This window comes from Streptomyces boetiae, assembly GCF_031845405.1.
In the GTDB taxonomy this organism is placed as follows: domain Bacteria; phylum Actinomycetota; class Actinomycetes; order Streptomycetales; family Streptomycetaceae; genus Streptomyces; species Streptomyces boetiae.
Genome location: NZ_JAVREN010000016.1, coordinates 1 through 55310 on the forward strand (window position 1 = coordinate 1; position 55310 = coordinate 55310).

Annotated in this window: 54 protein-coding genes and 1 pseudogene (1 of these 55 running past the window's edge); 33 read left to right on the plus strand and 22 right to left on the minus strand. The window is 75.3% G+C overall.

Annotated features, from left to right (window positions below):
* Positions 1-60: 60 nt before the first annotated feature.
* From RM780_RS12990 to RM780_RS13000, 3 genes are read right to left on the minus strand one after another with little or no spacing between them, the layout of a single operon-like run.
* Entirely contained in the window at positions 61-753 is a 693-nt protein-coding gene (locus RM780_RS12990; RefSeq protein WP_311630828.1) for a response regulator transcription factor, read from the minus strand.
* The gene (locus tag RM780_RS12995) at positions 750-1760 is read right to left on the minus strand and encodes a sensor histidine kinase (RefSeq protein ID WP_311630829.1); all 1011 of its coding nucleotides are present in this window, start codon (positions 1758-1760) and stop codon (positions 750-752) included. Before RM780_RS12995 ends, RM780_RS12990 begins: the two co-directional genes overlap by 4 nt.
* Positions 1761-1794: 34 nt before the next feature.
* Positions 1795-2769 carry a LysR family transcriptional regulator gene (locus tag RM780_RS13000; RefSeq protein ID WP_311630830.1) on the minus strand — a complete coding sequence of 325 codons (975 nt, stop codon included), beginning with the start codon at positions 2767-2769 and terminating at the stop codon, positions 1795-1797.
* Between the two features lie 114 nt (positions 2770-2883).
* On the opposite strand from RM780_RS13000, the pseudogene RM780_RS13005 reads away from it, so the two are divergent.
* Positions 2884-4218: pseudogene (locus RM780_RS13005) on the plus strand (MFS transporter); the annotation flags it as partial.
* A 66-nt stretch (positions 4219-4284) separates the two neighbouring features.
* Positions 4285-5133, plus strand: a complete 849-nt coding sequence (fdhD, locus tag RM780_RS13010) for a formate dehydrogenase accessory sulfurtransferase FdhD (protein WP_311630921.1) — start codon at positions 4285-4287, stop codon at positions 5131-5133.
* Positions 5134-5265: 132 nt separating this feature from the next.
* Here the strand turns inward: fdhD and RM780_RS13015 are convergent, their stop codons facing one another.
* Complete coding sequence (locus tag RM780_RS13015) at positions 5266-6270, minus strand: bile acid:sodium symporter family protein (RefSeq protein WP_394812954.1); 1005 nt, start codon at positions 6268-6270, stop codon at positions 5266-5268.
* A 149-nt stretch (positions 6271-6419) separates the two neighbouring features.
* Here RM780_RS13015 and RM780_RS13020 point away from each other — a divergent pair, with 149 nt between their 5' ends.
* Both RM780_RS13020 and RM780_RS13025 read left to right on the plus strand, forming a co-directional pair.
* A complete protein-coding gene (locus RM780_RS13020; RefSeq protein WP_311630832.1) occupies positions 6420-7220 on the plus strand; it encodes an aldo/keto reductase in 801 nt (266 codons plus the stop codon).
* 82 nt (positions 7221-7302) lie between these two features.
* Complete coding sequence (locus RM780_RS13025; protein ID WP_311630833.1) at positions 7303-9015, plus strand: molybdopterin-dependent oxidoreductase; 1713 nt, start codon at positions 7303-7305, stop codon at positions 9013-9015.
* A 37-nt stretch (positions 9016-9052) separates the two neighbouring features.
* On the opposite strand, the gene RM780_RS13030 is transcribed toward RM780_RS13025, so the two are convergent.
* Together RM780_RS13030 and RM780_RS13035 are read right to left on the minus strand one after the other, a co-directional pair.
* Entirely contained in the window at positions 9053-9358 is a 306-nt protein-coding gene (locus tag RM780_RS13030) for a 4a-hydroxytetrahydrobiopterin dehydratase (RefSeq protein ID WP_311630834.1), read from the minus strand.
* Between the two features lie 75 nt (positions 9359-9433).
* Complete coding sequence (locus tag RM780_RS13035) at positions 9434-11527, minus strand: phage holin family protein (protein WP_311630922.1); 2094 nt, start codon at positions 11525-11527, stop codon at positions 9434-9436.
* A 145-nt stretch (positions 11528-11672) separates the two neighbouring features.
* Here RM780_RS13035 and RM780_RS13040 point away from each other — a divergent pair, with 145 nt between their 5' ends.
* Both RM780_RS13040 and RM780_RS13045 read left to right on the plus strand, forming a co-directional pair.
* Positions 11673-12455 carry an MBL fold metallo-hydrolase gene (locus RM780_RS13040; protein WP_311630835.1) on the plus strand — a complete coding sequence of 261 codons (783 nt, stop codon included), beginning with the start codon at positions 11673-11675 and terminating at the stop codon, positions 12453-12455.
* Positions 12452-13126 (plus strand): DedA family protein, encoded by a 675-nt coding sequence (locus RM780_RS13045; RefSeq protein ID WP_311630836.1) that lies wholly within the window; start codon positions 12452-12454, stop codon positions 13124-13126. Before RM780_RS13040 ends, RM780_RS13045 begins: the two co-directional genes overlap by 4 nt.
* Positions 13127-13133: 7 nt before the next feature.
* Here the strand turns inward: RM780_RS13045 and RM780_RS13050 are convergent, their stop codons facing one another.
* On the minus strand, positions 13134-14165 hold the full coding sequence (locus tag RM780_RS13050) for an MBL fold metallo-hydrolase (protein WP_311630837.1): 1032 nt from the start codon (positions 14163-14165) through the stop codon (positions 13134-13136).
* A 162-nt stretch (positions 14166-14327) separates the two neighbouring features.
* Between RM780_RS13050 and RM780_RS13055 the strand changes: the two genes are divergently transcribed.
* On the plus strand, positions 14328-15137 hold the full coding sequence (locus tag RM780_RS13055) for a class I SAM-dependent methyltransferase (protein WP_311630838.1): 810 nt from the start codon (positions 14328-14330) through the stop codon (positions 15135-15137).
* A gap of 19 nt (positions 15138-15156) precedes the next feature.
* Here the strand turns inward: RM780_RS13055 and RM780_RS13060 are convergent, their stop codons facing one another.
* Complete coding sequence (locus RM780_RS13060) at positions 15157-15663, minus strand: anthrone oxygenase family protein (RefSeq protein ID WP_311630839.1); 507 nt, start codon at positions 15661-15663, stop codon at positions 15157-15159.
* A gap of 137 nt (positions 15664-15800) precedes the next feature.
* Here RM780_RS13060 and RM780_RS13065 point away from each other — a divergent pair, with 137 nt between their 5' ends.
* The 9 genes from RM780_RS13065 to RM780_RS13105 all read left to right on the plus strand — a co-directional run bounded on the left by RM780_RS13065 (position 15801) and on the right by RM780_RS13105 (position 25287).
* Positions 15801-16334 carry a GNAT family N-acetyltransferase gene (locus RM780_RS13065; RefSeq protein ID WP_311630840.1) on the plus strand — a complete coding sequence of 178 codons (534 nt, stop codon included), beginning with the start codon at positions 15801-15803 and terminating at the stop codon, positions 16332-16334.
* 94 nt (positions 16335-16428) lie between these two features.
* Positions 16429-17265 (plus strand): M55 family metallopeptidase, encoded by an 837-nt coding sequence (locus RM780_RS13070; RefSeq protein ID WP_311630841.1) that lies wholly within the window; start codon positions 16429-16431, stop codon positions 17263-17265.
* Positions 17258-18622 (plus strand): M20/M25/M40 family metallo-hydrolase, encoded by a 1365-nt coding sequence (locus RM780_RS13075; RefSeq protein WP_311630842.1) that lies wholly within the window; start codon positions 17258-17260, stop codon positions 18620-18622. Before RM780_RS13070 ends, RM780_RS13075 begins: the two co-directional genes overlap by 8 nt.
* Positions 18623-18638: 16 nt before the next feature.
* A complete protein-coding gene (locus tag RM780_RS13080; RefSeq protein WP_311630843.1) occupies positions 18639-20741 on the plus strand; it encodes a prolyl oligopeptidase family serine peptidase in 2103 nt (700 codons plus the stop codon).
* Positions 20738-21256, plus strand: a complete 519-nt coding sequence (locus tag RM780_RS13085; RefSeq protein WP_311630844.1) for a DinB family protein — start codon at positions 20738-20740, stop codon at positions 21254-21256. The genes RM780_RS13080 and RM780_RS13085 overlap by 4 nt, the downstream gene beginning before the upstream one ends.
* Before the next feature lie 134 nt (positions 21257-21390).
* Complete coding sequence (locus tag RM780_RS13090) at positions 21391-21807, plus strand: CBS domain-containing protein (protein WP_311630845.1); 417 nt, start codon at positions 21391-21393, stop codon at positions 21805-21807.
* 74 nt (positions 21808-21881) lie between these two features.
* Positions 21882-22142, plus strand: a complete 261-nt coding sequence (locus RM780_RS13095; RefSeq protein ID WP_311630846.1) for a LapA family protein — start codon at positions 21882-21884, stop codon at positions 22140-22142.
* 151 nt (positions 22143-22293) lie between these two features.
* Positions 22294-23205: a PHP domain-containing protein gene (locus RM780_RS13100; RefSeq protein WP_311630847.1), complete on the plus strand. Its 912-nt coding sequence runs from the start codon at positions 22294-22296 to the stop codon at positions 23203-23205.
* Positions 23206-23373: 168 nt separating this feature from the next.
* Positions 23374-25287 carry a DUF5107 domain-containing protein gene (locus tag RM780_RS13105; protein ID WP_311630848.1) on the plus strand — a complete coding sequence of 638 codons (1914 nt, stop codon included), beginning with the start codon at positions 23374-23376 and terminating at the stop codon, positions 25285-25287.
* A gap of 10 nt (positions 25288-25297) precedes the next feature.
* Here the strand turns inward: RM780_RS13105 and RM780_RS13110 are convergent, their stop codons facing one another.
* Complete coding sequence (locus RM780_RS13110; protein WP_311630849.1) at positions 25298-26269, minus strand: helix-turn-helix transcriptional regulator; 972 nt, start codon at positions 26267-26269, stop codon at positions 25298-25300.
* Positions 26270-26368: 99 nt separating this feature from the next.
* Here RM780_RS13110 and RM780_RS13115 point away from each other — a divergent pair, with 99 nt between their 5' ends.
* A complete protein-coding gene (locus RM780_RS13115) occupies positions 26369-27157 on the plus strand; it encodes an NAD(P)H-dependent oxidoreductase (protein ID WP_311630850.1) in 789 nt (262 codons plus the stop codon).
* Positions 27158-27301: 144 nt separating this feature from the next.
* Here the strand turns inward: RM780_RS13115 and RM780_RS13120 are convergent, their stop codons facing one another.
* Positions 27302-27757 (minus strand): SRPBCC family protein, encoded by a 456-nt coding sequence (locus RM780_RS13120; protein ID WP_311630851.1) that lies wholly within the window; start codon positions 27755-27757, stop codon positions 27302-27304.
* A gap of 125 nt (positions 27758-27882) precedes the next feature.
* Between RM780_RS13120 and RM780_RS13125 the strand changes: the two genes are divergently transcribed.
* From RM780_RS13125 to RM780_RS13135, 3 genes are all read left to right on the plus strand, one after another.
* Positions 27883-28926 (plus strand): Rv2578c family radical SAM protein, encoded by a 1044-nt coding sequence (locus RM780_RS13125; RefSeq protein ID WP_311630852.1) that lies wholly within the window; start codon positions 27883-27885, stop codon positions 28924-28926.
* Positions 28927-29726: 800 nt separating this feature from the next.
* Entirely contained in the window at positions 29727-30089 is a 363-nt protein-coding gene (locus RM780_RS13130; RefSeq protein ID WP_311630853.1) for a hypothetical protein, read from the plus strand.
* A 1157-nt stretch (positions 30090-31246) separates the two neighbouring features.
* On the plus strand, positions 31247-31492 hold the full coding sequence (locus tag RM780_RS13135) for a hypothetical protein (RefSeq protein WP_311630854.1): 246 nt from the start codon (positions 31247-31249) through the stop codon (positions 31490-31492).
* 86 nt (positions 31493-31578) lie between these two features.
* Here the strand turns inward: RM780_RS13135 and RM780_RS13140 are convergent, their stop codons facing one another.
* Positions 31579-32370 carry an HAD family hydrolase gene (locus RM780_RS13140; protein WP_311630855.1) on the minus strand — a complete coding sequence of 264 codons (792 nt, stop codon included), beginning with the start codon at positions 32368-32370 and terminating at the stop codon, positions 31579-31581.
* Positions 32367-33233: a proteasome subunit beta gene (gene prcB, locus RM780_RS13145; protein WP_311630856.1), complete on the minus strand. Its 867-nt coding sequence runs from the start codon at positions 33231-33233 to the stop codon at positions 32367-32369. The genes RM780_RS13140 and prcB overlap by 4 nt, the downstream gene beginning before the upstream one ends.
* 275 nt (positions 33234-33508) lie before the next feature.
* Here prcB and RM780_RS13150 point away from each other — a divergent pair, with 275 nt between their 5' ends.
* Positions 33509-34168, plus strand: coding sequence for an NADPH-dependent FMN reductase (locus RM780_RS13150; protein ID WP_311630857.1), 660 nt, complete (start codon positions 33509-33511; stop codon positions 34166-34168).
* Positions 34169-34341: 173 nt separating this feature from the next.
* Here RM780_RS13150 and RM780_RS13155 read toward each other — a convergent pair whose 3' ends face one another.
* Positions 34342-34713: a hypothetical protein gene (locus tag RM780_RS13155; protein WP_311630858.1), complete on the minus strand. Its 372-nt coding sequence runs from the start codon at positions 34711-34713 to the stop codon at positions 34342-34344.
* A gap of 188 nt (positions 34714-34901) precedes the next feature.
* On the opposite strand from RM780_RS13155, the gene RM780_RS13160 reads away from it, so the two are divergent.
* From RM780_RS13160 to RM780_RS13195, 8 genes are all read left to right on the plus strand, one after another.
* Complete coding sequence (locus RM780_RS13160; RefSeq protein ID WP_311630859.1) at positions 34902-35711, plus strand: ScbR family autoregulator-binding transcription factor; 810 nt, start codon at positions 34902-34904, stop codon at positions 35709-35711.
* 577 nt (positions 35712-36288) lie between these two features.
* Positions 36289-38094: a 3-hydroxyacyl-CoA dehydrogenase family protein gene (locus RM780_RS13165; RefSeq protein WP_311630860.1), complete on the plus strand. Its 1806-nt coding sequence runs from the start codon at positions 36289-36291 to the stop codon at positions 38092-38094.
* 96 nt (positions 38095-38190) lie between these two features.
* Positions 38191-38934: a TetR family transcriptional regulator gene (locus RM780_RS13170; RefSeq protein WP_311630861.1), complete on the plus strand. Its 744-nt coding sequence runs from the start codon at positions 38191-38193 to the stop codon at positions 38932-38934.
* 338 nt (positions 38935-39272) lie between these two features.
* Positions 39273-40628, plus strand: a complete 1356-nt coding sequence (gene ccrA, locus RM780_RS13175; RefSeq protein WP_311630862.1) for a crotonyl-CoA carboxylase/reductase — start codon at positions 39273-39275, stop codon at positions 40626-40628.
* A gap of 5 nt (positions 40629-40633) precedes the next feature.
* Positions 40634-42643 carry a protein meaA gene (locus tag RM780_RS13180; protein WP_394812955.1) on the plus strand — a complete coding sequence of 670 codons (2010 nt, stop codon included), beginning with the start codon at positions 40634-40636 and terminating at the stop codon, positions 42641-42643.
* Positions 42640-43605: an HpcH/HpaI aldolase/citrate lyase family protein gene (locus RM780_RS13185; protein WP_311630864.1), complete on the plus strand. Its 966-nt coding sequence runs from the start codon at positions 42640-42642 to the stop codon at positions 43603-43605. Before RM780_RS13180 ends, RM780_RS13185 begins: the two co-directional genes overlap by 4 nt.
* Positions 43606-43640: 35 nt before the next feature.
* A complete protein-coding gene (locus RM780_RS13190; protein WP_311630865.1) occupies positions 43641-44150 on the plus strand; it encodes a MaoC family dehydratase in 510 nt (169 codons plus the stop codon).
* A gap of 2 nt (positions 44151-44152) precedes the next feature.
* The gene (locus RM780_RS13195) at positions 44153-45355 is read left to right on the plus strand and encodes an acyl-CoA dehydrogenase family protein (RefSeq protein ID WP_311630866.1); all 1203 of its coding nucleotides are present in this window, start codon (positions 44153-44155) and stop codon (positions 45353-45355) included.
* Between the two features lie 541 nt (positions 45356-45896).
* On the opposite strand, the gene RM780_RS13200 is transcribed toward RM780_RS13195, so the two are convergent.
* Together RM780_RS13200 and RM780_RS13205 are read right to left on the minus strand one after the other, a co-directional pair.
* Entirely contained in the window at positions 45897-46574 is a 678-nt protein-coding gene (locus RM780_RS13200) for a response regulator transcription factor (protein WP_311630867.1), read from the minus strand.
* A complete protein-coding gene (locus tag RM780_RS13205; protein WP_311630868.1) occupies positions 46571-47800 on the minus strand; it encodes a sensor histidine kinase in 1230 nt (409 codons plus the stop codon). The genes RM780_RS13200 and RM780_RS13205 overlap by 4 nt, the downstream gene beginning before the upstream one ends.
* A gap of 133 nt (positions 47801-47933) precedes the next feature.
* On the opposite strand from RM780_RS13205, the gene RM780_RS13210 reads away from it, so the two are divergent.
* Together RM780_RS13210 and RM780_RS13215 are read left to right on the plus strand one after the other, a co-directional pair.
* A complete protein-coding gene (locus RM780_RS13210; RefSeq protein ID WP_311630869.1) occupies positions 47934-48854 on the plus strand; it encodes an ABC transporter ATP-binding protein in 921 nt (306 codons plus the stop codon).
* Complete coding sequence (locus tag RM780_RS13215; protein WP_311630870.1) at positions 48851-49672, plus strand: ABC transporter permease; 822 nt, start codon at positions 48851-48853, stop codon at positions 49670-49672. Before RM780_RS13210 ends, RM780_RS13215 begins: the two co-directional genes overlap by 4 nt.
* Positions 49673-49722: 50 nt before the next feature.
* On the opposite strand, the gene RM780_RS13220 is transcribed toward RM780_RS13215, so the two are convergent.
* From RM780_RS13220 to RM780_RS13235, 4 genes are all read right to left on the minus strand, one after another.
* On the minus strand, positions 49723-50517 hold the full coding sequence (locus RM780_RS13220) for a protein kinase family protein (protein ID WP_311630871.1): 795 nt from the start codon (positions 50515-50517) through the stop codon (positions 49723-49725).
* 5 nt (positions 50518-50522) lie between these two features.
* Positions 50523-51467, minus strand: a complete 945-nt coding sequence (locus tag RM780_RS13225) for a radical SAM/SPASM domain-containing protein (RefSeq protein ID WP_311630872.1) — start codon at positions 51465-51467, stop codon at positions 50523-50525.
* Positions 51468-51567: 100 nt separating this feature from the next.
* Entirely contained in the window at positions 51568-51795 is a 228-nt protein-coding gene (locus RM780_RS13230) for a hypothetical protein (RefSeq protein WP_311630873.1), read from the minus strand.
* Positions 51792-52100, minus strand: a complete 309-nt coding sequence (locus tag RM780_RS13235; protein WP_311630874.1) for a hypothetical protein — start codon at positions 52098-52100, stop codon at positions 51792-51794. Before RM780_RS13235 ends, RM780_RS13230 begins: the two co-directional genes overlap by 4 nt.
* A 135-nt stretch (positions 52101-52235) precedes the next feature.
* Here RM780_RS13235 and RM780_RS13240 point away from each other — a divergent pair, with 135 nt between their 5' ends.
* Together RM780_RS13240 and RM780_RS13245 are read left to right on the plus strand one after the other, a co-directional pair.
* A complete protein-coding gene (locus RM780_RS13240) occupies positions 52236-53492 on the plus strand; it encodes a helix-turn-helix domain-containing protein (protein WP_311630875.1) in 1257 nt (418 codons plus the stop codon).
* Positions 53493-53554: 62 nt separating this feature from the next.
* Positions 53555-54085 carry an NUDIX hydrolase gene (locus tag RM780_RS13245; RefSeq protein ID WP_311630923.1) on the plus strand — a complete coding sequence of 177 codons (531 nt, stop codon included), beginning with the start codon at positions 53555-53557 and terminating at the stop codon, positions 54083-54085.
* On the opposite strand, the gene RM780_RS13250 is transcribed toward RM780_RS13245, so the two are convergent.
* The 3 genes from RM780_RS13250 to RM780_RS13260 form a co-directional block, all read right to left on the minus strand.
* On the minus strand, positions 54055-54444 hold the full coding sequence (locus tag RM780_RS13250; RefSeq protein WP_311630876.1) for a hypothetical protein: 390 nt from the start codon (positions 54442-54444) through the stop codon (positions 54055-54057). The genes RM780_RS13245 and RM780_RS13250 overlap by 31 nt on opposite strands.
* The gene (locus RM780_RS13255; protein ID WP_311630877.1) at positions 54441-54701 is read right to left on the minus strand and encodes a ribbon-helix-helix domain-containing protein; all 261 of its coding nucleotides are present in this window, start codon (positions 54699-54701) and stop codon (positions 54441-54443) included. Before RM780_RS13255 ends, RM780_RS13250 begins: the two co-directional genes overlap by 4 nt.
* A 107-nt stretch (positions 54702-54808) precedes the next feature.
* Positions 54809-55310: the 3' end of a carboxylesterase/lipase family protein gene (locus RM780_RS13260; RefSeq protein WP_311630878.1), read on the minus strand. It continues 1004 nt past the right edge of the window; 502 of the gene's 1506 nt are visible here — the last part of the coding sequence; the start codon falls outside the window, past its right edge — the gene reads right to left on this strand; it ends in the stop codon at positions 54809-54811.

The window sequence follows — 55310 nt, forward strand, 5'->3', positions numbered from 1 at the left end:
GGGGGCCGGGGGTGTTACCGGCGGCCCCGCGGCCGTTTCCTGTGGGCGGTGCGCGGGCGTTCAGGGCCCGTCGATGCCCGCCTCCAGGGCGGCGCGGACCAGGCCGGCGACGTTGGGGACCTTCAGCTTGTGCATGGCGTCGCGGCGCTGCTTCTCCACGGTCTTCGGGCTGATGGCCAGGCGGGCGGCGATCTCGCGCGTGGAGTGCCCCTCCACGATCAGCCCGACGACCTGCCGCTCGCGCGCGGAGAGCGCGCCGGCCGCCGTCGGCGCCTCGGGGGCGGCCACGGCGGTCAGCACGTGGGAGACCTCGGCGCTGAGGTAGACGCTGCCGCGCCCGGCGGCGAGGACCGCGGCCAGCAGCTCGGAGGTGACCGACTGCTTCAGGACGTAGCCCACCGCCCCTGCGGCCAGGGCCTGCCGGACCACGGCGGGCTCGCCGTGCATGGAGAGCACGACCACGTCGGGTGCGCCCTGCGGGAGATCGCGCAGGGCGCGGATGGCGCGCAACCCGGCCGAGGGATCGGCCCGTTCGGCCGGTCCTGGCCCGCCGGGCACGGAGAGGTCGAGCACGACGACGCGGGGCGCGTGGCGGGCGGCGGCGGCCAGGGCCGACTCGGCGTCGGCGGCCTCGGCCACCACCCGCAGCTCCGGGTGGTCGTCGATCAGGCGGGCCACGCCCGAGCGGACCACGGCGTGGTCGTCCACGACGAGGACCGGATGCGGGGACGGCTGCTCGGGGGCCGCGGTCATCGGGCGTTCCTCTCGGGCGCTGCGGGAACGGGCAGGGTGCCGCGCAGGCGGGCCCCTGCGCCGGGGGCGGCCTCCACCTCCAGGTCTCCGCCCAGGGCGCGGAAGCGCTCGGCCATGCCGGTCAGGCCGAGGCCCGCGCCGGGGGCGAGGGGGCCGCCGGGGTCGAAGCCCCGCCCGTCGTCCCGGATCTCCAGGGCGACCAGGCCGGGGGTGACGCTCAGGGTGACGGCGGCTCGGGTGGCGGCGGCGTGCTTGGCGACGTTGTTCAGGCCCTCCTGGAGCAGCCGGTAGAGGGCGCGCTGCCGGCCGGGCGTCAGGTGCGGCGGCTCGGCGACCTCGACCGTCACCTCGAAGCCGCCGATGGCCCCGAAGGAGCGGCCGTAGTCCTCGATCGCCTGGGGCAGCGGGGTGGTCTCCAGGGCGGGCGGGGTCAGCCGGTAGAGCACCTGCCGCAGCCCGCGCATCGCGGCCCGGACCAGGCCGGTGGCGGAGCGCAGCCGGGCCAGGCGCGCCTCCTCGTCGGGCGCGGCCTCGGCGGAGCGCAGCTCCATCAGCAGGGCGGTCATGCTCTGCCCGACGTCGTCGTGCAGGTCGCGGGCGACGGAGGCGCGCTCCTGGTCCTGGGCGGTGAGCAGCCTGGTCCGCAGCGCCTTCACCTCCTCCTGGGCACGCACGCGGTCGGTGACGTCCCGTCGGACGACGAGCACGCGCGGGCCCTCCGACTCGCCCATGGCGGGCGGCAGGGGGCGGAAGACCACCTCGGTCCAGCGTTCGCCCGAGGCGACGACGATGCCGCCGCCGGGGCGACCGCGGACGGCAGCGGCCAGGGCGGCCCGCTGCTGGAGCTCGGCGGGGGGCCCGGCCCGCCAGACGGGGGCTCCGGCCAGGTCCCCGGGGGCGGCAGCGGCCTGCCGCGTGGCCTGCGCGTTCGCCGCCAGGACGGTGCCGTCGCGGTCCACCACCAGGGCGGCGTCGCCGAGGCCGTCCAGCACCTCCAGGATTGTCACACCGCATGCTAACCCGGCCCCGGCGTTCCGCCCTCTACCCGGACAAAACCCCGGACCCCTCGTCCGGAGCCTCCCCGGCCGCCTCCGTCCCGCCGAGGTCGGCGGCGATCTCCCTGATCCGGGCGCGCAGCCAGCGGTGCGCGGGGTCGGCGTCCCAACGGGCGTGCCACGCTTGGGAGATGGGCACGGGCGGCAGGTCCAGCGGGATGGTGAACGCCACCAGGCCCAGGCGCTCGATCTGGAGCGCGGACAGGCGGCGGGCGGTGCGGGCGACCAGGTCGGTGTGGGCGGTCATCAGCAGGGCGGCGGCCAGCGTCGGGACGGAGGCGACCACCCGGCGGCGCAGACCGAGCGCGTCCAGCGCCTCGTCGATCGGGCCGCGCAGCCGGCCGCGCCGGGAGGCGGTGACGTGGTCGGCGGCGGCGAAGCGCCCGGGCGTGACCGGGCCGTCGAGCAGCGGGTGCCCGGCGCGCACCACGCCGGCGTTGTCGTCGGTGAACAGCGGCTCCACCCGGGTCTCGGGAGTGACGTCGGTGACCACGCCCAGGTCCAGGTCCACCCGGCCGTCGCGCAGGGCGTGGCTGTCGTCGGGGCCCTCGGGGAGCAGCCGCAGGGACACCCCGGGCGCCTCGCGGCGGATGCGGGCCAGCAGCCGCATGCCGATGACGGTGAGCAGGGTGTCGTCGGCCAGCAGGGTGAACGTCCGCTCCAGCGTGGCCGGTTCGAGGGTGTCGGGCGGGGCGAAGACGCCGCGGGCGCGGCGCAGGACCTCGCGGACCTCGCCGCGCAGGGCGACGGCGCGCGGGGTGGGCACCATCCGGCGGCCGGAGCGGACCAGCACCGGGTCGCCCAGGGCCTTGCGGATGCGGCCCAGGGTGCGGCTCATCGCCGGCTCGGAGAGGTGCAGGCGGCGGGCGGCGCCGGTGACGCTCTCCTCCGTCAGCAGCGCGTCGAGCGCGGTCAGCAGGTTCAGGTCGAGGCCCGAGGCAGAAGGATGCACCCGATGCATCCTTCCAGTGCTGAAGATGCATTTGAAGTAAGGTCTCCCGCTGCCTACGGTTCCCGCATGACCGTCGCCCCGGCGCGACCGCGCGCCGTCCTCGTCCTGATGTCCGCCTGCGTGATGCTCTGCGTCGGCCTGGTGGCCGCCGTCAACCTGGCCGTGCCGCGGCTGGCCGCAGCCGCCGACCTGCGGCCGACCTCCACCGAGCTGCTGTGGATCGTCGACGCCTACGTGATCGTCTTCGCCTGCCTGCTGATACCGGCGGGCGCCCTCGGCGACCGGCTCGGCCGCAAGGGCGTGCTGCTGGCAGGGCTCGGCGTCCTCGCCGCCGGCTGCGCCGCCTCCGCCCTGGCCGGAACGCCCGCCCTGCTGATCGCGGCCCGCGCCCTGACCGGCGTGGGCGCGGCCCTGATGATGCCCGCCACGCTCAGCCTGGCCCTCCAGTCCGCCGCGCCCGGCCGCGCCCCGCAGACCGTGGCGGTGTGGACCGCCGCCACCGGCGCGGCGGGCATGGTGGGCAACCTCGGGGGCGGGCTGGCGTTGCAATACCTGCCCTGGCAGGGCCTGTTCTGGTGCACGGCGCCCCTGGCCCTGCTGCTGCTCGCGCTGGTGGCGCGGCTCGCGCCGCGCGGCGAGCGTCACCCCGCGCACGCCGACCCGGCCGGGACCGCCCTGCTGATCCTGGGTTTCGTGGCCCTGCTCTACGGCGTCATCGAGGGCCCGGAGCGCGGCTGGGGCGCACCGGCGGTGCTGGGGGCGTTCGCCGTGGCCGCCCTGGTGCTGGCGGCCTTCACCGGGTACGCGCTGCGCGCCGCGCACCCCCTGATCGACCCGCGGGTCTTCGCGGCGCGGCCCCTGCGGGCCGGGGTGCTGGGCGTGGCCGTGACGTTCTTCGGCCTCTTCGGGCTCTTCTTCGTCAACGCCCAGTACCTCCAGCACGTCAAGGGCTTCTCGCCCGCGCTGACCGGCGTGGCGGTGGGGCCGCTGGCGCTGGGCATGCTGGCGGTGGCGCGGCGGGCGGTGGCGCTGGCCGGGCGGTTCGGCACGCGGCGGGTCGTCGGCCTGGGGATGGGCCTGCTGGTGGCCGGGCTGCTGGCCCTGTCGGCCGTGGACCGGGAAACGCCCTACGCGGCGTACGCCGGGGTGCTGCTGGTGATCGCCGCCGGGATGGGCCTGGCGATGCCCGCGCTCTCGCAGGCGGTGGTCGGCGCGCTCCCCGCCGCGCGCAGCGGCCTGGGGTCGGGGCTCAACAGCGCGGCCCGCGAGGTGGGCAGCGCGCTGGGCGTGGCGGCGATGGGCACGGCGCTGGCCGGGCACGGCATCGCGGCGGGGGCGGACGCGGCGGGGATCGCGGCGTTCACCGACGGGATGAGCACGGGCTACCGGGTGGCGGCGGTCGTGGTCGCGGCGGTGACGGCGCTGGTGCTGCTGTGGCTCCCGCGCGGGCCGTCCCCGCACACCCGGCCCTTCCATGGCGTACGGGACGACTCCGTTGTCGGTCCCCGGGGGCATGATGACCCCATGGGACGCATCACCGAGCGCCGCAGGATCGTGCGCATCAGGGCCGGGCAGGTCAGCGAGCGGGCCGACACGCTCGTCGGCGAGGAGCCGCTGGAGATCAGGGTGAACGGCCGGCGGCTCGCCGTCACCATGCGCACCCCCGGCGACGACTTCGCGCTGGCCGCCGGGTTCCTGGTCAGCGAGGGCGTGGTGGCGCGGCCGGAGGAGATCGCCCGGATCGCCTACTGCACCGGCGAGAGCGGCCCCGACAGCACGTTCAACGTCGTCGACGTCCGCCTCGCCCCCGGGGCCGGGCCCGGCGAGGAGGTGCTGGAGCGGATGCGCCGCGCCGTCTACACCACCTCCTCCTGCGGCGTGTGCGGCAAGGCCAGCCTCGACGCGGTGCGCACCACCGCCCGCTGGCCGCGGCCCGGGGCCGGGGGGCCGGCGCTGGACCCGGCGGTGCTGGCCGCGCTGCCGGACCGGCTGCGCGCGGCGCAGCGGGTCTTCGACCGCACGGGCGGGCTGCACGCGGCGGGCCTGTTCGCGGCCGGGGGGCGGCTGCTGGACGTGCGCGAGGACGTGGGGCGGCACAACGCGGTGGACAAGGTGGTCGGGCGGGCGCTGACCGACGGGCGGCTGCCGCTGGGCGACGCGGTGCTCATGGTCTCGGGGCGCGCCTCCTTCGAGCTGGTGCAGAAGGCCGTGATGGCGGGCATCCCGGCGCTGGCGGCGGTCTCGGCGCCCTCCGCGCTGGCGGTGGACCTGGCGGCCGAGGAGGGCCTGACGCTGATCGGCTTCCTGCGCGGCACGTCGATGAACGTCTACGCGGGCGCCGGCCGCGTCGCCCTGTCCGCGGCTGCGGGCTGAGCGGGTGGCGCGGGACCGGCGCCGGGAGTCGAGCCGCCAGGGGCCGTCACCGGACCCGGGCCGTGGCCGGACCCGGGCCGTGGCCGTTGCTTCGTCCGGCCGCAGTCCGGGGCCGGGCCGCGGCCCCGGGCCTCACGCGGGCGCGGGCCCCTGCGGCGCGACGCGGTCCGCCGCGTCCCCCGACGGGCCCTGCGACCAGCGGCGGGCCAGGACGGCGCAGACGATCAGCTGGAGCTGGTGGTACAGCATCAGCGGCAGCACCGCCAGGGCCGCCTGGCCGCCGGGAAAGATGACGCCGGCCATGGGCAGGCCCGCCGCCAGCGACTTGTTGGCGCCCGCGAAGACCAGCGGCACCCGGTCGTTCCGCCCGAAGCCCAGCCGCCGCCCGCCCCAGCAGGTCAGCAGCAGCATCGCCGCCAGCAGCGCGGCCTCCACGCCGAAGAGCGCGACCAGCCGCGGCCAGCTGATCTCGCCCCACACCCCGGCGTTGACCCCGGCGCTGAACGCGGCGTAGACGACCAGCAGGATCGAGCCGCGGTCCACCAGCGACAGCGCGCGCCGGTGCCGCCCGGTGAACCCGGCCGTCCAGCGGCGCAGCGCCTGCCCGGCGAGGAAGGGCAGCAGCAACTGCCCGCCGACGCCCAGCAGCGTGTCGGCCGAGAAGCCGCCGCTGCTGCCGATCAGCGCCGCGGCCAGCAGGGGCGTCAGCAGCACGCCCGCCAGGCTGGAGAAGGACCCGGCTGCGATGGCCGCGGCGACGTTGCCCCTGGCCAGTGCGGTGAAGGCGATGGAGGACTGCACGGTGGAGGGCACCACGCACAGAAAGAGCAGCCCGTGGTGCAGTTCCTCGGTCAGCAGCCAGGGAACGAGGCCGCGCGCGGCCAGGCCGAAGAGCGGGAAGAGGGCGAAGGTGGTGGCCAGGATCGTCAGGTGCAGCCGCCAGTGCCGCAGGCCGTCCAGCGCCTCGCGGGCCGAGAGCCGGGTGCCGTAGAGGAAGAACAGCAGCGCGATGAAGCCGGTGGTGGCGGCGTCCACGGCCTCCGCGGCCGTTCCGCGGGCGGGCAGCGCCGCCGCGAGCAGCACCGTGCCGAGCAGCGCCAGGACGTAGGGGTCGAGGAACCTGCTCAGTCTGCGCACGCCGGACATTCTCGCCGCGGCCCCGCCGCGCATGCGCTAGGGGGCCCGGTCGTGGACGATGGACGCGACCGCGAACCCGACGTGAGGAAGACGACCCCGTGAGCAGCGCGCCCCATGTGCCGACCGTGACCCTGAACAACGGAGTGAGCATGCCGCAGCTGGGCTTCGGCGTGTGGCAGGTGCCCGACGACCAGGCGGAGACCACCGTCGCCGAGGCCCTGCGCGCGGGCTACCGGAGCATCGACACGGCCGCGATCTACGGCAACGAGGAGGGCACCGGCCGCGCGCTGGCCGCCTCCGGGCTGCCGCGCGAGGAGCTGTTCGTGACGACGAAGCTGTGGAACAGCTCGCGGGAGACGTGGACCCGGGAGAGCGTCCTGCGGGAGTTCGACGCCTCGCTCGCCCGGCTCGGCCTGGACCACGTCGACCTCTACCTCGTCCACTGGCCGCGGCCGATGCGCGACGACTACCTGACGATCGCCCGGACCCTGGACGAGCTGCACCGCACCGGCCGGGCGCGGGCCGTGGGCGTGTCCAACTTCAAGCCCGCGCACCTGCGGCGGGTGGTGGAGGAGACGGGCGTGGTCCCGTCGGTGAACCAGATCGAGCTGCACCCCTACTTCCCGCAGCGCGAGACCCGGGAGGTCCACGAGGAGCTGGGCATCGCCACGGAGGCGTACTCGCCGCTGGGCTCGGGCCAGGGGCTGCTGATCGACGAGCGGCTGACGCCGGTGGCCGAGAAGCACGGGCGGACCCCGGCGCAGGTGGTGCTGCGCTGGCACCTCCAGCAGGGGATCATCGTGATCCCCAAGTCGGTGACGCCCTCCCGGATCAAGGAGAACGCCGACGTCTTCGGCTTCGAGCTGGACGCGGAGGACCTGGCGGCGCTGGAGGCGATGGACAGCGGCACGCGGTTCGCGGCCGACCCGGACACCTTCGACTGGAACTGACGGGCCCCGCCCGGCGGTTCGTCACCGTTCCGTTTCCTCCTCCCCGCTGACGCGGCGGGGGCCGGTGGAGTCGAATGGCGGGGTGACGGACACGCGGGAGACGGACACTCCGAGGACGGCACGGGCGGGCGCGGCCGGGCGGCGGGCGCTGGGGGCCCTGGCCGGGCTGCTCGCGGCGGCGGCGGGGCTGGCGGTGGGCGAGCCGGTGTCGGCGGCGGTGCGGCGGGAGGCCGCACCGGTCACGGCCGTGGGCGACGCGGTGATCGAGCTGGCCCCGGCGGGGGTCACCCGCTGGTCGATCGACACCTTCGGCGACAGCGACAAGCTGGTGCTGGAGGCGGGGGTCGTGGCGCTGCTCGGCCTGTTCGCCGCCGCCCTGGGCGTGCTGGCCGCCCGCGACCGGCGGGCCGGGGCCGCCGGGGCGCTGCTGTTCGGGCTCGTGGGCGTCACGGCCGCGGTCACCCGTCCGGACGGCGGGCCCTCCGACGCGTGGCCCTCCGTGGCGGCGGGCCTGGCCGCGGCCGTGGTGCTGACCCTCCTGGCTCGGCGCCTTCCGGCCGCGGCCGGGACCGGCGCGGCGCCGGACTCCGCCTCCGCCGGGGGCCTTCGCCCTGCTGACGCGGCGGCCACGGCGGAAGCCGCCAGACCCGCCGGAACGCCGGACCCCGGCCCGGCCGCCGACGCCGGGCAGGCTCCCGGCACCGGCCCGCGCCGGGCGTTCCTCGTCTCGGCCGGGGCGGTGGCCGCCGGGTCCGGCGGGGCCTGGCTGCTGGGGCGCAGGCTGCACGACGGCGAGGCCGCGCGGGCGGCCGGGGCCCGCGCCTCCCTCACGCTGCCCGCCCCCGACGACCCCGCCGGGGCGCTGCCGGCCGGCACGGACCTGGGCGTGGACGGCGTGGGCCCGTTCCTCACGCCCAACGACCGCTTCTACCGCATCGACACCGCCCTGCGCGTCCCCCGCCTGGACGCCCGCGCCTGGCGGCTGCGGATCCACGGCGCCGGCGTGCCCCGGCCGTTGACCATCGGCTACGCCCGGCTGCTGGAACGCGAGCTGGTGGAGCGGGACATCACCCTCGCCTGCGTCTCCAACCCGGTCGGCGGCACCCTGGTCGGGAACGCCCGCTGGCTGGGCGTCCGGCTGGAGGAGCTGCTGCGCGAGGCCGGGGTGCGCCCGCCCTCCGCGGGCGGCGAGGCCGACCAGCTCGTGGCCCGCTCGGCGGACGGGATGACGCTGGGAACGCCCGTGGAGGCGGTGATGGACGGGCGCGACGCGCTGCTCGCGGTGGGGATGAACGGCGAGCCCCTGCCGTTCGAGCACGGCTACCCGGTGCGGATGGTGGTGCCGGGGCTCTACGGCTACGTCTCGGCCTGCAAGTGGCTGGTGGACCTGGAGCTGACGTCCTTCGACGCGTTCGACGCCTACTGGGTGCGGCGCGGCTGGGCCCGGCAGGCGCCCGTCAAGACGCAGTCCCGGATCGACACCCCGCGCTCGGGGGCGCGGCTGCGGGCGGGCCGGGTGCCGGTGGCCGGGGTGGCGTGGGCGCAGCACACGGGCATCGACGCGGTGCAGGTGCGGGTGGACGAGGGCCCGTGGCGGAACGCCCGCCTGGCCGAGGAGGACACGGCCGACACCTGGCGGCAGTGGGTGTGGGACTGGGACGCCGAGCCGGGCGGCCACCGCCTCCAGGTGCGGGCGGTGGACCGTTCGGGCGAGACGCAGACCGCGGACGTGTCCGGCTCGGCGCCGGACGGGGCGACCGGGCGGCACACGGTGACGGTCGAGGTGACGGACTGAGGCGGCCCCCCGTCCGGTTCCGCGCGCCTCCCGGGGCTCAGGCCGCGCCGTGCGCGGGGGCGATCTCCTCGACGCGGCGGGCGAGTTGGACGTCCAGCGCGGTGATCCTGCCCCCGGCGCTGTGGGTGCTGAGCGCGAGGCCGAGGCGGTCGTAGCCCAGGGTCAGGTCGGCGTGGTGGTTCAGGCGCTCCTGCTCGGTGGCGATGTGCACCAGCAGGCCGACGGCCGCGAGGTGGTCCGGCAGGCCGTAGGTGCGGACGAGGCGGCCGTCCTCCCGGGTCCAGCCCGGCAGACCGCTGAGGGCCTCGGCGATCTCCTGCTCGGTCAGCGGCTGCGTCGCCATCCGCGGCTCCCTTCGCGACGGTTCGTGCCAAACGGCTCGTGCCAAACGGCTCGTGCCCCCCGGTTCGTGCCCACCCTAGGGCCGCGCGGGCGCGGGCGCGCGGCGCTCCGGGCGGTCCGCGGCCTCGCGCAGCCAGCGGGCGAAGAGGCGGTGCAGGGACTCGGCGCCGGTCAGCTCCCCGGCGGGCGGGGACAGGGCCAGGGGCGCGAGCAGGAACGCCCGGCTCTGCTCGCCGCCCAGGCCGCCGTGGCAGCCGATCTGGTCCTCGAAGGCGTGCACCGCGCCGGTGGCCGGGTCGACCGAGGAGTTGACCATCACGTCGGCCGCGTGGGGGAACGCCGCCGCGCGGCGCACGGCCGCCGCCGCCCCCGGGCCGAAGGGGGCCAGCGGGTCGGCGCCCACCACCTCGCCGGTGGCGAGCCGGTGCTCGGAGCCGCGGGCGCCCAGGACGACCGGCCCGTGGCGTTGGCCGTGCACCAGCAGGAAGCCGACGCCGGGGTGCTCGGCCAGGGTGGGCAGCAGGGCCGGGTACCGCTCCTCGATGGCCTCGCGGGAGGCGCGGCCGGGCAGGTCGGGCAGTGAGATCAGGCCGAGGTTGCCGGAGGCCAGCACGACGGGCGCGGTCCGGCGCGGGCCCGGGGTGTCGTCGGGGGCGGGCGGCCGGGGCGGGGGCTCGGGCCGGTGCAGGGCGGCGCGGGCGGTGCCGCGGGCCTCGGCGCCGGTGCGCTCCTCGCGGCGGGCACCCCGGCGGACCTCGGGCGGCACGGGCCGGCCGCAGCCGATGCGGACCAGCTCCTCCAGCGAGTGGCCGTAGGCGGCGCGGAAGGTCTCGCCGTGGCTCTGGCCGTGGTCGGAGAGCAGCACCAGGTGGTAGGGGCGGGGGGCGTAGGCGGTGGCCTGGGCGATGACGGCGACGCAGCGGTCGAGGCGGCGCAGGACCTGCCGGGTGTCCCGGCCTCGCGGCCCGGAGTGGTGGGCCACCTCGTCGTAGGCGACCAGGTCGGCGTAGACGGCGCTGCGGCCGGTGAGCACGTCCCCGATGACGGCCGCGGTGACCACGTCGCGCTGCACGACGGTGGCGAACGCCCGGATCAGCGGGTAGAGCCCGCCGCGGCCGACGCGGGGGTGTTCGCCGCGCAGCCGGGCCCGCAGGGACTGGGCGATCTCGCGAGCGATCTCGGCGGTGAAGGACCAGGCGGTGCGGGCGGCGTTGGCCGGGTCGGAGAAGTAGGCGAAGTAGCCGGCCCGGGAGCGCTGGTCGCGCCCGCGGCGGGCGGCGACGGACAGGACGAGGGCGGCCTGGGCGGCGCCGCCGGTGAAGAGGTTGCCGCGGCTGGCGCCGTCGTGGGCCAGCAGCCCGGGCGTGCCGGAGCGGGCGACGGCGCGGCGCTGGAGCTCGGCGGCGGAGGAGGGGCGGTTGCTGACGATGACCTCGCCGGTCTCCTTCTCGTACCAGCGGAAGGCGGGAACGTCCTCGTTGCTGCCGTGCAGGATCGCGAGCTGGGCGGAGCCGGTCTGGCTGGACCAGTCGGTGCGCCAGGGCAGCAGGCGGTGGGTGGAGCCGCACAGCGCCGCGAGGGTGGGCATGGCCGGGCGCTCCCCCGCCAGGGCCTCGCGCAGCACGTCGTGGCCCAGGCCGTCGAGCTGGAGGAAGACGATGCCGGGCCCCGGCGGCGGGGCGTCCGGGTCGGCGGGGACGCCCCGGGCGGAGCGGGCGAAGCGCCACCCGGCCAGGCGGCGCAGGCGGCGGCGCTGGGCGCCCCGGTCGCGGACGGCCAGGAAGGTGCTGGTGGCCGAGGAGGTCACGGACATCACGGCGGCCACGACGACGGCGGTGGTCGGCCCGGCCTCGCCGCGGCCGTCGGGGATCGCGCTGAGGGCCAGCCACAGCAGCGAGCCGTTGAGGAGGAAGACCAGCGAGCCGAGGGCGAGTGCCGGAACCAGCAGCAGGGCGCGCACCAGCCAGGGCCACACCAGGGCGTGCAGGAGGCCGAAGCAGCCGGCGCCCAGGGCGGCGGTGAGCCCGACACGGGTGAAGCTGTCGCCGTCGGCGGACTGGAGGCGGAAGTCGGGCAGCACGAGCGCGAGCGCCACCAGGGTCGCGGTGCCGGCCGCCCAGACCGCGCCCACCCGCAGGACGGCCGCCCCGCTCCTCCGCCAGTTCCACACCGCCGTCGCGCCGCCCTTCCCTCGGTCCGTCCGCGCCCCCCGGCCGTCGGGCCGGGCGGGACTGCAATTCTGCACAGCCCGCGTGCTCTCCCGGCGCGCCCTGGCATGCTGGGGCGCAGGGAGCGCGCGAGAAGGGAAGTGCGGCGTGGCGGTCGAGGTCACCTGGTGGGGGCATGCCACGGCGACGGTGCGGGACTCGGGGGTCACCGTGCTGACGGACCCGCTGTTCACGCGGCGCTGCGCCCACCTGCGCCGGCGCGGGGGCGCGCTGCCGCCGGCGGCGGCGCACAGCGCGGACCTCGTGCTGATCTCGCACCTGCACGCCGACCATCTGCACCTGCGTTCCCTCGCGCGCCTGCCCGTGGGAACGCCCGTGGTGGCGCCGCGCGGGGCCCTGGCGGCGGTGGCGGGGCTGCGGCGCCTGGCGGCCTCGGGCCGTCTGGAGGTGTGCGAGGTGCTGCCGGGCGAGAAGGTGCGCTCCGGGGGGCTGACCGTGCGGGCGGTTCCGGCCGCCCACGACGGGCGGCGGCTGCCGTTCGGGCCGCACCGGGTGGCGCCGCTGGGCTACGTGGTGGAGGGGGAGGCGCGGACGTACTACGCGGGCGACACCGACCTCTTCGAGGCGATGGCGCGGGAGGCCGGGCCCGTGGACGTGGCGCTGCTGCCGGTCGGCGGCTGGGGCCCGCGGCTGGGCCAGGGCCACCTGAACGCGGAGCGCGCCGCCGAGGCGCTGACGCGCCTGAGGCCGCGCTGCGCGGTGCCGGTGCACTACGGGACGTACTGGCCGCTGGGCCTGGACGGCGTGCGCCCGCACGAGTTCCACTCCCCCGGGCACGAGTTCGTGCGGCACGCGGCTCAGGTGGCGCCCGCGGTGCGGGTGCACCGGCTGGCGCACGGCGCGTCCATGCGACTGGTGGCCGCCGGATGACGGTGGGGACGGCCGAGTGCGCGCTGGCGGCCTCGGGGGCGGTCTCCCCGGAGTCGACGCAGCAGGCGATCGGGTATCCGTCGCTGTTCCTCCTGGTGCTGCTGGGGGCACTGGTGCCGGTGGTGCCGACGGGCGCGGTGGTGAGTTCGGCCGCGGCGGTGGCGTTCCACCACAGCGACCCGGTGTTCTCCTCGCTGATGGTGCTCGCGGTGTCCGCGGCGGCGGCCTTCGGCGGAGACGCCGCGCTGTACGCGGTGGGCGCGCGCGGCGTGCGTTCGCGCAACGGTTCGCGCCTGCTGGACCGGATGCGCGGGCAGGTGGCGCCCGAGCCGCTGGCCCGCGCGCAGGACCGGCTGGCGCGGCACGGCAGCGCGGTGCTGCTGGTCTCCCGGCTGCTGCCGGGCGGGCGGATCCCGGTGATGCTGGCCTGCCTGCTGGCGCGGATGCCGCTTCCGGTCTACCTGCGCGGGAACCTGCCCGCGGTCCTGGGCTGGGCGGCGACGTACCAGCTCCTGGGGACGCTGGGCGGGGCGCTGTTCCCGCACCCCTGGCAGGGCGTGGCCGCGGCCGTCGCCCTGACGGTGATCGTCGCCGCGGCCCCGGTGGTCTGGCGCCGGCTGCGCCCGCCGCCGCCCCCGGCCGCTCCGGCGGACGGGCGCCCGCCGGGCTGAACGGCCGTCACCGGGAGGGCCGTTCGGGGCCGAGGACGCGGGAGCCGCCCACCGGGAGGTCCCACAGGGCCTCGGGCGGCAGGCCCGCCGCGCGCCAGGCGGCGCGGACCCGGGTCAGCGGCTCCTCCGGGGGCTCGGCGGAGAGCAGGAAGGTGGCCCAGTGCATCGGCGCCATCCGCGCCGCGCCCAGGTCCCGGCAGGCGCGGACCGCCTCCTCGGGGTCGGTGTGCACGGCCTGCTGGAGCCAGGGCGGGTCGTAGGCGCCGATCGGCAGCAGGGCCACGTCGATGCCGGGGAAGCGCGCGCCGATCTCCGCGAACCAGTGCCCGTAGCCGGAGTCCCCCGCGAAGTAGACCCGCCGCCCGGCCGGGTCGGTCAGGACCCAGCCGCCCCACAGCGAGCGGCAGGAGTCGGTCAGCGTCCGCTTGGACCAGTGGTGGGCGGGCACGAAGTCGAAGCGGACGGCGCCGCGCGCCCCCCGCGCGGGCAGCTCGGCCGCCTCCCACCAGTCCAGCTCGGTCACCCGGCGCAGGCCCCGGCGGCGGCACCAGGCGCCGAGCCCGGCCGGGACGAACAGCGGCGTGGCGCGCGGCAGCCGCTTGAGGGTGGGCCAGTCGAGGTGGTCGTAGTGGTTGTGCGAGATGACCACGGCGTCCACCGGCGGCAGGTCATCCCAGGCCACCCCGACCGGCGTGATCCGCGCGGGCGTGGCCAGGATGCGGCGCGACCAGACCGGGTCGGTCAGCACGGTCAGCCCGCCCACCCGCAGCACGAAGCTGGCGTGCCCGGCCCAGGTCAGCGCGAGGGTGTCCGCGTCCCCCGGCGGCAGCGGGCCGGGCTCGAACGGCAGGTGCGCGGTGGCGCGCAGGGCCGCGGCGGGGGGCCGCAGGGCGCCGCCCCGGGCCGCGCGCAGCCACGTCAGCGGGCCGGGCAGGGGCGCGCCGAGGCGGTCCGCGAAGCTGCGCGGCCAGGCGCGCCGCTCGTACAGCGGGCGCGGCTCGGCCGGCGCCGGCCCCTGCCGTTCGGCCCGGTCCGTCATCGGCTCCCCTCTCGCCCGCCCGGTGCGCTGCCGCTCCCACCAGCACGCGCGGGCCGGGGCGCGCCCGCAATCAGACGGCCCGGCGGCTCGGCCGATCCGGTGAGGAAGTCCGCATGGTGGAACGATATTGACCAGAATGCGAGACGAGGACAGGCTGGCGGCATGCCTGAGGAAGCCGTCTACACGCACGGGCACCACGAGTCGGTGCTGCGTTCCCACCGCTGGCGGACCGCCGAGAACTCCGCCGCCTACCTGCTGCCCGAGCTGCGCCCGGGCCTGTCCCTGCTGGACGTCGGCTGCGGCCCCGGCACGCTGACCGCCGACCTGGCCGCCCGGGTCGCGCCGGGCCCGGTCACGGCCGTGGACCGCGAGCCCGCGATCCTGTCCGCGGCCCGCGAGGAAGCCGCCTCCCGCGGCCTGGGCGGCGTGCGCTTCGCCGCCGCCGACGTGCACGCGCTGGACTTCGCCGACGGCGCCTTCGACGTCGTCCACGCCCACCAGGTGCTCCAGCACGTCCCCGACCCGGTGGGGGCGCTGCGGGAGATGCGGCGGGTCACGCGGTCCGGCGGGCTGGTCGCGGCGCGCGACGCGGACTACGCGGCGATGACCTGGTTCCCCCGGGTGCCGGGCCTGGACGAGTGGCCGGCGCTGTACCGCCGGGTGGCCCGCGCCTGCGGCGGGGAGCCGGACGCCGGGCGCCGCCTGCTGTCCTGGGCGCGCGAGGCCGGGTTCGCCGAGGTCCGGCCCTCCGCCTCGGTGTGGTGCTTCGCCACCCCGGAGGACCGCGCCTGGTGGAGCGGGCTGTGGGCCGACCGCACCACCGGCTCGGAGTACGCCCGGCACGCCGTGGACGGCGGCCACGCGACAACGGCCGACCTGCGGCGGATGGCGGACGCCTGGCGCGCGTGGGGCGAGCGCGAGGACGCCTGGTTCACCGTCCTGCACGGCGAGGTCCGCTGCACGGCGCCCTGAGGCTCGGGCCCGCCCGGCTTCAGTTCGCCGCCGACCGGCCCCACAGCCAGGCGCCGAGCGCGGCGAGCAGGAGGGTGACCGCGCTGAAGGCGGCCCGCAGCGAGTTCCAGCGGGTCCAGCGCGGGGCGTACGCGGCCCACGCCTCGGCGGCCCGCGCCGGGTCGTCCACGCCGCCGAGCGCGGCCAGGGTGTCGTTCAGCGGGACGTTGACGGCCGCGGTGGGCAGGAACGCGCCCAGCGCGTACGCCGCCGCCGCGGCCAGGAACGCCAGCCCGGCCGCCCGGTGCCCGAGCACCAGCAGGAGCACGCCGGTGGCCGCCGCCGCCAGCGGCACGCCCACGAAGGTGGTCAGGAACAGGGGGTTGAGAATCTTGTCGTTGATGCCCTGCATCGCCCGGACGGACTCCACGGGCCCGGCCGCGTCCAGGCCGGGCATCACCGCCACCGAGAACGAGAAGAAGACGCCGGTCATGGCCGCCGCCGCAAGGAGGGTCAGGGCCGCCGCGATCGCTGCGAGAAGTGCCATGCCGCAAGTCAACGCGGGCGCCGCTCCCTGGGCCATCGCCCAGCCGCTCGCCCCCATGCGCCAGGCGCTCCCGCCCGGCCGCCCCCTCCCCCTGTATCCGGTCGCGCCCACGCCGGCAACGGGTTAGGTTCGCCCCCGTGGGGAGCGAGACGATCACGCGCATCAGGGAAGCGACGCCCGGCGACGCGGAGTTCCTGACCCGGATGCTGCTCGCGGCGCTGAACTGGGGCGAGGAGGAGTACACCCGGGAGCAGGCCCTGGCCGACCCGGCGCTGGCGGTCTACGTCGAGGGCTGGCCGCGGCCGGGCGACCTCGGCGTCGTCGCCGAGGACGCGGCGGGCGAGCCGGCCGGCGCCGCCTGGGCGCGCCGCTTCACGGCCGAGGCGCCCGGCGACGGCTTCGTGGCGCCGGACGTTCCCGAGCTGGCCGTCGCCATCGAGCCGGCGCACCGCGGCCGGGGCCTGGGCCCGCGGCTGCTGAACGCGCTGCTGCGCCGGGCCGAGGAGGCGGGCGTGGAGCGGATCAGCCTCAGCGTGGACGACGGCAACCCCGCCGCCCGCCTCTACGAGCGTCTGGGCTTCGTCACCGTGGGCCGCGGCGCGGGCGACGAGGCAGACACGATGCTGCTGCGGCTGGCCGACCGCCCGCGCGACCCGCGCGGGGACGCCTGAACGACGCCCGGGCGAGGGCTGGACGACGCCTGAACGGCCCCGGCCCGGGCCCGCTCCCCGGGTCGGCCGCCGCCGGAGCGGGTAGCGTCGCGACATGACGCGGATCCTGATCTCGGCGGACATGGAGGGCGCCACGGGGGTCACCTGGCCCGGGGACTGCCTGCCGGGCACGCCGGGCTGGGAGCGCTGCCGGCCGCTGCTGACCTCGGACGTGAACGCCGCGGTCGCCGGCTTCTTCGACGGCGGCGCCACCTCGGTCCTGGTCAACGAGGCGCACATGACGATGCGCAACCTGCTGCTCGAACAGCTCGACGACCGCGCCGAGCTGCTGACCGGCCGCCACAAGGAACTGTCGATGGTCGAGGGCGTGCAGCGCGGCGACGTGGACGGCATCGCGTTCCTCGCCTACCACACGGGCGCCGGCGAGGAGGGCGTCCTGGCCCACACCTACCTGGGCAACTCCCTCACCGGCGTCTTCGTGGACGGCGTCCGCGCGGGCGAGGGCCTGCTCAACGCCCTGGTGGCCGCCGAGTTCGGAACGCCCGTGGTGCTGGTGACCGGCGACGACCGCACCTGCGCGGACGCCCGCGGCTACGCCCCCGAGGCCCCGGCCGTCGCCGTCAAGGACTACGTCTCCCGGTACGCGGCCGTCTGCCGCACGCCCGCGCGCACCGCGGCCGACATCCGCGCCGCCGCCGCGAGGGGCGCGGCCCTGGCCGGACGGCGCGAGCCGGAGCCGCCGCGCCCCCGGCGCGTGGAGATCGAGTTCGACGCCGAGCACCTGGCGGGCGCGGCCACCGTGGTCCCGGGCGTCGAGCAGACCGCGCCGCGCCGGGTGGCGTACACCGCGCCGGACATGTACGAGGGAATCCGGTGCTTCAAGGCGGTCACCACCGTGGTGTCCGCCGCCGTGGAGGAGTGGTATGGCTGACCAGGCGACCGGAACGCGGACCGAAGGGCCGACGCCCGTGGACGACACCGCGCTGGAGGAGGCGGTGCGCTTCACCTCCGAGCTGATCCGGATCGACACCACCAACCGGGGCGGCGGCGAGGGCTCCGAGCGCGCCGCCGCCGAGTACGTGGCCGGGGCCCTGGCCGGCGCCGGGCTGGACCCGCTGCTGCTGGAGAAGGCCCCGGGCCGCACCAACGTGGTCGCCCGCGTCGCGGGCAGCGACCCCTCGGCCCCCGCCCTGCTGGTCCACGGCCACCTGGACGTGGTCCCGGCCGACGCGGGCGAGTGGCGGGTGCACCCGTTCTCCGGCGAGGTGCGCGACGGGGTGGTCTGGGGGCGCGGCGCCGTGGACATGAAGGACTCCGACGCGATGGTGCTGGCCGTGGTCCGCGCCTGGGCCCGCGCCGGCGTGCGCCCCCGGCGCGACGTGGTGCTGGCGTTCACCGCGGACGAGGAGGACACCGCGGAGTTCGGCGCCGCCTTCCTGGCCGACACCCACCCCGAGCTGTTCGAGGGCTGCACCGAGGCGATCGGCGAGTCCGGCGCGTACACCTTCCACCCCGGCGACGGCCGCCGCATCTACCCGGTGGGCGCCGGGGAGCGCGGCACGGCCTGGCTGGCGCTGACCGCCCGCGGCCGGGCCGGGCACGGCTCGCGCATCAACCGTGAGAACGCCGTCACCCGCCTCTCGGCCGCCGTCACCCGCATCGGTGAGCACGCCTGGCCGGTGCGGCTGAGCCCGACCGTCAAGGAGGCCCTGGCGGGCCTGGCCGCCCTCTACGGCCTGCCGCTGCCCAACCTGGACGCCCCGGCCGACGCGGAGGTGGACCGGCTGCTGGAGGCCCTCGGCCCGGCCGCCGCCCTGGTCGCCCCGACCGTCCGCAACAGCGCCAACCCCACCGTTCTGGACGCCGGGTACAAGGTGAACGTCATCCCCGGCAGCGCCACCGCCCAGGTGGACGGCCGGGTGCTGCCCGGCGGCGAGGAGGAGTTCGAGACAACGCTCGACCTGCTGACCGGCCCGGACGTGGAGTGGTCCTACCGCCACCACCAGGGCCCGCTCCAGGCCCCGGTGGACGGGCCGGCGTTCTCCGCGCTCCGCGAGGCCCTGCTGCACTTCGACCCCGAGGCGCACGTCGTCCCGTACTGCATGGCCGGGGGCACCGACGCCAAGCAGTTCTCCCGCCTGGGCGTCACCGGCTACGGCTTCATGCCGCTGCGCCTGCCGCCGGGCTTCGACTACTCCGCGATGTTCCACGGCGTGGACGAGCGCGTTCCCGTGGACGCCCTGCACTTCGGCACCCGCGTCCTCGACCGCGCCCTGCGCGCCCTGTGACCGCCGGGAGCGGAGCATGACCGAGCCGGTCCGCGCCCCCTACGGCACGTGGCCCTCGCCCGTGGACGCCGCGCTGGTCGCCGAGCGCCACGGCCGCCCGGAGTGGGTCGGCGCCGTCGGCGAGGAGCTGTGGTGGACCGCGCCCCGGCCCGGCGAGGGGGGCCGCCGGGCCCTGGTGCGGCTGAGGCCCGACGGCGGCGCGCCGGAGCCGGTGCTGCCGCCGCCGTGGAACGTCCGCAGCCGCGTGATGGAGTACGGCGGGCGCCCGTGGGCGGGCCTGGCCCGGGAGGGCGAGGGGCCGCTGATCGTCTTCGCGCACTTCGCGGACCAGCGGCTGTACGCCTTCGAGCCGGACGCGCCGGGCGCCGGGCCCGCCGTTCCCCGGCCGCTGACCCCGCCCTCCCGGGTCGGCGGCGGCCTGCGCTGGTGCGACCCGGTGGTGGTCGCGCAGGCCGGCGAGGTCTGGTGCGTGCTGGAGGAGTTCACGGGCGAGCGGCCGGGTGACGTGCGGCGGATGCCCGCGGCCGTTCCGCTGGACGGCTCGGCGGCGCGGGACCGCGCGGCGGTGCGCCCGCTGGACGGCCCGCGCCACCGCTTCGTCACCGGGCCGCGCCTGTCCCCCGACGGGCGGCGCGCGGCCTGGCTGGCCTGGGACCACCCGCGGATGCCGTGGGAGGGCACCGAGCTGAAGCTGGCCGAGGTGGGCGCGGGCCTCTCCCCCGCGCTGAGCGGGGTCCGGACGGTGGCGGGCGGCCCCGGGGAGGCCGTGGCGCAGGCCGAGTGGGCGCCGGACGGCACGCTGCTGGCCGCCACCGACCGCACGGGCTGGTGGAACCTGCACCGCGTCTGCGCGGATACGGGCGCGGCCGAGCCGGTGGGCGGGGCCCGGGAGGAGGAGTGCGCGGGGCCGCTGTGGGAGCTGGGATCGCGCTGGTTCGCGCCGCTGGCGGACGGCACGGTCGCGGTCCTGCGCGGGCGGGGCGCCTCCCGCCTGGGCGTGCTCGATCCGGTGAGCGGGGAGGTGGCCGACGCGCCGGGGCCGTGGACGGAGTGGGCGCCCACCCTCGCCGTCCGGGGCGGCCGGGTCACGGGCGTGGCAGCCGCCCCGGGCCGGGGCTGGGAGGTGGTGACCCTGGACACCGCCACCGGCCGCTGCCGGGTGGTGGGCGAGGAGCACCGGGACGCCGTGGATCCGGCCTACTACCCCGTGCCCGAGGAGCGGGTCTTCGCCGGGCCCGGCGGCCGGGAGGTCCACGCCCGCCTCCACCCGCCGCGCCACCCCCGCGCCGTGGGCCCGCCGGGCGCGGCGCCGCCGTACGTGATCTGGGCGCACGGCGGCCCGACCTCCCGCAGCACGGGCGTTCTCGACCTGGAGATCGCCTACTTCACCTCGCGCGGCCTCGGCGTGGCCCAGGTGGACTACGGCGGCTCCACCGGCTGGGGCCGCGCCTACCGGGAGCGGCTGCGGGGGGCCTGGGGCGTGGTGGACGTGGAGGACTGCGCGGCCGTGGCGCGGGCCCTGGCCGCGGAGGGCGCGGCCGACCCGGCCCGGCTGGCGATCCGCGGCGGCAGCGCGGGCGGCTGGACGGCGGCCTGCTCGCTGGTCTCCCCGGCGGCGGCCGGGGTCTACGCCTGCGCGGCGATCCGGTACCCGGTGATCGACCTGGCCGGCTGGGCGGACGGCGGCACGCACGACTTCGAGTCCCACTACCTGGAATGGCTGATCGGGCCGCCCGGGGAGGTCCCAGGCCTGTACCGGGAGCGTTCCCCGCTCACGCACGCAGCCCGCGTGGCCGTGCCCTTCCTGCTGCTCCAGGGCCTGGACGACGCGGTCTGCCCGCCCGAGCAGGCCGCGCGGCTGCCCGCGGCGGTGGCCGGGCGCGGCGTTCCGCACGCCTGCCTCACCTTCGAGGGCGAGGGCCACGGCTTCCGCCGCGCCGCCACCATCCGGCGGGCGGTGGAGGCCGAACTCGCCTTGTATCTGGCGGTGTTCGGGATCGAGCGGGAGGACGCCCCGGAGCTGGAGCTGACCGGAGCCGGTCCTGACCCGAGCGGGGGCAACGCCCGGGGCGGCCGGGAGGGGCGCGGCGAGGGGTCCGCTGGGATGCTGGAGCCATGAGCACGCCGAGCCGCGCCGAGCCCGCGCCCACCCTCAGCGACCCGCAGCGCCTGCTGCTGGAGTACCTGGAGTACTACCGGGCCACGGTCCTGGAGAAGCTGGAGGGCCTGGACGAGGAGGAGCTGCGCCGCTCGCGGCTGCCGACCGGCTGGAGCCCGCTGGAGCTGCTGTGGCACCTGGCGCACGTGGAGCGGCGCTGGCTGGTGTGGGGCTTCCTCGGCGAGGAGCTGCCCGACCCCTGGGCCGACTGGGAGGAGGGCCGGTGGGCGGTGCCCGGGGGGATGCCCGCCTCCGAGGTGATCCGGCGCTACCAGGACCAGGTCGGGCGTTCCCGCGAGATCGTGGCGGACGTGCCGCTGGCCGCCCGCGCGCCCGTGGCCCGGGGCCGCTTCCAGAGCGAGGCGGAGGCCCCGACGCTGGGCTGGATCCTCTTCCACCTGCTCCAGGAGTACGCCCGCCACGCCGGGCACCTGGACATCGCGCGGGAGCTTGCGGACGGCGCGACGGGCGAGTGAACGCCCCGGGCTCGGCCGGCCCCCTTGCCCGCGGGTCCGTTTCGCCCCCGCCCTCACCCGAATGGCGCACGCGGATGGTCGGGAGGAGGATGGCTGCGGAGGATGAGACTGACCCGATCGGAGGAGGAAGTTCCATGACCACCGCCGCGGACATCATGAATCCCGGAGCTCAGTGGATCCCCGCGACCGAGACCCTGGACCGCGCCGCACAGGTGATGCGCGAGACGAACGTCGGCGCGCTCCCGGTGAGCGACGTCAACGAGCGGATGTGCGGCATCCTCACGGACCGCGACATCGTCGTCGAGTGCGTGGCCGCCGGCCACGACCCGTCCCGCGTCACGGCCGGCGAGCTGGCCAAGGGCACCCCGCGCTGGATCTCCACCGGCGCCTCGGTGGACGACGTGCTGGACCAGATGGAGACGCACCAGATCCGGCGGCTTCCCGTCATCGACGAGGACAAGCGCCTGGTCGGCATGATCAGCGAGGCCGACATCGCCCACCACCTCAGCGACGAGAAGATCGCGCAGTTCGTGGGCCGCGTCTACGCCTAGACCCCACGGGGCCGCTCCGCGCGCCCCCTCGCCCGCGAGGTGCGGGCGAGGGGGCGCGCTCGCATCCTGGAACCATGGCCTATGAGACGAAAAGCACCAAAAGCACCACGAAGGTCCGCCCCGCCGGCACCAGCCGCGCCGCCCGCTTCTGGACCCCCCTCCGGATAGGCGTCGCCGCCATCGCCGTGCTCACCCTGGTCTTCATCTTCGAGAACACCCGCAGGACGCGCATCCGCCTCCTCGTCCCCGAGGTGACCATGCCGCTCTACCTGGCCCTCCTGGGCACCGCCCTCATCGGCGCCCTGTGCGGCATGTACCTCGCCCGCCGCCGCTAGGACGAGCCCGAAGGCGCCGGGGCCCTCCGCCGCGAGGCCCCGCCGGGAGATCATGCTGCGGAGGCGGGGGTCCGCCGGGGCGGGCCGCCCGGCCCGCCCGCGGCCCGGACGGTCCGCCGGCCGAACGGCACCCGACCGACGAGGGGCACGCGTGATCGACCTGCCGTTCAACCGGCCCGGCCGCTTCTGGCGCGGCAACCTGCACACCCACTCCGACCGCTCCGACGGGGCCCTTCCCCCGGAGGAGGCCGCCCGCCTCTACCGGGAGGCCGGCTACGACTTCCTCGCCATCACCGACCACTTCCGCGCCGCGTACGGCTTCCCGCTCACCGACACCCGGCCGCTGCGCACGCCCGGCTTCACCACCCTGCTCGGGGCCGAATTACACGCGCCGCGCACGGAGTTCTCCTCCGAGTGGCACATCCTCGCCGTCGGCCTTCCGCTCGGCTTCGCGCCGCCCGGGCCCGGGGAGACCGGGCCGGAGCTGGCCCGCCGCGCGCGGGCGGCGGGGGCGTTCATCGGCTTGGCGCACCCGGCCGCCTCGCTGCTCACTCTGGCCGACGCCGAATCCCTGGACGCGGCCCACGCCGTGGAGGTCCACAACGACCTCTCCGCCCGCGAGGACCGGGGGGACAGCTGGCACCTCACCGACCTCCTGCTCGCGCGGGGGCACCGGCTGGGCGCCTACGCCGCCGACGACGCGCACTTCCAGCCCCAGGACCCGCCCGGCCGCGCGGCCTGGGTGCAGGTGCGCGCCGAATCCCTCGCCCCGGAGGCGCTGCTGGCGGCCCTGAAGGCCGGGCACTACTACGCCAGCACCGGGCCCGAGCTGCGCGAGGTCCGGCTGGAGGGCGGGCTGGTCACGGTGCGCTCCTCGCCGGTGCGCAAGGTGCTGCTCACCGGCGGCGTGCCGGGGGCGCGGGTGGCCGAGGGGGAGGCGCTGACGGAAGTCTCCCTGCCCGTGGCGATGTTCGGGCGGGGCTACTGCCGCGTCACCGTGGAGGACGCGGCCGGGGAACGCGCCTGGACCAACCCGATCCACCTGGGCCCGGAGCCCGGCTAGGGCGAACGGCCAGGGGCCGGCGCCGGGTTCCGCCGCCGGGGGGTCAACGGCCGTGGCCGGTTGTGCTGTTGCCCCCGGTGGCCGCGTTCTGTTCCATGGTGGTCACGCGCCGCCGTCGGACCGGCGGCGCCCGGGCCGCACGGAAGCCGCGAGGAAGCGGAGGCAGCGATGGCAGCACCCAGCGCGACCACGATACGCCGCAGCACCCTGTCCCTGCCCGCCGCGCCGCTCGGTCCGGAGAAACCCCTCCCGCCGCTGGAGCCGCGCCCGCCCCTGCCGCACGCGGCCCGCCGGATGGCCCGCCGCGCCCGCCCGCTCCCGCCCTCCGGCGCGCTGCCCGCGCGCCTCCTCGACGGCTACGGCCGCCGCCTGGCCCGCGCCGAGGTCCCCGCGCTGGTGCTGGAGAACGACCGGCTGCGCGTCACCGTCCTGCCCGGCCTCGGCGCCCGCATCCACTCCCTGCGCCACAAGCCCACCGGCCGCGAGCTGCTGTGGACCAACCCCGTGCTGCGCCCCGCCGCCCTGGCCCTCAACGGCGCCGGGCTGGCCGGCGGCATCTCCTGGCACCCCGGCTCCGGCGGGCGCGGCGCGCTGGACTGGGCCCCCGTGCACGCCGCCGTCGTTCCCGGCCCCGGCGGCGGGCCGATGCTGCGGCTGTGGGAGTGGGAGCGGCTGCGGGACACCCCCTTCCAGGTCGACCTGTGGCTTCCGGACGGCTCGGACTTCCTCCACGCCGGCATCCGCGTCCGCAACCCGCACCGGACGCCCGCCCCCGCCCCCCTCTCCTGGTGGACCGCGATCGCCGTCCCCGAGCACGCCGGCACCCGCGTCCTGGCCCCCGCCGGGGCGCCCCCGGGCGCGGGGCAGGGGTACCCCGGGCGCGAACAGGCCGCCGGGGAGCACCCGTTCGCGCTGCCGGACGGCGCCAGGCCGTGGATCGCCGCCCTGAACGCCGACGGCACCGGCCTGGCCCACGCCTCCACCGCCGCCCTGCGCGGGCGCGCCCTGACCGCCTGGGGCTCCGGGCCCGCCGGGCGCCGCTGGCAGCGCTGGCTGACCGGCGAGGGGAACGCCCCCGGTCACGCCGTGCTCCGCGCCGGCCTGACGCGCACCGCCCGCGAGCACCTGCCGCTGGGCCCCGGCGAGGAGGCGGCCTGGGTCGAGGCGTTCGGGCCCCTGGAGGCCGACCCGTCCTTCGTCCACGCCGGGGACTGGGGCCGCGCCCGCGACCACGCCGCCGCGCGCCTGGCCGCCGCCCTGCCGCCCGCCGCCCTGGAGGCCGCGCACGAGGCCTGGCTGCGCTGCGCCGACCACGACCCGAAGGAGCCGCTGCACGCCGGCAGCGGCTGGGGCGCGCTGGAGACCGCCGCGCGCGGCGGGAGGGAACTGCCCGGCACGCCCTTCGACCCGGCCGGGCTCGGCCCCGAGCAGGCGCCCTGGCTGGCCCTGCTGACCACCGGCCGCTTCCCCGAGGCGCCGCGCGACCGGGTCCCCGCCCAGCCGCCCGGCCCCAGCCTCGTCGCCCCCGCCTGGCGCGAACGCCTGGAGATCGCCCCCGGCGGCCCCCTCACCGACTACCACCTCGGCGTCGCCCAGTGGCACGCCGGGGACCTGGCCCAGGCGCGCCGGAGCTGGGAGCGGTCCCTGGCCGCCACGCGCGGCCCGTGGGCGCTGCGCTGCCTGGCCGTGGCCGAGGCTGCCGACGGGCACCCCGGGCACGCCGCCGCCCACGCCCTGGACGCGACGCTGCTGGCGCTGGACACCCCGGGGACGCCGCTGCCCGCGCTGGCCGCCCTGGCCCGCGAGGCCATCCCCGCGCTGCTGGCCGCCGGGCGGCCCCGGGACGCCGAGGCCCTGCACGGCCGGCTCCCCGGGTCCGTACGCGCCTCCGGGCGGATGCGGCTGCTGCACGCCCGCGTCCTCCTCGCCGCGGGCGACGCGGCGGCGGCCCGCGCGCTGCTCGAGGAGGGCATCGAGCTGCCCGACGCCCGCCCCGGCGACACGGCCCTGGCCGAGACCTGGTCCCGCCTGAGCGAGCAACCCCTGCCGGAACGCTACGACTTCGGCCCGGCCCCGGCCTGAGCCGCCGGGGTCACGCTCCGCAGGGGTCGAGGGCCGCGGTGCGCTCGGCCAGCAGGCGCAGGGCCTCCTCGGCCGGGCTGCCCTCGGGGGCGCTGAAGACGTACACCTGCTGGGCGACCCGGCCCTCCAGCGGCGGGAGGTGCAGCGTTTCGTAGTCCAGCTCCAGGACGCCGGCCTCCGGGTGGCGGAAGCGCTTGCTGCCCGAGCCGCAGCGCAGCACGTCCCCGGCCGCCCAGATCCGGCGGAACTCCTCGCTGTGGGCGGTGAGTCCGGCCACCAGCCCCTCCAGCGGCGGGTCGCCGGGGTAGCGGCCGAGGGCGAGGCGGAGCATGGCCACGGCCTCGCCCCGGCGCAGTTCGAGGTCGGGGTAGCGCTCGGGGGCGCGCGGGTCGAGGAAGAGGAAGCGGGCGAGGTTGGGAGGCCCCGCGTCGGCGCCCTCCCCGGCCGTTCCGCAGCAGTACAGCTCGCCGCCCAGCCGGTTCCACGCCAGGACGTCCAGCCGCTCGTCCACCACCACGGCCGGCAGGCCCGGCATCCCGTCCAGCACCCGCCGCAGCTCCGGCCTGACCGGGCCCGAGGGGCGGGCGGGCGGGCGCCGGGCGCGGCCCGCCGCCAGCCTGGCCAGGTGCTCCCGCTCGGTCTCGCCGAGGCGCAACGCCCGGGCGAGCGCGTCGAGCACCTCCCCGGAGGGCTGGGTGGCGCGGCCCTGCTCCAGGCGGACGTAGTAGTCCACGCTGATGCCCGCGAGCTGGGCCAGCTCCTCGCGGCGCAGGCCGCGCACCCGGCGGCGGCGCCCGCCGGGCGTGCCGATGCCGGCGCTCTCGGGGGCCACCCGCGCCCGGCGGGAGCGCAGGTAGCCGCCCAGTTCCCGGCCGTTGTCCCAGGGGGCGGCGCCGTCCCGGGCTTCCGTGCCGTCGACGCCGTGCGAGCCATTGAGGCCCTGCGAGCCGTTGAGGCCGTTCATCCCGTCACCGCGGTCCATGGCCTCCAGTATGCGTGGCCCTGGCAGTACCAGGACCGCCCGTCCGCAGGCCGGGGCGGGTTCTGGCCGCGCCCGCGCGGGCCTGGCACAACTGGACCCATGACCACTGAAGACACCACCGGCAAGAACGTGCTGATCGTGAGCGCCCACCCCGAGCGCCGCTCCCTGAACGCCGCGCTGGCGGCCCTCGCCGCCGGCGAGCTGGGCGCGGCGGGCCACCGGGTGCGCACCTCGGACCTGTACGCGATGAAGTGGAAGGCGGGCGTGGACGCGGACGACTTCCCCGCACACGACCCGGCCGACCGGCTGGACGTGATGGCGGCCTCCGAACGCGCCACCGCGGGCGGGGCGCTGACGGCGGACGTCACGGCCGAGCAGGAGAAGCTGCTGTGGGCGGACGCGGTGATCCTCCAGTTCCCGCTGTGGTGGTTCGGGGTGCCGGCGCTCCTCAAGGGCTGGATCGACCGGGTCTTCACGGCCGGGTTCGGGTACGGGACGACCGGCCGCTGGCCGCACTACGGCGACGGGCGGCTGGCGGGCCGCCGGGCGCTGGTGTCGGTGACGATCGGCGCGGGCGCGCCCTCGTTCTCCGCGCGCGGCATCCACGGCTCGCTGCACGACGTGCTCTTCCCGCTCCAGCACGGGCTGTTCTTCTACACCGGCATGGAGGTGCTGGAGCCGTTCGCCGTGTACGACGCGGCGGGGCTGGGCGAGGCGGACTTCCCGCGCGTGGCCGGGGACTACCGGGCGCGGCTGCGGGGGCTGTTCGGAGAGGAGCCGCTGCCCTACCGGCGGCTGGGCGACGGGGACTACACGCGGCAACTGGAGCTGCGCGAGGACTTCGCCCTGCCGGAGAACGCCGGTCCCGGCGTCCACCTCAGGCGCTGACCGCGCGCCGGCGGCCGTGACGGCCGGGGCGGCGACGCCTGTGGCCGAACGCCCGCGGCGGGCGTTCGGCCGCGCGCGTGCACCGCGGGCGTTGGCCCGGGGCGTTCGCCGCGGGCGTTCACCCCGGCCGTTGGGTCAGGGCGTTCAGGCCCCTCGGGCCGGCTCCAGCTCGGCGGCGAGGTTGGCCAGGAGCCGGTCGTAGATCGCGGCGAGCCCCCGGGGCGCGAAGATCCGCTCGAACACCCCGCCCACGCCGCCCGCACCCTGCCAGGTGGTGCGGACCTCGGCCCGGGCGCCGCCCGCGCCGTTCTCCCGCACGGTCCAGGTCGTGGTCAGCGTGGAGTTCCGGTCCGTCTCCACCAGGGTGCGCTCGCCGGGCTCGGTGACGTCGAGCAGGCACTCGCGCACGCGCTTGGACGTGGCCTGGAGCCGCAGGAAGACCACCGTTCCCGCGCCCTCGCCGCCCTCGCGGACCTCGTAGGCCGTGAACTGCTCGGGCAGCAGCCGCCCGTGCGTCTCCCGGTAGTCCGCCAGCGCCGCATACACCGCGTCCGCTCCGGCCTCGATGTCCCGCCGCGCCACGGCCTCCACCAGCGCCATCCCGCACCTCCGCTTCTGCCCGCCTGACGTGGCTGCCCACGCTACCGGGCCGGGGGAGGCGCTTGACACCGACTCCTCCGAACGTGTGTTCTATTAACGCACGACGGCACCGAGGAGGCACCACCATGCGCTGGACGAACCTGAGCGAAGGCACCCCGGCGGCGGCTCCCGCCCTCTTCGGCACCGACGTCGTCAGCCGGACGTTCGACACCCCGGAGTTCCGCGGCATCACCTTCCACGAGGTGCGCGCCCGCTCGATCGTGAACCGGGTGCCCGGCTCCTCGCGGATGCCGTTCGAATGGACGGTCAACCCGTACCGGGGCTGCACCCACGCCTGCGTCTACTGCTTCGCCCGCAAGACGCACAGCTACCTGGACCTGGACACCGGCACGGGCTTCGACACCCAGATCGTCGTCAAGGTCAACGCCCCCGAGCTGCTGCGCCGCGAGCTGGGCGCCCGGCGCTGGCGCGGCGAGCACGTCGCCATGGGCACGAACGTCGACTGCTACCAGCGGGCGGAGGGGCGCTACGGCCTGATGCCCGGCGTCATCGGGGCGCTGCGCGACTACGCCAACCCCTTCTCGATCCTCACCAAGGGCACGCTGATCCTGCGGGACCTGGACCTGCTGCGGCAGGCCGCGGCCGTCACCGAGGTCGGGATCTCCGTCTCCGTGGGCTTCGTGGACACGGCGCTGTGGCGCACCGTCGAGCCCGGGGCCCCGGCGCCCGAGCGGCGGCTGGGGGTGGTGCGGGCGCTGACCGACCACGGCATCCCGTGCGGCGTCCTGATGGCGCCGGTCATCCCCTACCTCAGCGACTCCCCCGAGCAGTTGCGCGCCACCGTGCGGGCCATCGCGGCGGCGGGCGCCCGTTCCGTCACGCCCCTCGCGCTCCATCTGAGGCCCGGCGCGCGGGAGTGGTTCATGAGCTGGCTGGCCGCGCACCACCCGCGTCTGGTCCGGCGCTACCGGGCGCTGTACGCGGAGGGCGCCTACGCGCCCCGCTGGTACCAGCGCCGGATCACCGGGCAGGTGCACGAACTGGCCGCCGAGTACGGCATGGGCCCGGCCGCCCGCCCCGGCGCCCACCGCCGGCCGCCGGAGGCGCTCGACGCGCCGGAGGACACCCCGCGGCCCACGCCGGGGGCGACGCAACTCACGCTGCTCTGAGGCGCGTACGCCGCTGCGCGCGCCCCGCGGGCGCACAGGGGCCGGCTCACGCCCCTCACACACGGGCGCCGGAACACCGGGCGGCCCGCCGCCGCCCCGCACACGCGGCGCCGAGCTTCCCGGCCGCTCCGCGCGCCGGGGGCTCACGCTGCCCCGGGCGCCACGCAGACGACTCGCGTCGAGTCACGGCGGAGCACCCCACGCCGGGGCCCGCGCTCCGCCCTGCCGGTGCGTCAGCCGCGCGCGGCGGCCACACGCCACCGACGGCTCAGGTCGAGTCGCGGCGGCAGCAGCGGCGCCTGGGTCCGCGTTCCGTGCTGTCGAGCCGAACGCGGCGCGTGCCGCAGGCGCGTTCCGCGTGCGGGTCGGCCGGGGCGCGGCGCCCGCAGGCGCGGCCCTTCGCCCACTCGGGCCGCCCGCCCGCCGTTCCCGCCGCCCCGCAGGGGGCAGCGGCGCAGCCGCCCCACGGGCACATCCGCGGCCACCACTCGCCACCCCACGCGCTCGCTCCGCCCACGTCGTTCAGGCTATGGCCGCCGGCGCCCGGGGGCGATACCGCCGCGTGAACTCCGAGGTATTCCGGCCGAGTCCGCGCGGTTGTGGGCGGGCCTGGGGTGTGCGTGCGAGCGCGGGGAGCGCACGCCGCGCGCGCCGGGCGCGAAGGGGGTCCCCGGACGGGGCGTGACCGGCCGTGTGCCCTACGCTTTTCGCGAGACGAGGGGGTGACGGCGGTGGCGGCCGAGTCGGTGCTCGGGTCGTTCCGGACGGCGTGTCACGAGGCCGCCCGGCGCACTCCGGGCGTGACCTTCTACGAGTTGACCGAGGCGGCGCGCGTGGCCGCCTTTCACGCCGCCGCGATGGGCGACCGGAAGCGCGGGCTGCGCCACCGGGTGATCTGCCGGCCGCGCGGCGGGCTGGTGGCCTTCACCGCGCCGCCGCCCTTCCCGGCCGCCGCGCGGCTGGAGTTCCGCGAACCGCCGCCCTGGTCCGAGGTGTTCGGCTGGTACGGCCTGCGCGTGCTGGACGCCCGCGCCCTGGGCACCCCGCTGACGGCCGTCGACTTCGCCACCCTGGACCCCGAGGACCGCGACGCGGCCCGCCGCGCCCGCCCCGCGACCCTGGGCGAACTCCTCTTCACCCGCTGGCAGCTCCCCCGTGGCTGACGTCCGCCTCGCGGAATGCGTGACGTCAAGTACGAAGGGCCCGGCACGCACTCCGGGCTCCCGCGCCTGCCGCCTGATTTGTGCGGCGAGGTCAGCCAGCACGGAATCCCCGGGCATCACATTGATCTGGAAGTGGGACTCGGCAGCGGCAGGAAAGTCTCCACCCCAGGACACCACGCCTCTGCAATCGTTCAGGATCCGGCGAAGAGAGGTGAGTTGGAGCGGGAACAAGCCGCCGCGGGCGTCCGCAGGATACCAGGCGGGCCGGATATCGACCGCTGTGCCCGATGCGTGGTTGGTCTCGTGCGCCCGCATGGTATTCGACGGTCTTATGAAGCCGACGACATCACCCGGCTCAAGTGGCGCTATCTCATAGTGGTATCGGCGCACGACGTGCGCCAGTACCGTCGTGGCATCCCCCAGCCAGAGTGCTGCCTTCACCTCTCCGAACAGTGCGGGCGTGGACCAGATCCCGCCGCCGGCGTCTGCCTCATACTCTAATTCCCAGCCATTCTGACTTTGCCTTCCCACGCGCAACCGCTCGATGCGGCCTGCCATGCCCCGGCCGCCAACCGCGCTCCGGCTGCGCGAGGCCGCGGTCGCCGTTGCGGACAGCACTGCCTGAGCCCCCCAAACGGCGCCGACCACCCCGCAGCCCTGGACGATGGTTCGCCGCGTAATGCCATGACCGCGCCAATCATGGTGGGACATTGCTCCAAATTCCTCTCTTCGTGGTCGTGGGACCTGCCGACCCGGCTTCATATAAGGCAGGCGGTTAGGCCCGCTACGGCGAGAAGGACTCCGGCTGAAAAAGCCAGGTAGCCGCTCCTCCGCAGGCGTGAAAGCCGAAGGACCGCCGCATTGGCGAGGCAGCAGAGACCCGCCACGGGTACCGCGGTCACGGCAATCAGCAGCAACCAGGGCAGGGGCCCGTCTGAGACGGTCGGTTCTCGCGAAGTGAATCCCAGGTCCGCGAGCGGAAAATTGATGAGATAAGCCCGTGTGAACATGAAAGGCCAGTACGCAAGGACACCGAAACCCGCGTTGATCACAAGCGAAGTCAGCAACGCGGCAGCACGCCGTGGGCTGGTAGCAGCCCGTTCGGCCGCCCCGTCCTCGGTCACAGGTTGCGCAGGGGTGCGTGGTACTTCTCGAAAATGCGGTACATCCGGGTCCGGCTGGAGGGAACCCCCGAGCAGATCGAGGCCGTGGACGGTCACGTCACCTCGGTCGCGGGCGACTGGTCGACACCTTCCGGCCTGGCTTTCCTGGCGACCGACCACACCGAAGCGGAACCGGCCCGCTTGGTCGCCGAGTCGTTCGGTCAGTGGGAGACAAACGCCGAAAGCGATGTCCGGGTAGCTGTGTACGGAGAGCAGCAAAACCTTCTCTACGCGGACTGAGGCGAGCCGGGTCGGCCGGCGTCACAGCGTCGGCCGACCCGGTGCAGGGCAGCCTACGGGCGTTGTCCCGTTCGGTGGCGGGACGTTCAGCGGCCGGCGGGCAGGGTACGCAGGAGGTCCGGGAGGGCGGTCAGGCCCGTGATGCGGCGGACGCCCGGGGGGGGGGGGAGGGTGGCGGCGCGGTCGAGCCAGATGCCGTGGAGGCCGGCCGCGTCGGCCGCCGCGGCGTCCACGTCGGGGCGGTCGCCGACGTAGGCGACCGAGCCCGGCGGCAGGCCCAGGGCCTCGCACGCGGCGAGGAACGCCTCGGGCGCGGGCTTGGCGTGGCCCAGCTGCGAGGAGCACAGCAGCACCTCGAAGCGGTCGCGGATGCCCAGCGAGCGAAGGGTGCCCTCCTGGTGGTCCGTGTCGGAGTTGGAGAGCAGGCCGTGCCGGTAGCCGGGGGTGAGGGCGGCCAGCGCGGGCAGCACGTCGGGGAAGAGGCCGGACTCGACGCGGCGGTGGGCGCCGTAGCGCTCGAACCAGGCGTCCGCCTCGGCGTCGGTCAACGGCCGCGGCGGGCCGTCGTCCGAAGCCGCGCCGGCCGGGGCGGCCCCCGCCTCCAGGAGGAACGCCCGCGCCCGCGCCCGGCGTTGCTCCTCGAAGGTCAGCTCGCCCGTGAGGTAGCGGGCGTAGTGGAACTCCATCAGCTCGCGCCAGCGCTCCACGGCGTGCTCGGCGGTCGGGAAGCGGCCCAGCAGGCCCTCGGCCCCGAAGTGGCGCAGCGCGGCGGCCCGGTCGGTGCCCGAGTAGTCGAAGAGCGTGTCGTCGATGTCCCACAGCACCGCGGCGATCCCCGCCGCGCCCCCGGCGGCGGCCGGGCCGCCCGGCGCGCTCACAGCGGGCCCGCGCCCGGCCCGTCCGGCCGTTCGCCGCGCTGGGCGAGGACCGCGCGGGACGCCTCCGCGGCCTCCTCGTCGGTGAGCCGGACCAGGCCCTCGGCGGTGATCAGGACGATCAGCGGCCAGGTGCGCCGCACGGGGTCGGGGCCGCCGGTGGCGGAGTCGTCGTCGGCGGCGTCGTAGAGGGCCTGGATCGCGGCGGCCGTGGCCTCCCGGGCGCCGAGGCCGGGCCGGTGGAGCTTCTTGAGGGCGGCGTGGGCGAAGGGCGAACCGGAGCCGGTGGCGGCGAAGCCGTGCTCCTCGTGGTGCGCGCCGGTGATGTCGAAGGAGAAGATCCGGCCGCGGCCCGCGGCGGTGTCCCAGCCCGCGAAGAGGGGGATGACGCCCAGGCCCTGCATGGCCAGCGGCAGGTGCTCGCGGATCATGCGGGTGAGGCGGTTGACCTTGCCGGGGAGGGAGAGCGGGACGGTCTCGACCTTCTCGTAGTGCTCCAGCTCCAGCCGGAAGAGCCGCACCATCTCCGCGGCGAAGCCGACCGTGCCGGAGATGCCGAGCGCCGTGTGCTCGTCGGCGGCGAAGACCTTCTCGGCGTCGCGGTTGGCGATGAGGTTGCCCATGGTGATGCGGCGGTCCCCAGCCATCAGGACGCCGTCGGCGTAGGTGGCGGCGACGATCGTGGTGCCGTGCGGAACGGCCGCGGCGGCGCCCTTGGCGGCGGGCGTGTGCTCGCGGGAGGGCAGCGCGTCCGGGATGTGCCGCGCGAGGAAGTCGAGGATCGAGGGCGGCCCGGGGGCCAGGAACCCCGCTGGCAGGCTGCTCCAGCCGGAGGTGCCGGCGGAGGCGGCGGACTCGGCAGACATGAGGCTCCCCTTCGTGCCGTGGCGCGTGGCGGGCTGCGGCCCATCGTAGGCGCACGGGGCGCCGCGGGTCAGGGACGGAGTCCGGCGGAGTGATCTTTTCCCGCCGGGGCGGGAGGCACGCCGGACGCAGGCGGAACGCAGGCGGGGCGGTGCGCCGGAGGGCGCGCCGGGAAGGCCCGGCGGGCGGGACTTGACCTCAACCTCGCTTGAAGTTGAACGCTGGTCCCCGTCGCCGCACACCGGGTGCGGCGCCACCCCGAACCGGAGGTTCCGCCATGTCCGCTCAGACCCAGGCGTCCGTCCAGGCCCCCGCGCCCGCCCCGGCCGCCGGGCCCGCCCGCCCCCTGCGCCTGGCCGTCATCCTCGGCAGCGTCCGCGACGGCCGCTTCGGCCCGGTCGTCGCGGAGTGGTTCGCCGGACGGGCCCGCGAGCACGGCGGCCTGGACGTGCGGCTGATCGACACCGCCGAACACCCCCTCCCGGTCGGCTTCGGCCCGGGGGCCGGGGAGGCGGACGAGCCCGGCGGGCCCGGCGGCGCGACGCCCCGCGCCTCCGTGGCCGCCCAACTCGCCCAGGCCGAGGCGTTCGTCGTCGTCACCCCCGAGTACAACCACTCCATCCCCGCCTCGCTGAAGAACCTTATCGACTGGCACAACGTGGAGTGGCACGCCAAGCCCGTCGGCTTCGTCTCCTACGGCGGCATCTCCGGCGGCCTGCGCGCCGTGGAGCACCTGCGGCACATCTTCGCCGAGCTGCACACCGTCACCATCCGGGACACCGTCAGCTTCCACATGGCCTGGGAGCGCTTCGACCGGGAGGGCCGCCCGGTGGACCCCAAGGGGCCCAACGACGCGGCCACCGCGCTGCTGAACCAGCTCTCCTGGTGGGCCCACGCCCTGCGCGAGGCCCGCGCCGACCGCCCCTACGGCGCCTGAGGGGGAAGCGCCGCGTCCGACACTCCCCGCGGGGGCAACGCTCCCCTCCTGACCGTGGTCGTCCTGGGCATGATCATGGTGGTCCTGGACGTGACGGTGGTCCACGTGGCCCTCAGCACGCTCTCCCGGGACCTCGACGCGCCCCTGTCCACCCTCCAGTGGGTGATCACCGGCTACACCCCGGCCCTGGCCGCCGTCATCCCGTTCGTGATGGGCCTGGGCGTGGGCACGACGCTGATGCCGGCGATGACGGCCGCCACCCGTGAGCTGCCGCCGGAAGAGGTCCCGGCCGGCTCCACGGCGTTGAACATCAACTCCCAGATCGCCACCTCGGTCGGCACCGCCCTGGTCTCGCTGGTCCTCGCCCGGCGGCTGGCGGGAGAGGGCGGCCCGGCCGAGGCCGCCGCGGCGCTCCCGGCCTCGCGGGTGGCGGACGCCTTCGCCGGGACGTACGCCTGGCCCGTGGCGCTGCTGGCGCTGGCCCTGCTCCCGGCGCTGCTGGTCTCCCGCCGCCGGCCGGGGGCGGGAGCCCGGGGCGACGCCACCTCCGCGAACGCCGGGGGCGGCGGGCCGGCCCGCGAGCGGGCCGCCGCCGTGGCGAACCCGGCGGACCGAACGGCCCGCCCCGGCGCCGGGACCCGCGCCCCGGGTCCCGGCGCTCGTCGCCCGGGCGGCGCTACGATACGGGCGCGGCGGTTTCCTCGGGGGCCGCGCACGCACGGGGGGAGGCACGGTGGCGAAGCAGGAGCGGGCGATCCGCACCCGCCGCAGGATTCTGGAGGCGGCGGCGCTCGTCTTCGAGCGCGAGGGGTACCAGGGCGCGACCATCACGGAGATCCTGCGGGCCGCGGGCGTCACCAAGGGCGCGCTGTACTTCCACTTCCCCTCCAAGGAGGAGCTGGCCCGCAACATCCTGCTGGAGCAGCGCAAAGACCTGACGGTCCCTCAGCAGCCGTTCAGGCTCCAGGAGATGATCGACACCGGGATGCTGCTGACCGAGCGGCTGCGCACGGACGCGCTGGTGCGGGCAAGCGTGCGGCTGACGCTGGACCAGCAGGCCAGGGACCTCGACCGGCGCGGGCCGTTCCGCGCGTGGAGCGAGCACAACCTCGCGCTGCTGGAGGCCGCCCGGCTCCAGGGTGAGCTGATGCCGCACGTGAACCCGGCCGAGGTGGCCGAGCTGTGCGTCGGCTCCTTCGCCGGGCTCCAGATGATGTCGCAGGCGATGAGCGACTACCGCGACCTGCCGCAGCGGCTCTCGGTCTTCCTGCACCACGTGATGGTCGCCGTCGCCGTCCCCGCCGTCCTGGTCAACCTCGACCTCTCCCCCGCCCGCGCCCGCCTCGTCGCGGAGGCGAGCCGCGCGGCGCGCGAGACCGCACCCGGCACGGACCCCGCGGCCCCGCCCGCGGACGAGGACGTCCGGGGCGCCACGCCCCCCGGCCCGGCCGAGGAGGCCGCTGTCGCGGGCGTCGCGGCCCCCGCGGGGAACGCTCTCCCTTCCCTGGTCCCGGCGCAGCGCACCCCGGCCCGCGCCGGCTGAGCCGCCCCGCGCGCGTCGGCCCCCGCCGGCTGAGCCGGACGCCGGCCCCGGCCCCTGGCGTTGAGCAGCCCTCGGGCGCGCTCGCACGGGGGGCACTCCTGGCCACGCACCGGGCCCGCTCATCTGAGCGGGCCCTCCCGGGCCCCGCCCCGCCCGGCGGGTCCGGGCGCGCCCGGGACCATTCCGCTCAGAAGAGCGGGCCCGGGGGGCCCGCCGGGAGTACCGTGGCCCCCGCCCGCCGGGCGCCGGGCAATCCGGGCGGGCGGTCCGTTCACCCGCGTGACGTGCGCCGCCGGAGCGGGACCCGCGGCGCGAGGGCCCCACCGGGACGGCGCTCCCCGTGTGACAGGCGACATACGAAAAGGCGATGCCCAGGGTCTGGCGCGCTAGTTACCGCCGAGTTAGCCTGCTCATCAGAGCGGTACCCCGCTCAGGCGGTTTGGTGACGCAGCCGTCGGAATGCCGTCGGTCCGGCATTCCCCGTACGACACCGATACGGCAGGCCCCGGGACAGGGCCGGCCGAGGCTGAAGTCGACGCGAAGAGTCGACATCGTCGTCACCCTCATGGAGTCCGTGATGGATCAGTCCGCCGCGCCCGCAGCCTTCCCCGTCCTGCCCACCGTCGCCGTCGTCGGCCTCGGCACCATGGGCACCGGCATCGCCGAGGTCCTCGCCCGCTCGGGGCGAGAGGTCATCGGCATCGACGTCAGCGAAGAGATAGCCCAGCGCTCCCTGTCGGCCATCGAGGCCGCGGTCGCCAGGTCCGTCGCCAAGCAGCGCCTGACCGCGCAGCAGCAGGCGGACATCCTCAGCCGCGTCCGCGTCTCCGCCGACCTGCGCACGGCCGCCCAGGCCGACCTGGTCATCGAGGTGGTCCCCGAGGACTACGCGCTCAAGCTCGCCGTCTTCACCGCGCTCGACGACATCGTCAAGCCGACCGCCATCCTCGCCACGGGCACCAACGCCCTGCCGGTGACCAAGCTCGCCGCCGAGACCGCGCACCCCGAGCGCGTGCTGGGCCTGCACTTCTTCCACCCCGTGCCGGTGATGAAGCTGGCCGAGGTCGGCTCCTCGGTGCTCACCTCCCCCGAGGCCGTCGCGCAGGTCACCGCGCTCGCCCGCGACCTGGGCAAGGAGCCGCTGCCGGCCGGCGACCGGGCCGGACTGGTCGCCGACGGCCTGCTGTTCGGCTACCTCAACCAGGCCGCCGCGATGTGGGAGGCGCAGTACGCCACCCGCGAGGACATCGACGCGGCGATGCGCCTGGGCTGCGGGCTGCCCATGGGCCCCCTGGCCGTCCTGGACCTCATCGGCGTGGACACCGCCCGCACCGTGCTGGAGGCGATGTACGAGCGCTCCGGCGACCGGCTGCACGCCCCCGCCCCCGTGCTGGGCCAGCTCACCGAGGCCGGGATGACCGGCCGCAAGTCCGGGCGAGGCTTCTACACCTACGAGGGGCCCAACAGCTCCGTGGTGGTCCCCGACGACCTGACCCCGGACGAGCAGCAGGTGACGGCCGAGCCGCGCCCGGTGGCCGCGGTCGGCGTGATCGGCTCGGGCACCATGGCCTCCGGCATCGCGGAGGTCTTCGCCGCCGCCGGCTACCCCGTGGTCCTCACCGCCCGCGGGCAGCAGAAGGCGCTGGCCGCCCTCGACCGGATCGCCGCCTCGCTGGGCCGGCAGGTCAAGAAGGGCCGCCTCACCTCGGGCGACCGCGACGCGGCGCTGGCCAGGATCGTTCCGGCCGGATCGCTGGACGAGCTGGCGGACGTCAACCTGGTCGTGGAGGCCGTGGCCGAGCAACTGCCGGTCAAGCGCGAGCTGTTCGCGACCCTGGACCGCCTGGTGCGGCCGGGCGCGGTGCTGGCCACCACCACCTCCTCGCTGCCCGTGATCGCCTGCGCCCGCGCCACCTCGCGCCCGCAGGACGTCATCGGCATGCACTTCTTCAACCCGGCCCCGGCGATGAAGCTGGTCGAGGTGGTCCGCACCGTGCTGACCGCCGACGACGTGCACGCCACCGTCCGGTCGGTGTGCCGCACCATCCGCAAGCACCCGGTGGACTGCCGCGACCGCGCGGGCTTCATCGTGAACGCGCTGCTCTTCCCGTACCTGAACAACGCGGTCAAAATGGTGCAGGAGCACTACGCCACGCCGGAGGCCATCGACACGGCCATGAAGCTCGGCGGCGGCTACCCCATGGGGCCCTTCGAGCTCCTGGACGTGGTCGGCCTCGACGTCTCGCTGGCCATCGAGGACGTCCTGCACCGGGAGTTCCGCGACGCCTCGCTCGCGCCCGCGCCGCTGCTGCGGCAGCTGGTGGAGGCCGGACTCCTGGGCCGCAAGACCGGCCGCGGCTTCCACGAGTACGCCCGCCGTTGAGCCCTGCCCGTGCCCGCCGGCCCGGCCGGGCCGGCGGGCACGGAAGATCAACTGACCCGCGCAGGGGATGTGTGACGCATGCAGTACGTTCGGTCCATGAACTCCACCCGTCCGCAGGCCACGTCCCAGCGCCTGAAGGTGCGCCGTCAGCTCGCCGCCGCGGCGATGGAGCTGTTCGCCACCAAGGGGTACGAGGCCACGACGGTGGACGAGATCGCCGCCGCCGCCGGGGTCGCCCGGCGCACCTTCTTCCGCCACTTCCGCTCCAAGGAGGAGGCGATCTTCCCGGACCACGACGACACGCTGGTGCGCGCGGAGTCCGTCCTGGACGCCGCCCCCGCCCACGAGAACCCGATCGACACGGTCTGCCGGGGCATCAAGGAGGTCATGCGGATGTACGCGGCCTCCCCGGCCGTGTCGGTGCAGCGGTACAAGCTCACCCGCGAGGTCCCGGCCCTGCGGGAGCGGGAGATCGCCTCCGTGGCCCGCTACGAGCGCCTCTTCACCCGGTACCTGCTGGGCCAGTTCGACGAGCACTCCCACAACGGCGACCAGCCACTGCTGGCCGAGGTGGCCGCCGGGGCCGTGGTCACCGCCCACAACCACGTGCTGCGCCGCTGGCTGCGCGCCGACGGGCACGGGGACGTGGAACGCGAGCTGGACCACGCCTTCGCCATCGTCCGGCGCACCTTCGGCACCCTGCCGGCGATCGCCGCCGCGGCCCCGGCCGCCGTCGCCTCGCCGCGCGGCGAGGTGCTGGTGACGGTGGCGCGCACCGACGCGCCGCTGAGCGAGGTCATGCGCACGATCGAGGAGGCGCTGCACCAGCCGCAGCGCTAGCGTTCCGCCGCCGCTGCCCGACGCGCGCCCGCCCCCGCGCCCGCCGGCTCGGAGCCTCCCGTGTCACGCGGCGGCAACGTGAGACACCTCATAGGTGTCCGTCTCCATGACAAATGCGTGAAATTTTCGGCACCGAGTGTCTTGTCAGCTGGCACGGCGTGCCATACCGTGAGGGTGTCCACGGCGCAGTCCCACCGCATTCTGCGGGCGCCGGGGATGCCTTGCGTCACCAGGACGGCCGCGCCACCGCGCGGCCCCTCCGTACCGCCGCCGGACCGACGGCTCAGCAGCTCCTGCCGATCTGTATTTGTCGTTCCCTGTGTTCGGAGGCACCCCCAATGAAGGAAATCCTCGACGCCATCAACGCCCTTGACTCCTCGGACAGCAAGCGCGAGGACTTCGCCGCGCTCCCGCTGCCCGAGTCCTACCGGGCCGTGACCGTGCACAAGGACGAGGCCGGGATGTTCGAAGGCCTCACCACCCGGGACAAGGACCCGCGCCGCTCCCTGCACCTGGACGAGGTCCCCGTGCCGGAGCTGGGCCCGGGCGAGGCCCTGGTCGCCGTGATGGCCAGCTCGGTCAACTACAACTCGGTGTGGACCTCGATCTTCGAGCCGGTCTCCACCTTCGGCTTCCTGGAGCGCTACGGCCGCCTCTCCCCGCTGACCAAGCGCCACGACCTGCCGTACCACATCATCGGCTCCGACCTGGCCGGCGTCGTCCTGCGCACCGGCGCGGGCGTCAACGCCTGGAAGCCGGGCGACGAGGTCGTCGCGCACTGCCTGTCCGTGGAGCTGGAGTCCCCCGACGGCCACAGCGACACCATGCTCGACCCCGAGCAGCGCATCTGGGGCTTCGAGACCAACTTCGGCGGCCTGGCCGAGATAGCCCTGGTCAAGACCAACCAGCTGATGCCCAAGCCCCGCCACCTCACCTGGGAGGAGGCCGCCGCCCCCGGCCTGGTGAACTCCACCGCCTACCGGCAGCTCGTCTCCCGCAACGGCGCCGGCATGAAGCAGGGCGACAACGTCCTCATCTGGGGCGCCAGCGGCGGCCTGGGCTCCTACGCCACCCAGTTCGCCCTCGCCGGCGGCGCCACCCCGATCTGCGTGGTCTCCTCCCCCGAGAAGGCCGAGATCTGCCGGAAGATGGGCGCCGAGGCGATCATCGACCGCAACGCCGAGGGCTACCGGTTCTGGAAGGACGAGAACACCCAGGACCCGCGCGAGTGGAAGCGGTTCGGCAAGCGCATCCGCGAGCTGACCGGCGGCGAGGACGTGGACATCGTCTTCGAGCACCCCGGCCGCGAGACCTTCGGCGCCAGCGTCTACGTCACCCGCAAGGGCGGCACCATCGTCACCTGCGCCTCCACCTCCGGCTACCGGCACGAGTACGACAACCGCTACCTGTGGATGTCCCTCAAGCGCATCATCGGCTCGCACTTCGCCAACTACCGCGAGGCGTACGAGGCCAACCGCCTCATCGCCAAGGGCAAGATCCACCCCACCCTCTCCAAGGTGTACACCCTGGAGCAGACCGGCCAGGCGACGTTCGACGTCCACCGCAACCTCCACCAGGGCAAGGTCGGCGTCCTGGCACTGGCCCCCAGCGAGGGCCTGGGCGTGCGCGACCCCGAGCTGCGGGCCAAGCACCTCGACGCCATCAACCTCTTCCGGACCCCCGAAGGCGAGTGACCGACATGGGCGCGAAACGCGACCGGCCCTGGCTGATGCGGACCTACGCCGGCCACTCCACCGCCGAGGCGTCCAACGAGCTGTACCGGCGCAACCTCGCCAAGGGCCAGACCGGCCTGTCGGTGGCGTTCGACCTGCCGACCCAGACCGGCTACGACCCGGACCACATCCTGGCCCGCGGCGAGGTCGGCCGGGTCGGCGTCCCGGTGGCCCACCTCGGGGACATGCGGCGTCTCTTCCAGGACATCCCCCTGGACCGCATGAACACCTCCATGACGATCAACGCCACGGCCATGTGGCTGCTGGCGCTCTACCGCACGGCCGCCGAGGAGCAGGGCGCCGACCCGGCGCTGCTCCAGGGCACCACGCAGAACGACATCGTCAAGGAGTACCTCTCGCGCGGGACGTACGTCTTCCCGCCCGAGCCCTCCCTGCGGCTGATCACCGACACCATCACCTACGCGGTCAACCACATCCCCAAGTGGAACCCGATCAACATCTGCAGCTACCACCTCCAGGAGGCCGGGGCCACCCCGGTCCAGGAGATCGCCTACGCCATGTCCACCGCCATCACGGTGCTGGACGCGGTCCGCGACTCGGGCCGGATCGCGCCCGAGCGCCTGGGCGACGTGGTGGCCCGCATCTCCTTCTTCGTCAACGCGGGCGTCCGCTTCGTCGAGGAGATGTGCAAAATGCGGGCGTTCACCCAGATCTGGGACCGGGTGACCCGCGAGCGGTACGGCATCGACAACCCCAAGCAGCGGCGTTTCCGCTACGGCGTCCAGGTCAACTCCCTGGGGCTGACCGAGGCCCAGCCCGAGAACAACGTCCAGCGCATCGTGCTGGAGATGCTGGCCGTCACCCTCTCCCGGGACGCCCGCGCCCGGGCCGTCCAGCTCCCCGCCTGGAACGAGGCGCTGGGCCTGCCCCGGCCCTGGGACCAGCAGTGGTCGCTGCGCATCCAGCAGGTGCTCGCGGAGGAGAGCGACCTGCTGGAGTACGAGGACATCTTCAACGGCAGCCACGTGATCGAGGCCCGCACCGGCGAGCTGGTCGAGGCCTCGCTGGCGGAGATGAAGCGGATCGAGGAGATGGGCGGCACCATGGCGGCCGTCGCCTCGGGCTACCTGAAGTCCGAGCTGGTCGCCTCGCACGCCCGCCGCCGGGCCCGCATCGAGTCCGGCGAGGAGAAGATCGTCGGGGTCAACAGCTACACCTCCACCGAGCCCAGCCCGCTGACCGCCGACCTGGACACGGCGATCATGACCGTGGACCCGGAGAACGAGGCCCGCGTCGTGGAGGCCCTGAAGCGCTGGCGGGCCGAGCGCGACGAGACGGCCGTCCGCGCCGCCCTCGACGAGCTGAAGCGGGTGGCCGAGGGCACCGGTAACCTCATGAACCCCTCCCTCGCCTGCGCCCGCGCGGGCGTCAACACCGGCGAGTGGGCCGGGGCCCTGCGCGAGGTCTTCGGCGAGTACCGCGCGCCCACCGGCGTCAGCGGCGCCCCGGTGGCCGTGGCCGCCGAGGAGGGCGGGCACCTGGCCGGGGTCCGCCGCTCGGCCGCCGCCACCGCCGAGCAGCTCGGGACGGGCCGCCTGCGGCTGCTGGTCGGCAAGCCCGGCCTGGACGGCCACAGCAACGGCGCCGAGCAGATCGCGGTGCGGGCCAGGGACGCCGGCTTCGAGGTGATCTACCAGGGCATCCGGCTCACGCCGGAGCAGATCGTCTCCGCCGCCGTCGCCGAGGACGTGCACTGCGTCGGCCTGTCCATCCTCTCCGGCTCCCACGCCGAGCTGGTGCCCGACGTGCTGGAGCGGCTGCGCGCCGCGGGCGCGGGCGACATCCCGGTCGTGGTCGGCGGCATCATCCCGGCCGCCGACGCCGCCGAGCTGCGCGCCGCCGGCGTCGCCGCGGTCTTCACCCCGAAGGACTTCGGCATCACGGACATCATCGGCCGTATCGTCAACGAGATCCGCACCGCCCACAAGCTCGATCCCCTGGAGGTCCCGTCATGAGCACCACCACCCGCGCGCAGCGCGCGCGGCGTTCCTGCCTGGCCGTGCCGGGCAGCAACCCGCGCTTCCTGGAGAAGGCCCAGGGCCTGCCCGCCGACCAGGTCTTCCTCGACCTGGAGGACGCCTGCGCCCCCATCGCCAAGGAGGGCGCCCGGCACACGGTGGTGCAGTTCCTCAACGAGGGCGACTGGACGGGCAAGACCCGGGTGGTGCGCGTCAACGACTGGACCACGCACTGGACCTACCGCGACGTGATCACCGTCGTGGAGGGCGCCGGCCCCAACCTCGACTGCATCATGCTGCCGAAGGTGCAGGACGCCGAGCAGATCGTCGCCCTGGACCTGCTGCTCACCCAGATCGAGACCACCATGGGCTTCGAGGTGGGCCGCATCGGCATCGAGGCGCAGATCGAGAACGCCAAGGGCCTGGTGAACGTCGACGCCATCGCCGCCGCCTCCCCGCGCCTGGAGACGATCATCTTCGGCCCGGCCGACTTCATGGCCTCCATCAACATGAAGTCCCTGGTCGTCGGCGAGCAGCCCCCCGGCTACCCGGCCGACGCCTACCACTACATCCTGATGCGCATCCTGATGGCCGCCCGCGCCAACGACCTCCAGGCGATCGACGGCCCCTACCTCCAGATCCGCAACGTGGACGGCTACCGGGCGGTGGCCGAGCGCGCCGCCGCGCTGGGCTTCGACGGCAAGTGGGTGCTGCACCCCGGCCAGGTGGAGGTCTCCAACGAGGTCTTCTCCCCCAGCCAGGAGGACTACGACCACGCCGAGCTGATCCTGGACGCCTACGAGTACTTCACCTCCAAGGAGGGCGGCGCCAAGGGCTCCGCGATGCTCGGCGACGAGATGATCGACGAGGCCAGCCGCAAGATGGCCCTGGTGATCGCGGGCAAGGGCCGCGCGGCCGGGCTCCAGCGGACCAGCAAGTTCGAGCCCCCGTCGGCGTAGCCGCGCCGCCCACCCCTGCCGTTCCGGAGGAAACGATGCAATTCGGCCGCACTTACGAAGAGTTCACCGTCGGGGACGTCTATAAGCACTGGCCGGGCAAGACGGTCACCGAGTACGACGACCACCTCTTCTGTCTGCTCACCATGAACCACCACCCGCTGCACATGGACTCCCACTACGCGGAGGAGACCACGGACTTCGGCAAGAACGTGGTGGTGGGCAACTACATCTACTCGCTGCTGCTGGGCATGTCCGTGCCGGACGTCTCCGGCAAGGCCATCGCCAACCTGGAGGTGGAGTCGCTCAAGCACATCGCCCCCACCTTCCACGGCGACACCATCTACGGCGAGACCACCGTGCTGGACAAGACGCCCTCCCGCTCCCGGCCCGACCGGGGCGTGGTGTACGTCGAGACCCGCGGCTTCAAGCAGGACGGCACCGTGGTGTGCGTCTTCCGCCGCAAGGTGATGGTGCCCACCGCCACCTACATCAAGGAGCGCGGCGGCGAGCAGCCGGGCCGTCCCGAGCCGCGCGGGAAGGAATGACGATGGGCAGGCTGGCGCAGACCGACGGGCTCACGGACGTTCAGCAGGAGATCCTCTCCACCGTCCGGAACTTCGTCGACAAGGAGATCATCCCGGTCGCCACGGAGCTGGAGCACCGGGACGAGTACCCCACGGAGATCGTGGAGGGCCTCAAGGACCTGGGCATCTTCGGGCTGATGATCCCCGAGGAGTACGGCGGGCTGGGCGAGTCCCTGCTGACGTACGCCCTGTGCGTGGAGGAGATAGCCCGCGGCTGGATGAGCGTCTCGGGCATCATCAACACCCACTTCATCGTGGCCTACCTGCTGCTCCAGCACGGCACGCAGGAGCAGCGGGACGAGTACCTGCCGCGGATGGCGGCCGGCGAGGTGCGCGGGGCGTTCTCCATGTCGGAGCCGGGCCTGGGCTCGGACGTCTCCGCGATCTCCTCCAAGGCCGTGCGGGACGGCGAGGAGTTCGTCCTCACCGGCCAGAAGATGTGGCTGACCAACGGCGGCTCCTCCACCCTGGTCGCGGTCCTGGTCCGCACCGACGAGGGCCTGCCCGAGGGCAGCGCGCCGCACAAGTCGCTGACGACCTTCCTCGTCGAGAAGGAGCCGGGCTTCGGCGAGGTCCGCCCGGGCCTGACGATCCCCGGCAAGATCGACAAGATGGGGTACAAGGGCGTCGACACCACCGAGCTGATCATGGACGGCCTGCGCCTGCCGGCCGACCGGGTCCTCGGAGGGAGGACCGGCCGCGGCTTCTACCAGATGATGGACGGCGTCGAGGTCGGCCGCGTCAACGTGGCCGCACGCGGCTGCGGCGTCGCGCAGCGCGCCTTCGAGCTGGGCATCACCTACGCCCAGCAGCGCCAGACCTTCGGCAAGCCGATCGCGCAGCACCAGGCGATCCAGTTCAAGCTCGCGGAGATGGCCACCAAGGTCGAGGCCGCGCACGCCATGATGGTCAAGGCCGCCCGCCTGAAGGACTCCGGGCAGCGCAACGACCTGGAGGCGGGCATGGCCAAGTACCTGGCCTCGGAGTTCTGCAAGGAGGTCGTGGAGGACTCCTTCCGCATCCACGGCGGCTACGGCTTCTCCAAGGAGTACGAGATCGAGCGCCTCTACCGCGAGGCCCCGATGCTGCTGATCGGTGAGGGCACGGCCGAGATCCAGAAGATGATCGTCGGCCGCCGCCTCCTGGAGGAGTACAAGCTCCGCTGACCGCTGACCCCTGATCGCGCGCCCGGGGCTCCCGGCCCTTCCCCGCCGGGCCCCGGGCGGGCCGTTCCCCTCAACGCCCCCGGCCACCGCGGCCCATCGCCGCGGGGCCGGGGTGCATCACGCCTGCGGCGCGCTTGGCCGTACCGCGGCGCGCTCCGCACGCGCGGCGCTGCCGCGCCGGGACTCCCGGCTGCGCGGGGCCGCCCGGCGCTTTCGGCTGCGCCGGGTCGCCGCCCGGGCGGCGCTCGCGCTCGCGGTGCGTGCCCCGGCGCAACGCCCACGGCGCGCCTTGCCGCCAGCCGGCTGCGGCGGGCCGCGCCGCGCGGAACCCACGCCGGAAACGCAAGGCCGCGCCAGGCGGGGACCCGCTGGCGCAAGGGGCTGCGCCGGGCGGCGCGGCCCCGCTGCCTTCCGGCTGCGCCTCAGCGCCGCCGGGAGCGCGCGCCCGCGGCGCATGCCCCGGCAGAATGCCCACGCCGCGCGTTGCCGCAAGCGTCCGCAGGGCGGCCGGCCCCGCCGCGAAAGCACCCCGCACGGGGCCTCAGGCCGGGCCGGCCAGGCCCGTCTCGTACGCCAGAATGACCAGGTGCACCCGGTCGCGGGCGTGGAGCTTGGCGAGCAGGCGGGTCACGTAGGTCTTGACCGTGGCCACGGAGATGACCAGCTCCGCGGCGATCTCGGGGTTGGACAGGCCGCGGCTCACGAGCGTCAGCACCTCGCGTTCCCGGTCGGTGATGCCCGCCGGGCCCCGGCCGCCGCGCGGGGCCGTGCCGGGGCCCGCCGCCGGGCGGGCGGCGAATTCCGCGATCAGGCGGCGGGTGACGCTGGGCGCGATCAGCGCGTCCCCCGCGGCCACCACCCGGACCGCCGCGAGGATGTCGTCCAGCGCCAGGTCCTTCACCAGGAAGCCGGACGCCCCCGCGCGCAGCGCCCCGTACACGTAGTCGTCGTCGTCGAAGGTCGTCAGCATCACCACGCGCGCGGTCCCCGCCTCCGTGATCCGCCGCGTCGCCTCGATCCCGTCCAGGCCCGGCATCCGGATGTCCATGACGACCACGTCGGGCCGTTCCGCCTCCGCCAGCCGCACCGCCTCGGCGCCGTCCCCCGCCTCCCCGACGACCTCGATGTCCGGCGCGTCGGTGATCACCATCTGGAGCGCGGTCCGCACCAGCGGCTGGTCGTCCGCGAGCACCACCCGCACCGTGGCGGGCCCGCTCACGCTCCGGCCCCCGCCGGAACGGGCAGCCGCGCCGCCACCCGGAAGCCGCCGCCGGGCCCGGGCCCCGCCGAGAACTCCCCGCGCAGCAGCGCCACCCGCTCCCGCATCCCGACCAGCCCGTAGCCGGTGTCCGGCGCCCCGCCGGGCCCGCGCCCGCCGTCCACCACCTCGATGGTCAGCTCCTCCTCCCGGCAGGCGACCGTCACCGCGCAGGAGCCCGTGCCCGCGTGCCGCACGACGTTGGTGACCGACTCCTGGATGATCCGGAACGCCGACAGGTCGATCTCCGGCGGCAGCGGCCGGCGTTCCCCCTCCCAGCGCACCTCCACGCGCACGCCCGCCGCCGTGGTCGCCGCCGCCAGCCGCTCCACGTCCGCCAGGCCCGGCATGTCCTCCCCCGGTGCCGGCGCGTGCGCATGCGCGTGCGGGTGCGGCTGCGGCTGCGGCTGCGCCCGGCGCAGCGCCCCCAGCATCCGCCGCAGCCCCGAGAGCGTCTCGCGGCTGGCGGCCTCCACCTCGCCGAGCGCCTGCCTGGCCCGTTCCGGCTGGGTGTCGATCACCCGCCGCGCCGCCCCGGCCTGGAGGGCGACGATGCCCATGGTGTGGGCGACCACGTCGTGCAACTCCCGTGCCATCCGCAGCCGTTCCTCGCTGACGGCCTGCTCCGCCGCCCGGGCCCGCACCTCCTCGGCGTGGGCCCGCGCCTCGTGCGTGGCGTTCCCCATGAACCAGGCCACGACGGCGGTCAGCGCCACGGTCAGCTCGGTGGAGGTGCCCACGGTCCAGCCCATCAGCAGGCGGGCGGCCAGATAGCCGGCCAGCGTGCCCAGGGCCATCAGCAGCGCGGCGGCCCCGGTCCGGCGCGGGCGTCCGGCCGCGATGAAGCCCACCGCCACGTCCGCCGCCACGAACTGGAGCAGCGGGATTTCGGCCACGCTCAGCGTGGTGGAGGCGACGGCGGAGCCGAGCAGCACGAGTCCGAGGCCGGTCAGCGGACGGCGGCGCAGCAGGCGGCTGCCGCCCAGCGCGAGGCCGGTGGCCAGCGTGAGGATGGTCAGCCCGTCCCAGCGGTAGAGGTACTCGGCGGGGAAGTCGGCGGGCATCTGCTCCCCCGGCAGCCGCACCCGCGCCAAGAACGTCAGGGTCGTCCCGCCGAGCCAGGCCAGCGCCGTCCAGGCGCCGGGCGACACCCGCCTGAGCAGCGGCGGAGGCGGCGAGACGGACATGCGCCGATCGTAACCGGACACGTTTCGGCCGGAATCAGACCTGGGTCGTACACCCCCGGTCGACACGGCGCGCCCGGAAGTGTCAGCGGCGGTCCGATGCCCGCGACGGGCCGCCACCGGCAGCGTTGTCCCCGTGATCGAAGTGACCGACCTGACCAAGCGCTACGGCCGCACCCCGGCCGTCAGCGGCCTGACCTTCACGGTGCGCCCCGGCCATGTCACCGGCTTCCTCGGGCCCAACGGCGCGGGCAAGAGCACCACCCTGCGGATCATCCTGGGCCTGAACATCCCCACCTCCGGCTCGGCCACGGTGAACGGCCGCCCCTTCCGCGACCGGCCGCGCGGCCTGCGGCACGTGGGCGCGCTGCTGGACGCGCACGACGTGCACGGCGGCCGGACCGCCCGCGCCCACCTGGCCGCGCTGGCCCGCTCGAACCGCATCCCGCCCGCGCGGGTGGCCGAGGTGCTGGCCGAGGCCGGGCTGACCTCCGCCGCCGACCGCCGCGTCCGGGGCTTCTCGCTGGGGATGAAGCAGCGCCTGGGCATCGCCGCCGCGCTGCTGGGCGACCCGCCGGTCCTCCTCTTCGACGAGCCCCTCAACGGCCTCGACCCGGAGGGCGTGCTGTGGGTGCGCGGACTGTTCCGGCGGCTGGCCGCGGAGGGGCGGACCGTGTTCGTCTCCAGCCACTTGATGACCGAGATGGAGAACACGGCCGATCAGCTGGTGGTCGTCGGCCGGGGCGAGCTGATCGCCGCCGAGAGCCTGGCCGCCTTCGCGGCCCGCTCCGCGCGCGGCGGCGTGGCCGTGCGCAGCCCGCGCGCCGCCGAGCTCGCCCCGCTGCTGGCCGACGCCGGGGCCTCCGTCCTCTCCGGTTCCTCCGGCGACGGCTCGCTCCTCACCGTCACCGGCCTGGACGCCGCCCGCGTCGGCGACCTCGCCCACCGCCACGGCATCCCCCTGCACGAACTGACCGCCCGCACCGCATCGTTGGAGGAGGCGTACATGGAACGCACGGCCGGCCGCGCCGAGTACCGCGCGGGGGGCGCCCGATGACCGCCCTCCCCTTTACCTCCGCCTTCCCCGAGCCGGCGGCCCGCTTCCGCGACCTCCTGGCCGCCGAGTGGCTCAAGCTCCGGACCCTGCCCTCCCTGACCTGGGCCCTGGCGGTCACGGCCGTGCTCGTCCTCGGCTTCACCGCCGCCGACACCTGGGACCTCTCCCGCCACTGGACCCCGGACCCGGGGCCCGGCATTCTCCTCGGCGCGTACCGCGGCCCCTACAGCCACTCCGCCGAGATCTGCCTGATGCTCGCGGCCGGCAGCATCGGCGCGATGGCCGTCGCGGGCGAGTACAGCACCGGCCTGAACCGCGTCACCTTCGCGGCCGTCCCCGCCCGCCGCTCCGTGATGGCCGCCAAGGCCGCGGTCCTCGCGGCCGTCTCCACCGCCCTCGGCGCGTTCCTGGCCCCGGCCTCCTTCCTCATCACCCAGGCCATCCTCTCCGCCCACGACCAGCACATCCCCCTCACCCACCCCGGCGCCCCCCGCGCCCTCCTCGCCTCCGCCCTCATCACCCCCGTCTGCGCCCTCACCGGCGCGGCCCTGGCCACCCTCCTGCGCCACCCCGCCACCAGCGTCATCGCCGTCGCCTCCCTCCTCCTCCTGCTCCCCTCCTTCTTCGGCCCCGACCGCTACTGGTCCGCCGTGGCCTCCCACACCTTCCCCTCCACCGCCCTCGAACGCCTCACCCAACTCACCCCCCACCCCGTCCCCTACCCCTGGACCCCGACGGGCGCCTGGACGGTCTTCACGGCCTGGGCCCTGTGCGCAACCCTGCTGACGATCCTGCCGGTGCGGTACCGGGACCAGTGACTAGTGCTCCGGCGGGGCCACCCGCCGGAGCACACCGCCTCACCATCCGCTCAGGCGACCACGACACCACGATGGGCGGCCCACGCCTCCGCCGCAGAGACGATGACGCGGGTCCACGAGCCGTCCGGCCAGCGATCAGCCACTTCCCGCCACATGCGCACAGTGGCCACAGCGAAGGCATCAATGGCCTTCGGATCCGCGTTCGCCCACGCCTTGCAGCCGGCTGTCCAAGCCTCCGCGCTCTCGGCACTGTGCCCGGCCGAGATCAACTGCACCACCAGCATGGCCGGATCGATGAACGCGGCGCCCCGAGTGGGCCACGCCCAGTCCACGGCCCACATCCCGTGACTCCCGACGAGCAGGTTGCTGGGATTGATATCCGCGTGCAGGAGCGCGTCCCCCCTGAACAGCGAAGGCGCTCCCTCATCGGCAAAGCGGTCCCATCGAGACTCACGCCAGTCGTGGGCAACCTCCGGCAGCGCCATCTCACCGATGCGATTGAGAAGTGCCACGACGGCCGGCAGGTCCGGCGAGTCCGGATGGAATTCAGCCTTCCGCGCCCGCACGAACTCGAACCCGAGGACGATCCAATCCTCGTCCTCCGCCGCCCATAGCAGGGCCGGGGCGATTGGCCGCACGAAGGGATTGATCGACCTCTCCCGGAGCATCTGGTCGCGCCGTCCTCCGGGGCGATTCCTCATTGCCTTGACGAAAAACCTCCCCGTCTCGCACTCAACGGCGGCTGTGAGGTCCGAGCGATACTCCGTCGGCCGGACGTCAGTCACCTCTCCTGTGTGCGGACGGATCAGTGCCCAGAAGTCGGGGCCCGGAAGGTCACCTGCCATGGTCCTCATCTCTTCGGGTCGCACTCGTTGCTGGGGTAGCCCGGCCCGCACTCCGTGTTGGGCCCACATCGAGGCCGGCACGCCTGATCCGGCTGGCAGGGCTCCTTGGGGCGACAGTTGTTCTTCGGCGCACAGTCTTGCTTGTCCGGTCGGCAGGCCCTCTCTGCTCCCACCGCGCTGCGGATGGTGGCGTTGGCCTGGGCCATGGCAGCGCCGCCGAGGATATCGGCAAGGGCGGCGTCCTGGACGTTGCCGACCCCCATCCAGCCGCTGAAGACACAGGGACTCACTTCACCCTCCGGGCCGACACAAGCCCTTCCCGTCCCGCACTGCCCGCACAGGCCGGCGGCGTCCGGGGCCTGCTCACGCGCGCCTCGGCCGAAGGCCCGGATGTGATCGACACCGATTCGGGTGATGCCCAGGGCTTCGAGGTCCCGCCGGGCCGCGTCGATGGTCCGCCGGCTGTCGCCGATGATCCCCACGCGCAAGGGAATGCCGAGCCCCACGGCCCTCTCGATGTTCGCCCTGGTCCTGGCGTGGCTGCGGCGCCGGGTCATCGCGTCGTGCTCGCCGGCCTCGGCCGAGTAGTACGACGTGGCGAGCGTGACCCCCTCGCGCTGGAAGAGCGCCCACCACTCGTCCGTGACGCGCACCAAGTTGCTGAAGATCTCGACCCCCAGGCCGAGGGCGAGTGCATGACCGGCCAGTTCCAAGGCGTCGGGATGCATGGTCGGCTCCCCGCCAATGAGCTGGACATCGCGCACACCGCAGGCAACGGCCTGGTCCAGCACATCGACCCAGTCCTCGCGCGTCATCGTGCCGTGCGTGCCCTCCGGCCCGGACGCGTTGTAGCAGTGCACGCAAGCGAGTTGGCACTTGCGCGTCAGGTCCAGCCACAGGAACTCCGTCGCGGGCCGCTCAACGCCTAAGGCCCCGATGCTGTCCGTCACTCCCTCGTCTCCTCTCACTCACTGTTCTCGTCCGGCGCCGCATGGCTGCCCGCCCCCTGCCGCCGCGCGAACCGGCGCGCAGAAGCAGGGGGCGCGCGTTTCAGCGCACCCGGCGCGCCGGAAGGCGCGGGTCCACGGCGCGCATCGCGTACAGGACCGTCGTCGGGCGCATCGTGAAGGACGTGCCGTCGTGGAAGTCGAGGCGGCGCCCGCCGCGCGGCAGGGCCGTCATGTCGCGGACGGTGAACACCTGGCCGCCGACCAGCAGTTGATCGCCCAGCCGTACCGTCCCCGGGTCCACCGTCACCCCCAGGACCGCCCGGGTCACCGTGCCTCCTCGCAGGCCAGGCGCAGGGAACGCCCCAGGGCACACGGCTCTCCCGGCGCGCACTCCCCGCACTCCGCCACGTGCATCCGCAGCGCGCCCCGCGCCCGAGCCACGTCCGCGACGTGCGGATACACCGACACCTCCGCCCGCACGTCCTCCGGCCGCACCTCCCACTCCCGGCCCCCACCCAGGGGCCGCAGCATGGCGTAGGGCCCGCTCGTTCCCATGTAGAGGCCCCGCCGCCCGGTGGCCTCGTCCCGCACCAGCGCTCCCACGTCCGTGTGATCCTCGCTGCTCGTGTCCATGCCCCGAGCGTGCCGCCACGGCCCGTCCGACCAGGGGCCCAACGGGGTTCTCCAGCGGGTCCCTTGGGGAATCCCAGCAGGCCGGGGCGGGGCTACTCTGGAAAGAACCCCCGCCCCACTCCCGTCAGGTGGCCCATGGACGAACGCGAGGCCCGGCGCGGCGGATACCCGCTGACCATCCCCGACGCCCTGCTGCGCAGCGACGCGATGCGGCGGGCCTGCGCCGTGCGGGACTTCGGGGAGATCTTCCGGCTGGTGAACCGCCGCAGCGGCACGAGCCTGACCGCCATGGCCGCCGCGATCGGCAGGATCTCGCCCTCGCGTATCAGCGACGTGATCCACGGCGCACGCGGCATCCGCCGCGAGCACGTCATCGAGCGGATCGCGGACGGCCTCGGCATCCCCGGCGAGATGCTGGGCCTGCCCCCCCGGCCGTGGGAATCCGCGCCCACGGCCGCCGACAACCCGCTCCCCGAGCTGAACGACGAGCGCGGCGACGCGTTCGCGGAATCCATCCGCGAGACCTCGCGCACGCTGATCGCACTCGACAACGCCCTCAACGGCCTCCCCATCGCTGACCTTGCGGCACGCGCGTTCAAGGTCGTCAACCGGCGGCTCGGCAAAGGCGTTCCCGATCCTCGATACGAGCGGGACATCCAGGCTGCCGCAGCAGAGCTGGCCGAGATCGCGGGCTGGGCGCTGTTCGACGCGGAGGAGCATGAGGCCGCCGAACGCTTCAACCAGCGGGCGCTGTTCCTGGCCCGCCTGTCCGGGGACCGATCGATCGAGCTGCTGATCCTGCAGAACATGGGCATGCACGCCGGGTGGCTCGGGCGGCCCCGCGAGGAAGTGTCCGCCGCCCGGGCTCTTCTGGAAGGGCGGCGCCTTTCACCGCGCGTCGAGGCCATCTTCCACACCCGGGAGGGCCGGGGACTGTATGCGTTGGGGCAGAGCAAGCAGGGGGCCGCCGCCTTCAACCGGGCGCGATCGTTGCTCGGCGAGAGCGCCAGGGCCGACGACCCGGCGTGGACCTGGTGGATCACCGCTCCGGAGATCGACGGGCACGAAGCCTGCGAGCTTCACAAGACTGGTGACTGGCGGCGGGCCATCCCGCTGCTGCTCCACTCCCAGGGGCACCCTTCGGTGGGCTACAAGAGCCTGTACTCGGCCCGGTTGCTGGGCTCCTACCTACAGGGCGGCGCCTGGCGGGAGGCGGAGGAGGTGGCAGAGGCCATCGTCCCGGTCGCTCCGGAGATCACCTCCGTGCGAGCACTCAACCTCCTGGGCGGCGTCGCCCGTACGGGCAAGGCGCTTCCCGGCGCGCCGTCCAGGCTCCGCGACACCCTCGACGCCATCGACACGGCCGTCGGCGCGGACCCCTACGCCCTGTGAGCGCCAACGACAGCTCTCGCTGCGAGCCTGGGCGGCACGAAGCCCGGGAGCAGGGACCGCAGTTGGGTGAGGAGCGGTCCGCGACAAGGCGTCCTCGGCCGGGCACGGCCGAGTGGGCACATCTTGCCGAGGGAAACGCCAAGCAGGCCCGGAAGCGCGTGGCGGCGGATGTCGTTCTGCGAGACCCCGACGGGAAGATCCTCCTGGTCAATCCCACCTACAAGGAAGGCTGGGACCTGCCGGGCGGCATGGTCGAGGCGAACGAATCGCCTTTGGACGCGGCCCGACGCGAGTTGCTCGAAGAGCTGGGAATCCGGCCGGAGCTCCACGGGCTCGTGTCCGTGGACTGGGACCCGCCCCACGGGCCATGGGACGACCAGATCGTGATGGTCTTCGACGGCGGCACCCTGGACCCGGGGGACGCGGCCGGACTGCGACCACGCGACCCCGAACTGTCGGCGTGCGCCTTCTTCCGGCCCGAGGACGCGGTAGCCGCCGTACGCACCCGCATCCGGGGGCGCGTTGCCCGGACCCTGGGGGCGCTCGCGGCGGGCGTGCCGTGCTATCTGGAGTCCGGCCGTCCGGCGTGGTGACGCGCACCCCCAGCGCCACTGTTCCCAGCGACTCCCCACGCGATCTGCCCGCGCCCGATGCTGGCCTCGGCAACCGCCGCGTCGATGATGCCGCCGATCTCGGCGGCGATGGCGCGGGCCTCGGTCAAGTCGCTGGTTTCGGCGGCGCGTACTTCCAGCGTGCGCAGGCGTACCGCGCGACCCGGCTGACGCTCGATCGCCACAAACACAGCCCACTGACCGACGAAGCGGCGCACCGGCGCGGCGCTCACCTGCTCGTGAGCATGGCGAAGAGCAACGGCACGCTCGGCGTCGAACGTGGGCAGAGCCGCCGGTGCCAGGAGGGCGAGGGCGGCCCGCAGGTCCTCGACGCCGGTCATCCCGCGTCCGCCACGCCGTCCGAGACCGCCCGGTCGATGTCCTCGGCGGCGACCGGACCGCCGAAGTCCAGGCGGGGGATGTCCCAGTCCTCGTTCCAGCGCCGGGTACGCAGGGCCACGAGGTGCAACGCCTCCCGGAAGTACTCCGACTCCGCCCGTCCCTCCCGCGCCGCCGCCCCCTTGATCAGCGCGAGGTCCTCCTCGTCGACCACGACCGTCGTCTTCTTGCGGCGGGTCTTCCACTGCGAGTGGTACATGGCTCCTCCGGCCTGCCAACGGTCGAAGCTCGCTGCCGTGTCTTCGGACGCGAGCGCCGCGACACGTGCGGTCAACGCGCGGTCCCGGGAAGCGGAGGCCAGCGGCCTCACCGGTAAGGATGCCCCTCCCAGATGATGCGGGCCGCCGCCTCCGGGTCCGGGGTGACCGAGGGGGGTGTGTCCCAGACGCGGGTGAGGCGGGTGTCGGGGCCGTAGGGGGGCCAGCCGGGGTCGCCGGTGGTGGCGAAGGTGGTCCAGGCGGTGCGCATCCGGGCGGAGAGGGGCCCGAAGCCGGGGTCGGGGGTGTCGCCGAGGAGTATGCGGGCGGTGGGGTCGTCCGTGTTGCCGAAGACCAGGGGGAGGTCCACGGCGTGGCCGGCGCCCAAGGGGGTGCGGTCCCAGGTGAGTTCGTAGAGGAACGTCCGGCCGCCGGTCGTGGCGTGGGCCTCGGCGGACCACTGGGCCGGGGCGCGGAAGACGAGGTCGGACATGATGCGCAGGTTCACCTCCGCGTCCGCGAGCTTGGGCTCCGCGGCCCGGTACGCGGCCGGGGCGCCGGAGGGGAGGCGGGCGAAGGCGGCCGTCTGTGCCGGGTCCGCCCCCAGCAGC

Excerpts from the sequence above, each read along its gene's own strand:
- RM780_RS12990 (WP_311630828.1), bottom strand. The coding sequence starts at position 753 with ATGACCGCGGCCCCCGAGCAGCCGTCCCCGCATCCGGTCCTCGTCGTG.
- RM780_RS13000 (WP_311630830.1), bottom strand. The coding sequence starts at position 2,769 with ATGCATCGGGTGCATCCTTCTGCCTCGGGCCTCGACCTGAACCTGCTG.
- fdhD (WP_311630921.1), top strand. The coding sequence starts at position 4,285 with ATGGGACGCATCACCGAGCGCCGCAGGATCGTGCGCATCAGGGCCGGG.
- RM780_RS13020 (WP_311630832.1), top strand. The coding sequence starts at position 6,420 with ATGCCGCAGCTGGGCTTCGGCGTGTGGCAGGTGCCCGACGACCAGGCG.
- RM780_RS13030 (WP_311630834.1), bottom strand. The coding sequence starts at position 9,358 with ATGGCGACGCAGCCGCTGACCGAGCAGGAGATCGCCGAGGCCCTCAGC.
- RM780_RS13045 (WP_311630836.1), top strand. The coding sequence starts at position 12,452 with ATGACGGTGGGGACGGCCGAGTGCGCGCTGGCGGCCTCGGGGGCGGTC.
- RM780_RS13050 (WP_311630837.1), bottom strand. The coding sequence starts at position 14,165 with ATGACGGACCGGGCCGAACGGCAGGGGCCGGCGCCGGCCGAGCCGCGC.
- RM780_RS13055 (WP_311630838.1), top strand. The coding sequence starts at position 14,328 with ATGCCTGAGGAAGCCGTCTACACGCACGGGCACCACGAGTCGGTGCTG.
- RM780_RS13060 (WP_311630839.1), bottom strand. The coding sequence starts at position 15,663 with ATGGCACTTCTCGCAGCGATCGCGGCGGCCCTGACCCTCCTTGCGGCG.
- RM780_RS13070 (WP_311630841.1), top strand. The coding sequence starts at position 16,429 with ATGACGCGGATCCTGATCTCGGCGGACATGGAGGGCGCCACGGGGGTC.
- RM780_RS13075 (WP_311630842.1), top strand. The coding sequence starts at position 17,258 with ATGGCTGACCAGGCGACCGGAACGCGGACCGAAGGGCCGACGCCCGTG.
- RM780_RS13080 (WP_311630843.1), top strand. The coding sequence starts at position 18,639 with ATGACCGAGCCGGTCCGCGCCCCCTACGGCACGTGGCCCTCGCCCGTG.
- RM780_RS13085 (WP_311630844.1), top strand. The coding sequence starts at position 20,738 with ATGAGCACGCCGAGCCGCGCCGAGCCCGCGCCCACCCTCAGCGACCCG.
- RM780_RS13090 (WP_311630845.1), top strand. The coding sequence starts at position 21,391 with ATGACCACCGCCGCGGACATCATGAATCCCGGAGCTCAGTGGATCCCC.
- RM780_RS13095 (WP_311630846.1), top strand. The coding sequence starts at position 21,882 with ATGGCCTATGAGACGAAAAGCACCAAAAGCACCACGAAGGTCCGCCCC.
- RM780_RS13105 (WP_311630848.1), top strand. The coding sequence starts at position 23,374 with ATGGCAGCACCCAGCGCGACCACGATACGCCGCAGCACCCTGTCCCTG.
- RM780_RS13110 (WP_311630849.1), bottom strand. The coding sequence starts at position 26,269 with ATGGACCGCGGTGACGGGATGAACGGCCTCAACGGCTCGCAGGGCCTC.
- RM780_RS13115 (WP_311630850.1), top strand. The coding sequence starts at position 26,369 with ATGACCACTGAAGACACCACCGGCAAGAACGTGCTGATCGTGAGCGCC.
- RM780_RS13120 (WP_311630851.1), bottom strand. The coding sequence starts at position 27,757 with ATGGCGCTGGTGGAGGCCGTGGCGCGGCGGGACATCGAGGCCGGAGCG.
- RM780_RS13125 (WP_311630852.1), top strand. The coding sequence starts at position 27,883 with ATGCGCTGGACGAACCTGAGCGAAGGCACCCCGGCGGCGGCTCCCGCC.
- RM780_RS13135 (WP_311630854.1), top strand. The coding sequence starts at position 31,247 with ATGCGGTACATCCGGGTCCGGCTGGAGGGAACCCCCGAGCAGATCGAG.
- prcB (WP_311630856.1), bottom strand. The coding sequence starts at position 33,233 with ATGTCTGCCGAGTCCGCCGCCTCCGCCGGCACCTCCGGCTGGAGCAGC.
- RM780_RS13150 (WP_311630857.1), top strand. The coding sequence starts at position 33,509 with ATGTCCGCTCAGACCCAGGCGTCCGTCCAGGCCCCCGCGCCCGCCCCG.
- RM780_RS13165 (WP_311630860.1), top strand. The coding sequence starts at position 36,289 with ATGGATCAGTCCGCCGCGCCCGCAGCCTTCCCCGTCCTGCCCACCGTC.
- RM780_RS13170 (WP_311630861.1), top strand. The coding sequence starts at position 38,191 with ATGAACTCCACCCGTCCGCAGGCCACGTCCCAGCGCCTGAAGGTGCGC.
- ccrA (WP_311630862.1), top strand. The coding sequence starts at position 39,273 with ATGAAGGAAATCCTCGACGCCATCAACGCCCTTGACTCCTCGGACAGC.
- RM780_RS13180 (WP_394812955.1), top strand. The coding sequence starts at position 40,634 with ATGGGCGCGAAACGCGACCGGCCCTGGCTGATGCGGACCTACGCCGGC.
- RM780_RS13185 (WP_311630864.1), top strand. The coding sequence starts at position 42,640 with ATGAGCACCACCACCCGCGCGCAGCGCGCGCGGCGTTCCTGCCTGGCC.
- RM780_RS13190 (WP_311630865.1), top strand. The coding sequence starts at position 43,641 with ATGCAATTCGGCCGCACTTACGAAGAGTTCACCGTCGGGGACGTCTAT.
- RM780_RS13195 (WP_311630866.1), top strand. The coding sequence starts at position 44,153 with ATGGGCAGGCTGGCGCAGACCGACGGGCTCACGGACGTTCAGCAGGAG.
- RM780_RS13205 (WP_311630868.1), bottom strand. The coding sequence starts at position 47,800 with ATGTCCGTCTCGCCGCCTCCGCCGCTGCTCAGGCGGGTGTCGCCCGGC.
- RM780_RS13215 (WP_311630870.1), top strand. The coding sequence starts at position 48,851 with ATGACCGCCCTCCCCTTTACCTCCGCCTTCCCCGAGCCGGCGGCCCGC.
- RM780_RS13220 (WP_311630871.1), bottom strand. The coding sequence starts at position 50,517 with ATGGCAGGTGACCTTCCGGGCCCCGACTTCTGGGCACTGATCCGTCCG.
- RM780_RS13235 (WP_311630874.1), bottom strand. The coding sequence starts at position 52,100 with ATGGACACGAGCAGCGAGGATCACACGGACGTGGGAGCGCTGGTGCGG.
- RM780_RS13240 (WP_311630875.1), top strand. The coding sequence starts at position 52,236 with ATGGACGAACGCGAGGCCCGGCGCGGCGGATACCCGCTGACCATCCCC.
- RM780_RS13250 (WP_311630876.1), bottom strand. The coding sequence starts at position 54,444 with ATGACCGGCGTCGAGGACCTGCGGGCCGCCCTCGCCCTCCTGGCACCG.
- RM780_RS13255 (WP_311630877.1), bottom strand. The coding sequence starts at position 54,701 with ATGTACCACTCGCAGTGGAAGACCCGCCGCAAGAAGACGACGGTCGTG.